We start from the raw sequence: 57,671 nt of genomic DNA, 5'->3' as shown, positions 1-57,671 counted from the left end.
CTCACCCAAGGAGCGGACGATGAGTGACATGATGAACAGGATGATGAGCGGCGACATGATGTGGGGCATGGGGCTCTTCGGACTGATGATACTGTTGCTGCTGGTGCTTGGCGTGGGCGCACTGGTCAAGTACTTGTTTTTCAACGGCCGACGAAAGTAGGGGTCTCTCCTCACGAGAAGATCCACTGCTCGGGGATCGCCTTCGCCCCGCGCCGTCCTCCTGGCGTCCAGAACGTGCAACGCTCGCAGCCAGCTTTGCGAACTGACTGTCTTATATCGAATTAATGCTGATTTTTGATTTCAATATAACCATACGGCTTATGATAGCGGATTGGTCGTATCTTGGCATGACCCGCCGTACACGTTGACGGGGGTATGCCGGAACCGGCGTTTCCTCTGGCATGCACGAGAAGTCAGCACTGGCGCGGGTTGACGCAACGGGCTTCTGATTCGGCAGTGCGGGAGTCCATCGTACACGAACGGCCATGGGGCGGCGGTGAACGGTGCATTCGGAAATGGCAGAGGCGGGCAATCCGATTAGCGGCGATCATGCAGTCTGATCCTGTCCGCATCCCGAGCCACCATGCACGTCCATCTGCAGTCCCACATGCACGTCAGCCTGCAGCGGCTGTTGCTGGCTTTCCCGCTGGCGGTCTCTGCGGCCCACGGCAGGCTGGTGCTCAGGCGCCGCGGCTATGAGCGTGTGCTGCTGCCGGGCCAGCAGCTCACCATCGAACCGTTTGAAACCTTTGCGCTGCACCTGGATGGCAGCAGCACTCAGCCGGCCGCGTGCACCCTCGAAATCCAGCGCATGATCCCCGCGGCGCAGCAGGAATGCCTGCACCACCGCATCTGCAAGCGGGTCTTCCTGCAACCCCATTACGCCTGGAATGCCGCGTTTATCGCGGAACGGCTGGGCATGTCCACGGCACAGCTGCGCCGCATGCTGTTTTCGCAGGGCACGGCGCTGACCGAGCTGTGCCGCACGCAACGGCTGATGCGGTTGCTGTTCGAGGTCATGGCCGGTGATGCCGGCATTGGCGATGCCCGGCGGCGCGTCGGCTGGCCAGCCAGCAGTGATCTGGACTGCGCTTTCTACGACCGCTTCGGCTTATCGATGGAAGCTGCCAGCCGGTTGGCGGTCGCGCGCGCAGCGCAGCGGCGGCGCTCCGTCGCCTGACTCGTTCCCAAAAATCTACCGGACGTTCGCAAGGATCCGGGATCAGGTCCCGGATGCGAGGGTGCCGGCCACTGCGAATTGCGCCCGCCAGAGTGTACTGAACGCCGCGCTTTGCGAGATAATCCGCCCTTACGCTGCGGAATGATGTCATGCGCTTTGATCTGGTCGACCTGAAACTGTTCACGCATATTGCGGAGGCCCAGAGCCTGACCGGCGGTGCGCAACGCTCGCATCTGTCGCTGGCCGCGGCCAGCACGCGCATCAAGAACCTCGAGGAACACGTCGGCGTCAAGCTGCTGAGCCGCAGCAGCCAGGGCGTGAAGGTGACCGGGGCGGGGGAGACCCTGCTCGCCCACGCGCGCCGCGTGCTGCGCCAGCTGGAGCAACTGAGCGGCGATCTGCAGGAATATGCGGCGGGCGTGAAAGGCCATGTGCGCGTGTTCGCCAACACCACCGCGATGAGCGAATTCCTGCCGGCGGTGCTGCGCAGTTATCTCGTCAGCCATCCGGACGTGACCATCGACATGCACGAGCGCCTGAGCCCGGATATCGTGCGCGCGGTGCAGGAGGGCATGGTGGATATCGGCATCATTGCCGGCAACGTGCGCACGGAAGGGCTGGAGGTGATGCCGTACCGGCGCGACCGCCTGGTGCTGGCCACCGCGCTGAGCCATCCGCTGGCCGAGCGCGGCAGCGTGGATTTTATCGATACGCTGGACTACGACTTCATCGGCCTGCCCGAGGCCAGCGCGATCCACAATTTCCTGTTGCGGGCCGCGACCGACCTGCAGCGCACGCTGCGCTGGCGCGTGCAGGTCAGCAACTTCGAGACCGCGTGCCGGATGATCGAGGCCAATGTCGGCGTCGGCGTGTTGCCGGAGACTACCGCCAGCCGCCATGCGAAGACGATGGCGCTGCGCATCGTCCAGCTCAACGATGAATGGGCCGAGCGCAAGCTGCAGATATGCGTGGCCGACCTCGGCGCCTTGCCGCTGTTTGCGCGCAAGCTGGTGGACCTGCTGGTCGAGGATGGCCTCGGGCGCCAGGACTGAGGGCGCCCGGCGGACTAGGCCTTGTCCGCCAGCATCTGCCGTAGCTGGTGCTTCAGCAGCTTGCCGCTGGCCGTGGTGGGGATCGAGGCAACGCGCAGGATCCGCTCCGGGCGCTTGTACGGCGACAGGCGGTCGACCAGGTAGTCGTGCAGCGCCTGCGCGTCGAATTTCTCGCCATCCCTGATCTCGACGAAGGCGATCACTTCCTCGTTGCCGTCCGCGGTGGGCTGCCCGATGACGGCTGATACGCGCACGGACGGATGCGTGTTGATGACCGATTCGACTTCGATCGGGTAGACATTGAAGCCCGAGCGGATGATCAGGTCCTTGGTGCGGCCGACGATGAACAGCGCGCCGCCGGGGTCCAGCCGGCCGATGTCGCCGGTATTGAGCCAGCCGTCGGGCCGCAGGGCCTCGGCGCTCAGGTCCGGTGCGCGGTAGTAGCCGCGCATCACGCCGGGCCCCCTGATCCATAGCTCGCCGGGTTGCCCCGGCGGCACCGGCTTGCCTTCCGGCCCGACTACCCGCAGTTCCGCGCCTTCGACGATCTCGCCGGCCGAGCAGTCGGTGCGCGGCCGGTCCATGCGGGTCACGAACAGCGACCCCGCATATTCGGTCATGCCATAGCCATGGTGCAGCGGCTGGCCGAACATCGCCTCGACGTCGTGCTTGAGCGTCGGATCAAGCGGCCCGCCGCCGGTGTAGAGATAGCGCAGCCGCGGCGAAGCCTGCAGGGGCGTGCCCATTGCCCGCACATGGGCGACGATGCGGTTGAACATTGTCGGCACGCCCTGCAGCAGCGTGATCGCACCCTGCCGGATCGCGGCGGTGACGTCAGCGGCATTGAAACGCGCGCTCAGGTACAGGCTGGCGCCGGCCTGCAGGGTCGAGACCAGCAGCGTCCCCAGCCCGAACACATGCGACATCGGCATGACCGCATAGGCGCAGTCGTCTGCCTGCATGCGGCGCGACTCGACCGTGACGCGCGCAAAGTGCAGCAGGCCCCGGTGGGTGACCATCACGCCCTTGGGCTGTCCGGTGGTGCCGGAGGTATAGATCAACGCGGCGACATCACGCGCGAGCGCTTCAGGCTCGCGCTCGCCGGCCTCGTCGACAGCGCCCGCCATCAGCGGGCCGAGGCCGGCCGGGGCAATCTCCCTGGCCCGGTAGCGCACGCCGTGCCGCAGGGCATCGGGCGACACCGCGTGGGTGAACAGCATCAGGCGCGGCTGGCAGTGGGCGCGGATCACCTCGATTTCCCGCTCCGACAGGCGGGCGTTGACGACGACCGGCCACGCGCCCAGTTCCGACAAGGCGAACACCAGCGTGATCACCGCCAGGCAGTTCTCGGCCGTGATCAGCACCCGATCGCCGGTGCCCACGCCCTGCGCTTGCAGGTAGCGCTGCGCATCCTCGATGCCCGCCCACAGCTGCGCATAGGTGGTGGTCCGGCCTTCCTCGAAGACGGCCACATGGCCGGGGGTCTCGGCGGCCCAGCGGCGAGGGATGTCGCTGATCCGTGGTGGGGTGTCTCGGTCCGGTGGCATCTCGCGGGAATCCTTGTGCTGGAAAAACCGTTCGGCGAGGCGGGGGCCAGCCGAACGGCGCCAGTGTATGTGCGCCCGTTGCACGGTGCAATCGGTAATCGGCAAAGGCGGATTTCTTGTCTGCCGAAAGCCGCCTGGCCGCTTACACCACGCGCCTGGCGCGCAGTGCTTCCAGTTGCTGCGGGCTCAGCTTCAGGTAGTCGCGCAGCACCTCGTCGGTGTGCTGGCCCAGCGCGGGCGGGGCGTAGCGCAGCGTCGGGGGCGTCTCTGACAGGCGCAGCGGGCTGGCCGTGGTGACCACGTGGTTCACTGGCTCGCCGGCGGGCGGCTGGGCTCCCGGATAGCGCTCTTGCTCGACGCGCAGGCCACGGTGTTGCACATGGGGGTCGGCGTGGGCCTGGGCGATATTGTTGATGGGGCCGCAAGGCACGGAATTGGCTTCCAGCAGTGCGACCCATTGCGCCGTGGACCGGGTGCGCGTGAGCTCCATCATCATCGCGATCAGCGTCTTGCGGTTGTTGACGCGGCCGGTATTGGTGGCATAGCGCTCGTCGCGCGCCCAGTCCACGCCCGCGGCGTCGCAGAAGCGTGCGAACTGCCCGTCGTTGCCGATGGCCAGCAGCATATTGCCGTCGGCGGTCGGGAAGTCCTGGTAGGGCACCACGCTAGGGTGGATATTGCCTTGGCGCCGCGGCACGTCGCCGGCGTTCAGGAAGCCCGCGCCCTGGTTGGCCAGCACCGCCATCGCCACATCCAGCAGGGCGATGTCGATATGCTGGCCGCGGCCGGTGAAGTGGCGCGCTTCCAGCGCGCTCAGGATCGCGGTGGTGGCGTACATGCCGGTGAACAGGTCGATCACGGCCACGCCTACCTTCATCGGGCCGCCGCCGGGCTCGCCGTCGGCGTGGCCGGTGATGCTCATCAGGCCGCTCATGGCCTGGATCAGCAGGTCGTAGCCGGGCCGCGCCGCGTAGGGTCCGGTGTGGCCAAACCCCGTGACCGAGCAATAGATCAGGCGCGGGTTGAGCGCGCTCAGGCTGTCATAGTCCAGCCCGTAGCGCTTGAGGCCGCCGGTCTTGAAATTCTCCACCACCACATCGCTCTGCCGGGCCAGCTCGCGGATCAGCTCCTGTCCCTCGGGCGTGGCCATGTCCACGGTGACCGAGCGCTTGTTGCGGTTGGCGGCGGTGAAATAGCAAGCCTGCCGGGTCGGCGCGCCGGCCTCGTCGGCGAGGAAAGGGGGCCCCCAGTGGCGCGTATCGTCGCCTTCGCCGGGTTTTTCGATCTTGATCACGTCGGCGCCCATGTCCGCCAGGTTCTGGGTTGACCACGGTCCGGCCAGCACGCGCGAGAGATCGAGCACGCGCAGGTGACTCAGGGCGCCGGTGCGGGCGGAGGGGGGAGGAAGGCCAGCGGCCGGCGTAGCGGTGGAATCTGTCATGTCAGGTCAGGCGGTCTCAAGGCAGGCTGCCCGTCCTGGGGACGGGCAGCGTTGCACGCGGGCATGGTTCAGGTGTATTGGCGCGGGGCGCGGTGCTTACGCGCCGCGGGCCTCACGGATCATGTTGCGCGCGATGATGACCTGCTGGATCTGCGTGGTGCCCTCATACAGGCGGAACAGGCGCACATCGCGGTAGAAGCGCTCGATGCCGAACTCGGAAATATAGCCGGAACCGCCGAGAATCTGTACCGCGCGGTCCGCCACGCGGCCCACCATCTCGGTGGCGAACATCTTGCAGCACGAGGCTTCGGTGGAGACGTTCCTGCCTTCGTCGCGGCGGCGCGCGGCGTCGATCACCATGCATTCGGCGGCATAAAGCTCGGCCTGGCTGTCGGCCAGCATGGCCTGGATCAGCTGGAACTCGCAGATCGGCTGGCCGAACTGCTGGCGCTCCAGTGCGTAGTTCAGCGCGTCGCGCAGCACGCGCCTGGCCACCCCGACGCTGACCGCCGCAATGTGCAGCCGGCCCTTGTCGAGCACCTTCATCGCCGTCTTGAAGCCCTGGCCTTCCTTCAGGCCGATCAGGTTCTCGGCCGGTACGCGCACGTTGTCGAAGATCACGTCGCAGGTATGCGCGCCTTTCTGCCCCATCTTCACGTCGCGCTTGCCGAAGCTGATGCCGGGCGTCCTGGCATCGACGATAAATGCCGAGACGCCGGCCGAGCCCTTGATTTCAGGGTTGGTACGCGCCATCAGCGTGAACATGCCGGCCTGCGGCGCGTTGGTGATAAAGCGCTTGGTGCCGTTGACCACGTAGTGGTCGCCATTCCTGACCGCGGTGGTGCGCAGCGAACCGGCGTCCGAGCCGGCATCCGGTTCGGTCAGGGCAAAGGAGGCCAGGATCTCGCCGGTGGCCAGGCGGGGCAGCCACGCGGCCTGCTGCTCCGGCGTGCCATCCATCAGGATGCCCTGCGAGCCGATGCCCACGGTGGTGCCCAGCAGCGAGCGGAAGGCCGGCGAGGTCTGGCACAGCTCCATGACCACGCGCACTTCCTCCTCCATGGTCAGCTCCAGGCCGCCAAAGCGCTCGGGGATGGTCATGCCGAACAGGCCCATCTCGCGCATGTCCTGCACGATATCCTGCGGGATTTCGTCGGTCTCGGCGACCAGCGCCTCGGCGGGCACCAGGCGCTCGCGCACAAAGCGGCGCACGCTGTCGAGCAGGGCTTCGAGGATGTCGTTATCGCGGATCATGTCGGTTCTTCCTGGGTGTCGGGTCGGTGTCGGTTCGAGGGGGCGGGACCATCAGTCCAGCGTCACGCCCTTGAGCACGCTGGCCCACTGCGTGCGCTCGCGCGCGGCGGTGTTCACGACATCCTGCGTGGTGCCGCTCCACTGTTCGTAGCCCAGTTCGGCATAGCGCTTCCTGAGCTCAACGTCTTCCACGGCCTGCCGCACTGCTGCGGCCAGCTTCTGGGTCTGCTCGGGGGTTACGCCCTTGGGGGCGTAGATGGCGTACCAGCCGCCGGCTTCGTAGTCCTTGAGGCCGGCAATCCCGGATTCGCGGAAGGTGGGCACGCCGGGCAGCGATGCGCTGCGCTTGGGCGAGCCCACGGCGATGGGCTTGACCTTGCCGCTCTGCACATAGCCGCTGGCGGTGCTGATGATATCGAACATCACGTCGATCTGGCCGCCGATGGTGTCGGTCATGGCCGGGGCATTGCCCTTGTAGGGAATATGGTTCAGCTGGACCTGCGCCTGCCGGGCGAACAGGGCCATGGCGACGTGGTTGGAGCTGCCGACGCCCGAGGAGCCGTAGCTGAGCTTGCCGGGATGCGCCCTGGCGTAGGCAACCAGGTCCTGGGTGCCCTTGAACGGCTCCTTGACGTTGGCCACCAGCATGTTGTAGTAGCGCGCCACCGGTGCCACCGGGGCGAGGTCCTTGGCCGGGTCGTACGGCAGGCTCTTCATGATGTTGGGCGCGACCGTCAGCGCCGCGCTGGCGGCGAACCACAGCGTGGCGCCGTCGGGCCTGGCGCGGACCACTTCATAGCCGGCCAGCGTGGCATTGGCGCCGGGCTTGTTGTCGACGATGACGTTGGCGTTGAGCGCCTTGCCCAACGCCACCGCAAACAGGCGCGCGGCCTGGTCGGCGGGGCCGCCGGCCGCGTAGCCGACCACGAGGCGCACCGGCTGGCCGTTGGGCTGTGCCGAGGCAGTGGGAGTAGCCAGGGTTGCGCCGCACAGAGCCAGGGCGGCCAGCATGGCGTGGCGGCATGAGGTGGAAATCAAGATACTTCTCCTACGTAAAGCAAAGAGCCGATGGCAAAAGCCGAAAAGCAAAAGGCAAAAGGCGGGCGCAGCCCCCGCCGTCGCGCACGGGGGCTGTACGGTGAATGGAGTGGGTTTTCTCAGTAGCGTTCGAAGACCGCGGCAATACCCTGGCCGCCGCCGATGCACATGGTTTCCAGGCCATAGCGGCCGCCACGGCGCTGCAGTTCATGCAGCAGCGTGGCCAGGATGCGCACGCCGGTGGCGCCGATCGGATGGCCCAGCGAGATGCCCGAGCCGTTCACGTTCAGCTTCTGCTCGATCGCATCCTGGTCATGCCATTCCCAGCCCTTGAGCACGGCCAGCACCTGGCAGGCGAAGGCTTCGTTCAGCTCGACCAGGTCCATCTGGTCCAGCGTCAGGTTCAGGCGCGCCAGCAGCTTCTTCACCGCGGGCACCGGGCCGATGCCCATGTGCGAGGGCTCGCAGCCGGCCGCCGCCCAGCCCACCAGCGAGGCCATGGGGGTCAGGCCCAGTTCGGCCAGCTTGTCTTCGGCCACGATCAGGCAGGCGGCCGACGCGTCGTTCTGCTGGCTGGCGTTGCCAGCGGTGACGGTACCGTTCGGCATCAGCGTGCGCAGCTTGCCAAGGCTTTCACGCGTGGTTTCCGGGCGGAAACCTTCGTCGCGCGCGAACCGCACCGGATCGCCCTTGCGCTGGGGCACCTGCACGGGCACGACCTCGGCATCGAAGCGGCCGGCCTCCCAGGCTGCCGCGGCGCGTGCGTGGCTGCGGGCGGCGAAGACATCGGCCGCCTCGCGGCTGATGCCGTAGTCGCGCGCCAGGTTCTCGGCGGTCTCGATCATCCCGGAGATCTTGCCGAAGCGCTCGACCGGCTGGGAGCGTTCACGGCCGCGGTCGAGGCGGTCGAAGAAGCGCACATTGCCCGAGCGCGCGCCCCAGCGCATGTCGGTGGTGTAGTACTCGATATTGCTCATGCTCTCGACGCCGCCCGCGATCACCACGTCGGCGGCGCCGCTTTGCACCATCATCGAGGCCGTGACGATGGCCTGCAGGCCGCCGCCGCAGCGGCGGTCCAGCTGCATGCCCGGCACCTCGACCGGCAGGCCGGCCTGCAGCGCGGCCCAGCGGCCGACGCAGGGCACTTCGCTGTTGGCGTAGGACTGGGCAAAGACCACGTCGTCGATACGCGCGGGATCGATGCCGCTGCGTTCCACCACTGCGCGCACGGCGGTGGCGGCCAGTTCCTCCACGGGCACCGGGCGCAAGCTGCCGCCGAAGGTGCCGACGGGCGTGCGGAGGGGAGTGACGATTGCAGCTCTGCGCATGGAAGTCTCCTTGGAACTCTGTGTTGGGATGAGCAAGTAAGTCAGTTGGCCAGCGTGTGCCCGGGAAGGGCGACGAAGGCCGCGCCGCACTGGCGCAGCAGGGCGTGGGCCTGGCGTTCCAGGTCCGCGCGGTGTTCGGGGGCGGCAATGTCCAGCATGCGGCGCACGCGCTGCGACAGCGTCTGGCCGCGCAGGTCGGCAACGCCGTGTTCGGTGACGATCAGGCCCGCGTCCGAGCGGGGCGTGCTGACCGGGCCGGACAACTGGGCCACGATGCGGCTCGCGCCCTTGGCGGTTGCCGGCAGCGCGACGATGGGCAGGCCACCGCGGCTGCGCGCGGCGCCGCGCAGGAAGTCCACGGCACCGCCGACGGCGCCGACATAGACGCCGGCGGCAACTTCGGCGTTCACCTGGCCGGTGAGGTCGACCTCGATGGCGGAGTTGATGGCGGTCAGCTTGTCGACGCTGGCCAGCACCTCGGGGTGATGGGTATAGGCGGTCTCGCGCAGCTGCAGCTGCGGATTGCGGTGGGCCCAGCGCCGCAGCCGTTCGCTGCCCATCAGGATGCCGGCGATGCCCACGCCCGTATCGATGCTCTTGCGTGCGTTGGTCAGCACCCCGGCTTCGGCCAGCGCCGCAATGCCGTCGCCGATCGCGCCGCTGTGCAGCCCCAGGTCGCGGTGGCCATTCAGCGCAACGACCACGGCCTCTGGCAGGTTGCCGATGCCCATCTGCAGGGTGGCGCCATCCTCCACCCAGCCGGCGATTTGACGGGCGATGGCCTGTTCGGCCGCGCCGGGCGCGCTGCGGTCAAGGCTGATCGGCGGGTGCAGCGCTTCGACCTGCAGGTCGATATCGTCCGCGCTCAGGTAGCGGCTGCCGTGGGTCCACGGCACCTCAGGGTTCACCTCGGCGATGATGACGCGGGCGCGGTCGAGCGCCGCGGGGAGGTATTCATGCACCAGCCCCAGGCTGTGGCGCCCCTGCTCGTCGGCGGGCGAGACCTGCACCAGCGCCACGTCCGCCCGCAGCGTGCCCTGGCGGATCAGCCCGGGCAGGTGCGAATAGTGGCTGGGCACGATGTCCAGCACGCCGGCCCTGGCCAGTTGCCGGTGCGGGCCGCTGGCGGCGTAGCCGAAGAAGTCGAGCACATCCGCCTGGGCCGGCTGCAGCGTGTCTGACTGCCCGATGCCGACAAAGACACTGAGCCGTCCGCCCTGGGCGATGGCGTGGCGGTGCTCCACCAGTGCGCGCGTCAGCGTCAGCGGCTCGGCGGTCGCTTGCCCCCACCAGATATGGTCTCCGGGGCGGATCAGGGCTTGCAGGCGGGAGGCGAGGGTGTGCATGTCCACGGGGCAGCGGTCAGTCGGCGCATGCGCCGGATAGCCCGGAGCATGTTCCCAAAGCGTGGTTTGCGCTATTTGACAATGCCAATGGCGGACTTTGGCGAAAGCGAAAGGCCTTAACCGTCGCCAGGACTTAACCCCGGTGGAAGGCGCGCTTTCGGAAAGGCTGATTGTCCAACCGGCCGAACGCCGCGACTATTGCGGTTATCACAAGGAGGCGGCCGTCCGCCAGAGACCGAACGCAAGCCAAGCGCCATGATCGAACAGACCCAATCGAACAACTTCCAAGAAATCCGCGACGCCATCCGCGCGCTTTGCGCGGAGTTTCCCGATGAGTACTTCCGCAAGGTGGACGAGCAGCGCGCCTACCCCGAGGCCTTTGTCAATGCGCTGACCGCGGCGGGCTGGCTGGCGGCGCTGATTCCGCAGGAGTACGGTGGTTCCGGCCTGGGTCTGACCGAAGCCTCGGTCATCATGGAAGAGATCAACCGCTGCGGCGGCAACTCCGGCGCCTGCCACGGCCAGATGTACAACATGGGCACGCTGCTGCGGCACGGCTCCAGGGCACAGAAGGACAAGTACCTGCCGAAGATTGCCTCGGGGGAATGGCGCCTGCAGTCCATGGGCGTGACCGAGCCCACCACCGGCACTGACACCACCAAGATCAAGACCTCGGCGGTCAAGAAGGACGGACGCTACGTCGTCAACGGCCAGAAGGTCTGGATCAGCCGCGTCCAGCACAGCGACTTCATGATCCTGCTGGCGCGCACCACGCCGCTGGCCGACGTGAAGAAGAAGAGCGAGGGGATGTCCATCTTCATGGTGGACCTGCACGAGGCGCAGAAGAAGGGCCTGACCGTGCGCCCCATCCCCAACATGGTCAACCACGAGACCAATGAACTGTTTTTCGAGGACCTGGAAATCCCCGAGGAAAACCTGATCGGTGAAGAGGGCAAGGGCTTCAAGTACATCCTCGATGGCCTGAACGCCGAGCGCACGCTGATCGCGGCCGAGTGCATCGGCGACGGCTATTGGTTCATCGACCGCGTGACCAAGTACGTCAGGGAACGCGAGGTCTTCGGCCGCCCCATCGGCCAGAACCAGGGCGTGCAGTTCCCGATCGCCGAGTCCTTTATCGAACTGGAAGCGGCAAACCTGATGCGCTGGAAAGCCTGTGAGCTGTTTGACAAGCACGAGCCCATGGGGGCCCAGGCCAACATGGCCAAGTACCTGGCGGCCAAGGCGAGCTGGGAAGCCGGCAACGCCTGCCTGCAGTTCCACGGTGGTTTCGGCTTTGCCTGCGAATACGACGTGGAGCGCAAGTTCCGGGAAACGCGGCTGTACCAGGTGGCACCGATCTCCACCAACCTGATCTACTCTTTCGTCGCCGAACACGTCCTGGGCCTGCCGCGCTCATTCTGAGCGATGGACGGCGCGCCAGCCCCCAATATTCAAGGGGCTGGCCAGATGGAACCCCGGCAGCAACGGCGCCGGGGTTCCTGCTTCGCCCAGGCCCCGAATTCCCCTCCCTGTCTCCTCTCTTCGCCCGCGCAGCCGGATCCAGCCCGATCCTCAAATCGGAAACTGCGTCGTCGACAGCACCTGCTTGAGCACCATGAACGAGCGAATCTGCCGCACGCCCGGCAGGTAGAGCAACTGCTCCGCGTGGAGGCGGTTGAAGCTCTCGCTGTCCTTGGTCCTGAGCATCATGATGTAGTCGAACTCGCCGGTGACTTCATGGCATTCCATACAGCCTGATACCTTCTGCGCCGCTTTCTCAAAGGCGGCAAACGACTCGGGCGTGGACCTGTCCAGCACGACCCCGATGATGACCAGCATTCCTGCGTCCAGCGGAGCCGGGTTCAGCAGCGCCACGACGCCGCGGATCAGGCCATCTGCCTTCAGGCGTTCCACGCGGCGCAGGCACGCGGGCGGGCTGAGGCTGACCTTGCCCGCCAGGGCCAGGTTGGAAATGGACGCATCGCGCTGCAAGGCGCGCAGGATGGCCTTGTCCGTGCGATCCAGCACCGGCGCGGGCTGCGCGGAGGTCTCGGATTTCGCACGAAATTTTATTCTGGATGTCGCCATTTCTACGAAATAAAGAAAATTTCATGGTGCTTCCTGGCTTTTTATCGTGCAAGAAGTCGCAGATATTTGCAAGCACCTTTCGTCCCAGCCTTCTTATGATGATTCCAGATGCGGCGTCGCGCGGCGTCCGTGCGAATGCCGGGCTTTGCGGCTGCAAGGCGCCCGCATGCCAACCGCAACCTGGAGCCAGTCATGAACCTGAAGCAATTTCCGCGTCATTCCCTGACCTTCGGCCCGACGCCGATCCATCCGCTATCGCGGCTGAGCGAAAGCCTGGGTGGCAAGGTCGAGCTCTATGCCAAGCGCGACGACTGCAACAGCGGGCTCGCCTTTGGCGGCAACAAGACGCGCAAGCTCGAATACGTCATTCCAGACGTGCTGGCGCAGGGCGCCGATACGCTGGTCTCGATCGGCGGGATCCAGTCGAACCACACGCGCCAGGTTGCCGCCATCGCGGCCCACCTGGGGCTGAAGTGCGTGCTGGTGCAGGAGAACTGGGTCAACTACTCCGACGCGGTTTATGACCGCGTGGGCAACATCCAGATGTCGCGCATCATGGGGGCCGACGTGCGCCTGGTCAGCGAAGGCTTCGACATCGGTATTCGCCCCAGCTGGGAAGAAGCCATGGAGAGCGTGCGCAAGGCGGGCGGCAAGCCCTACCCGATTCCGGCAGGCTGCTCGGAGCATCCGCTCGGCGGTCTCGGCTACGTAGGCTTCGCCGAGGAAGTGCGGGAGCAGGAAGCCGGACTCGGCTTCAGGTTCGACTACATCGTGGTCTGCTCGGTCACCGGCAGCACGCAGGCGGGCATGGTGGTCGGATTCGCTGCCGACGGCCGCGCGGACCGGGTCATCGGCATCGATGCATCGGCCAAGCCGGAACCGACGCGCGCGCAGATCCTGCGCATCGCCCGCCATACCGCGGAGCTGGTCGGCCTCGGCCGCGACATCACTGAAGCGGACGTGGTGCTGGACACCCGCTATGGCGGACCCGAATACGGCCTGCCTTCGGCCGGCACCCTGGAAGCCATCCGCCTCAGCGCCAGGCTGGAGGGCATGATGACGGACCCGGTCTATGAGGGCAAGTCCATGCAGGGCATGATCGACATGGTCCGTCGCGGCGAGTTTCCGCAAGGATCGAAAGTCCTCTTTGCGCACCTCGGCGGGGTGCCGGCACTGAACGCCTACAGCTTCCTGTTCAAGGACGGGTGATTCCATGCGCAGGTGCGCAGCCGGGATTCCCCGGATGCCCGGTTAATCGTTGCCCGCCTGCGCGCCCGCCCCAAAGCGCAGGCGCAGGCTCCGGTTGGCATCGTGCAGCGAACCGTCCGCCGCTTCCACCACGCGGTGCAGGTAGTCTTCGCTGGCGTCTAGCAGCGCCCCGTACAGGGTGTGGCACAAGCCGCGCGCGGTGCGGCCGGGCCAGTCTTGCGGCAGCATCGCTTCGGGCAGGTTGGGGTCGCGCAGCAGCACACGCCGGTATTCGTGCACCAGGAGCGTCCGCACGAAGAAAGCATCGGCCGGAGCAAGCCCGGCGGCCTCTTCGGCCAGCGGCGCAAAGCGGCGCAGCAGTGCCTGCCAGGCAGCGGCCACGTCGCCGAGCTTGAAGGTCTGGTGCATCAGCGCCTGCAGTGGCCGGATGGAAAACGCCTCGAGGCTGCTTGCCTCCATCACCGCCACATCGTCCTGCGCGCGTGCGGCCTGGAGGATTTCGCGCAGCGAGGCGAGGTCCGCTTGGGGGTGGGCCATCACCCCTGGCGCGATGGCGCCGAAGCCCTCCCACAGCAATTCCCGCTTCAGCTTCTGCCGGACCGTGGCGCGTACGTCACCGCGCACCATCACCAGGGTCCAGCGGCCGTCCCATTCGGATGCCTCGCCCGCATAGATGCGCTTGCCGGCGTGCAGTACACGCTGCAAACCGGCGTCTGACAGCCCGTAGTAGCTGCGCCGCCCCATCCTGGTCGCGGCCAGCCAGTCGTCGGCGGTAAGGCGGAAGGTGGCGGTGCGCACCAGCCGGTCATTGATGCCGAACGGCGCCGCCAGCCGGATCAGGCTGCCCAGCCAGATGGCCTGCGGCCGCGGCGCCACCACATCGCCGAACAAGGTCACCAGCATGGAATTGGCGCCCAGCTTCAGCCCGCGTGCCAGCCGCGCCACGCGGGGAGAAACCGGATCTGTGCCTGGCGTCGCCATCGGCCCGCTCCCTGAAGTGATACACAAATGCAGATTGATTGAATCAAATTGTATCACTACCATCCGTTGCAACTGACGATGTTGATGCAGGTCAAGACCCCGATTCAGAGCAACCAAGAGCGGAGCAAAGGATGTACGCACAGCTGGTGGAGACAGGAGCGACGAGGCTTCGCGCCATGGAAGAAATGGAGCCGCAGGAGCGCGAGTTCCAGGCGCGCGTCGATGCCGGGATCAAGATCGAGGCCAAGGACTGGATGCCGGAGGCCTATCGCAAGACCCTGGTCCGCCAGATCTCGCAGCATGCCCATTCCGAGATCGTGGGCCAGCTGCCGGAAGGCAACTGGGTCACCCGCGCGCCGACGCTGGAGCGCAAGGCAGTCTTGCTGGCCAAGATCCAGGATGAGGCCGGCCATGGCCTGTATCTCTACAGCGCGGCCGAGACCCTGGGCGTGTCGCGCGACCAGATGCTGGGCGACCTGCACACCGGCAAGGCCAAGTATTCCAGCATCTTCAACTACCCGACGCTGAGTTGGGCCGACATCGGCATGATCGGCTGGCTGGTCGACGGCTCGGCCATCATCAACCAGGTGCCGCTGTGCCGCTGCTCGTTCGGGCCCTATGCGCGCGCCATGGTGCGCGTGTGCAAGGAAGAGTCGTTCCACCAGCGCCAGGGCTACGACATCCTGCTGTCGCTGTGCAACGGCACCCCCGAGCAGAAGCAGATGGCGCAGGACGCGCTCAATCGCTGGTGGTGGCCGGCGCTGATGATGTTCGGCCCGTCCGACGGCGATTCGCCCAACAGCGCGCAATCCATGCAATGGCGCATCAAGCTGTTCTCCAATGACGAGCTGCGCCAGAAGATGGTCGACCAGACCGTGCCGCAGGCAGAGTACCTGGGCCTGGCCATTCCGGATCCCGAACTGAAGTGGAACGAGGAGCGCGGCCACTATGACTTCGGCGAGATCGACTGGTCCGAGTTCTACAACGTCATCCAGGGCAACGGCCCCTGCAACCGCGACCGCCTGCGCACCCGCGTCAAGGCCTGGGAAGAGGGCGCGTGGTTCCGCGATGCCCTGGTGACCCACGCCGACAAGCAGGCCCAGCGCGCCGCCGCGTGACCCCGCGGCGCCCGGCGCCGCCATCCATCCAACGCAATGACACAGGAGGTTGCCATGAAAGAGTGGCCGCTTTGGGAGATCTTTATCCGCAGCCAGCACGGCCTGGCCCACAAGCACGTGGGCAGCCTGCACGCGCCCGACGGCGAAATGGCGATCAACAACGCGCGTGACGTCTATACGCGCCGCAACGAGGGCGTCAGCGTCTGGGTGGTGAAGGCCGGCGACGTGGTCGCCAGCAGCCCCGGCGACAAGGGCCCGCTGTTCGAGCCGGCCAACAGCAAGGTCTACCGCCACCCGACGTTCTTCCCGATGCCGGAAGCCGTCAAGCACATCTGATACGGCCCGCATGATGGACAACCACAAGCTCGAATACCTGCTGCGCCTCGGCGACGCCACGCTGGTCCTTGGCCAGCGCCTGTCGGAATGGTGCGGCCGCGGCCCGGCGCTGGAAGAGGACATCGCGCTGACCAATGTCGCGCTCGACCTGATCGGCCAGACCCGGCTGTGGCTGGGCTACGCCGCGGAAGTGGAGGGCGCCGGCCGCAGCGCCGACCAGATGGCCTACCTGCGCGACGCGCACCAGTTCCGCAACCCGCTGCTGGTGGAGCAGCCCAACGGCAGCTATGCCGATACGCTGGCGCGGCAGTTCCTGTTCGACACCTGGCACTACTTCCTGCTCGACGGGCTGCAGCGCTCGACCGATGCCCGCATCGCCGAGATCGCCGCCAAGTCGCTCAAGGAAGTGACCTACCACGTGCGCCGCAGCGCCGACCTGGTGGTGCGCCTGGGCGACGGCAGCGAAGAGAGCCACCGCCGCATGCAGGATGCCTTCAACGACCTGTGGATGTTCAGCGATGAGCTGTTCGAGTCCGACGCGGGCGACGCCGCGCTGGTGCAGGCCGGCCTGGTGCCGGATCCCGCATCACTGGCCGAACCGTGGCAGCGCCACGTGGCCGCGGTGCTGGAAGAAGCCACGCTGCAGCTGCCTGCGGGCACGTGGTCGCAAAGCGGCGGCCGCCACGGCCGCCATACCGAACACCTCGGCTACCTGCTGGCCGAAATGCAGTTCCTGCAGCGCGCCTATCCGGGCGCCAGCTGGTGAACGCCATGACTGCGCAAGCGATCGCACGCCCGGCGCTCGGGCAGGTCTGGACCTGGCTCGATACGGTGCCCGATCCCGAGATCCCGGTGATCTCGGTGGTGGATCTCGGCATTGTGCGCGACGTGGCATGGGAGGACGACGCCTGCGTCGTCACCATCACCCCGACGTACTCCGGCTGCCCGGCCATGACCGTGATCCGGGAGGAGATCGAGCGCACGCTGGCTGCGCAGGGCATTGCCAGCGTGCGCGTGCGCACGCAGCTGGCGCCGGCCTGGACCACCGACTGGATGACGCCGCGCGGCAAGGCCAGCCTGGGCGGCTACGGCATTGCGCCGCCGGCCCAGCAGGTGATCGACATCAGCGGCATCAGCCGCAAGGCGGCGCCGGCGCTGGTGGTGGCGTGCCCGCACTGCGGCTCGCGGCACACGCGGCTGGTGAGCCAGTTCGGCTCGACCGCCTGCAAGGCCCTGTACCGCTGCGGCGACTGCAAGGAACCGTTCGATTACTTCAAGGCGCACTGAGCCTGACCGGGGTAGTGAGATGAGCAAATTCCATGAACTGACCGTGGCCTCGGTCACCCGCGAAACCCGCGATGCCGTGGCCGTGACCTTTGCCGTGCCGGATGAACTGGCCGACACCTACCGCTACATCCAGGGCCAGCACCTGACGCTGCGCACCGGCATCGGCGGCGAGGACGTGCGCCGCTCGTACTCGATCTGCTCGGCGGTGCAGGACGCGCAGCTGCGCGTCGCGATCAAGCGCGTCGACGGCGGCCTGTTCTCCAACTGGGCCAACGAACAACTGCAGCCCGGCATGAAGCTGGAAGTGATGCCGCCATCCGGCCACTTCCACGTGCCGCTGTCTGCCACGCAGGCGAGGCACTACGTGGCCTTCGCCGCCGGCAGCGGCATCACGCCGATGCTGTCGATCATCAAGACTACGCTGGAGGCCGAGCCCCAGAGCCGCTTCACGCTGTTCTACGGCAACCGCGCCTCGTCTTCGGTGCTGTTCAAGGAAGAGCTGGAAGACCTGAAGGACACCTACCTGCAGCGCTTCAACCTGGTGTTCGTGCTCAGCCGCGAGCAGCTGGATATCGACCTGTTCAACGGCCGCATCGACGGCGAGAAGGTCAATGCCTTGCTCAAGCACTGGGTCAAGCCGCAGGACATCGACATCGCCTTTATCTGCGGCCCGCACTCGATGATGGAAGAGGTGTCGCAGGCGCTGCTCGACAACGGCGTGGACAAGGCCCGCATCAAGCGCGAGCTGTTTGCCACCAGCATTCCCGCGGCCCGCCCGGCGGCGCATGCGCACAAGCAGGTGGGGCAGCAGCAGTGCGAGGTCACGGTGATCCAGGACGGCCGCACGCGCTCCTTCACGCTGGAGAAGAACAAGGAGACGGTGCTGGATGCCGCGCTGGCGCAAGGCATCGAGCTGCCTTACTCATGCAAGGGCGGGGTCTGCTCGACCTGCCGCTGCAAGCGCATCGAAGGCGAGGTCGACATGGACGTCAACTTTGCGCTGGAGGACTACGAAGTCGCGCGCGGCTTCATCCTCAGCTGCCAGAGCTACGCCGTCAGCGACAGGCTGGTGATCGACTTCGACCAGGAAACCTGAAGCGCTTCCCGCGGCAATCCCTTGCCGCCATCCCGAACCATACGCAAACCATTCTGCCCCCGGAGCAAGCCGTGTCCCATCCGTTTTTTGAACGCCACCAGGCGCTGCTGGAACAAGCCACCCAAGCCATTGCCGAGCGCGGCTACTGGAGCCCGTTCAGCGAAATGCCGAGCCCCAGGGTCTACGGCGAAACCGCCAACGCCGACGGCAAGGCTGCCTTCGAGGCCCGCCTGAACCGCCCGTTCGCGCTGTCGCAGCCGGGCACCGTCGGCCAGGCCGGCAAGGAAGTCTCGCCCTACGGCGCGGAACTGGGCATCACCTATCCGAAGCCCGACCTCGACCAGCTCTTTGCCGGCATGGCCGAAGGCATGCCGGCCTGGCGCAAGGCCGGGCCGGAAGCCTGGGTCGGCGTGTCGCTGGAAATCCTGCAGCGCCTGAACCGCCGCAGCTTCGAGATTGCCTACGCGGTAATGCACACCACCGGCCAGGCCTTCATGATGGCCTTCCAGGCCGGCGGCCCGCACGCGCAGGACCGCGGGCTGGAAGCGGTGGCCTACGCCTGGGACGAGATGCGCCGCATTCCGAAGCAGGCCATCTGGGAGAAGCCGCAGGGCAAGAACGAGCCGCTGCGCATGGAGAAGCGCTACAGCGTGGTGCCGCGCGGCGTGGGCCTGGTGATCGGCTGCTGCACCTTCCCGACCTGGAACGGCTATCCCGGCCTGTTCGCCAGCCTGGCGACCGGCAACGCGGTGGTGGTCAAGCCGCACCCGGGCGCGATCCTGCCGCTGGCGATCACCGTCGAGGTGGCGCGCGAGGTGCTGCAGGAAGCCGGCTTCGACCCCAACCTGGTCACGCTGGTGGCCAACGACCCGACCGAGCGCATGGCGTCCACGCTGGCGCTGCGCCCGGAAGTGCGCCTGATCGACTTCACCGGCAGCAGCGCCAATGGCAACTGGCTGGAGCGCAACGCGCACCAGGCCCAGGTCTATACCGAGAAGGCCGGCGTCAACCAGATCGTGATCCACTCCACCAGCGACTTCAAGGGCATGGTGCGCAATATCGCGTTCTCGCTGGCGCTGTACTCGGGCCAGATGTGCACGGCACCGCAGAACATCTATGTGCCGAAGGGCGGCATCGACACGCCGGAAGGGCACCTCAGCTTCGACCAGGTGGCCGCGGCGATCGGGGAGGGCGTGGTCAGGCTCACCAGCGATGCGGCCAAGGCGGTGGAGCTGCTCGGCGCGATCCAGAACGACGGGGTGGTTCAGCGCATCGAATCGTCGCGCGCACTGGGCGAGATCGTCGCCGACAGCCGCGTGCTGGAGCACCCGGAGTTCCCCGGCGCGCGCATCCGCACGCCGCTGGTGCTCAAGGTGGACGCCAGCGACGAGGACAAGATCATGCAGGAATTGTTCGGCCCGATCTCGTTCATCGTCGCCACCGACAACACCGCGCACAGCATCGCGCTGGTGCACCGCGGCGCGAAGGAACATGGCGCACTGACGTTGTCGGCCTACACCACCGATGCCGGCATGGCCGAGGGCATCCGCGAAGCCGCCGAGGACGCGGGCGTGGCCCTGTCGCTGAACCTGACCGGGGGCGTGTTCGTCAACCAGTCGGCCGCGTTCAGCGACTTCCACGCCACCGGCGCCAACCCGGCAGCCAATGCCTCGCTGTCGGATGCGGCTTTCGTCGCCAACCGCTTCCGCGTGGTACAGAGCCGTTCCCATATCTGATGCAGTCGCAGTACCCGGCGCCGGCCCCCAATAGAAATGCGGCGCAATCATAACGATGATGGAGTAGACAATGGTTCAACGCATCCCCAACCCCAACGAGCTGGAGCCGATCGAGCGCGCCAGCCGCGACGAACTGCAGGCGCTGCAGCTGGAACGGCTGAAATGGAGCGTGCGCCATGCCTACGACAACGTGCCGCATTACCGCAAGGCCTTCCATGCGGCCGGGGTGCATCCGGACGACCTGCAGTCGCTGTCGGACCTGTCGAAGTTCCCGTTCCTGACCAAGCAGGACCTGCGCGACAACTATCCCTTCGGCATGTTCGCGGTGCCGCGCGAGAAGGTGGCGCGCGTGCATGCGTCGAGCGGCACCACGGGCAAGCCGACCGTGGTCGGCTATACCGCGAAGGATATCGATACCTGGGCCAGCGTGGTGGCGCGCTCGATCCGCGCCGCCGGCGGCCGCGCCGGCGACCTGGTCCATGTCAGCTATGGCTACGGCCTGTTCACGGGCGGCCTGGGTGCCCACTATGGCGCCGAGAAGGCCGGCTGCACGGTGATCCCCATGTCCGGCGGACAGACCGAGAAACAGGTGCAGCTGATCCGCGAGTTCGAGCCCAACATCATCATGGTGACGCCGTCATACATGCTGAACCTGATCGAGGAGATGGAGCGCCAGGGCATGGATCCGTCGGAAAGCTCGCTCAAGGTGGGCATCTTCGGCGCCGAGCCGTGGACGGATGCGATGCGCGCCGAAATCGAGGCACGTGCCGGTATCGACGCGGTGGACATCTACGGCCTGTCTGAAGTCATGGGGCCGGGTGTCGCTTGCGAATGCATCGAGAGCAAGGACGGTCCGGTGATCTGGGAAGACCACTTCTACGCCGAGATCATCGATCCGGTCACCGGCGAGGTGCTGCCGGATGGAGAAGAGGGCGAACTGGTGTTCACGTCGCTCACCAAGGAAGCGCTGCCGGTGATCCGATACCGCACGCGCGACCTGACGCGCCTGCTGCCGCCCACCTCGCGTTCGATGCGCCGCATCGGCAAGATCACCGGCCGTTCGGACGACATGCTGATCATCCGCGGCGTCAATGTGTTCCCGTCGCAGATCGAGGAGCTGATCCTGAAGACGCCGGCGCTGGCGCCGCAGTACCAGCTGGTGGTGACCCGCGACGGCCACCTGGACAAGCTGGAAGTGCGCGTCGAAGCGCGGCCCGGAGGTTCGGCACCCCTCTGCGCGGACGACCGCGCGATGCTGGAGCGCGAGCTGAAGGACCAGATCAAGACCTACGTGGGCGTGACCACGCGCGTGCAGGTGGTGGATGCGGACGGCATCGAGCGCACCACGGTCGGCAAGGCACGGCGGGTGCTCGATATGCGGCCGAAGTTCACGCACGAGCAGCCGGTCGGGGCGATCTGAACGTATCGCATGAACTGACAAGCCATTGCATGTGTGCTCCCTCTCCCCATGCGGGGAGAGGGAGCACACCGCCGCAAGAGTTCAAGTCTCAACGAACCACTCAACGATGGCGCCCACCCAGAGGCGCCGTGCCCCCTGCGCCAAAGGAGACCACCATGGACGCGCGACAACTGGAAACCATCCAGAACCACCCCGATTTCATCCGGCTGACCAACGGGCGGACCCGCCTGGGCTGGTCGCTGACGCTGGTCATGCTGGCGATCTACTTCGGCTTTATCCTGCTGCTGGCGTTCTCGCCGGCCACGCTCGGCACACCGCTCGGCGCGGGTGTGATGACGGTGGGCATTCCCGTCGGCGTGGCGGTGATCGTCTCGGCCGTGCTGCTGACCGGGATCTACGTGTACCGGGCCAACCGCGACCTGGATCCGCTCAACGAACGCGTGCGCAAGGAGTGCCGGGCATGAAACCCGCCAACCGTTACCTGTGCGCGGCCCTGCTCGGGCTTGCCAGCATGGCCGCCGCGGCGGCCCCCGCCATCCAGGGCGATGCCGCGCCGCGGCCGCTGAACTGGAGCGCCATCGTGATGTTCCTGCTGTTCGTGCTGTTCACGCTCGGCATTACCCGATGGGCCGCGCGCCGCACGCGCTCGGCATCCGACTTCTATGCCGCCGGAGGCGGGCTGAGCGGCTTCCAGAACGGCCTGGCCATCGCCGGCGACATGGTCTCGGCTGCCTCCTTCCTCGGCATCTCCGCGATGATGTTCGACAAGGGCTATGACGGACTGATCTACGCGCTGGGCGTGGTGGCGGGCTGGCCGATCATCCTGTTCATCGTCGCCGAACGGCTGCGCAACCTTGGCCGCTATACCTTTGCCGACGTGGTGTCATACCGGCTGGCGCAGAAGCCGGTGCGGATCACCGCCGCCTGCGGCACGCTGACGGTGGTGATCATGTACCTGGTGGCGCAGATGGTCGGCGCCGGCAAGCTGATCGAGCTGCTGTTCGGCACCAGCTATGAGTCCGCCGTGGTGATCGTCGGCCTGTTGATGGTGCTGTATGTGATGTTCGGCGGCATGCTGGCCACCACCTGGGTGCAGATCATCAAGGCCGCGCTGCTGCTGGGCGGCGTGACCTTCATGGCGGTGATGGTGCTGGCGTACTTCGGCTTCAGCCCGGAAGCCATGTTCGCCGGCGCGGCGAAGGTGCATGACAAGGGGCTGGCGATCCTGTCTCCGGGCGGGCTGGTGTCCAATCCCATCGATGCGATCTCGCTGGGGGTGGGCATGATGTTCGGCACCGCGGGCCTGCCGCACATCCTGATGCGCTTCTTCACGGTGGCAGACGCCCGCGAGGCGCGCAAGTCCGTGCTCTACGCCACCGGCTTCATCGGCTACTTCTACGTGCTGATCCTGGTGGTGGGCTTCGGTGCGATCGTGATGGTGGGCGCGGATCCGGCCTACCGCGACGCGGCCGGCAAGATCATCGGCGGCAGCAATATGGTGGCGGTGCACCTGTCGCACGCGATCGGCGGCGATCTCTTCCTGGGCTTTATCTCGGCGGTGGCGTTCGCGACCATCCTCGCGGTGGTGGCGGGCCTGGCCCTGTCGGGCGCTTCCGCGGTCTCGCATGACCTGTACGCCAACGTGTTCCGCCGCGGGCAGGCCAACGAGAAGGACGAGATCCGGGTGTCCAAGGCGGCCACCCTGGTGATCGGCGTGCTGGCCATGGTGCTGGGCGTGATGTTCGAGAAGCAGAACATCGCCTTCCTGTCCGGCCTGGTGCTGGCGATCGCGGCCTCGGTCAACTTCCCGGTGCTGTTCCTGTCGATGTTCTGGAAAGGCCTGACCACGCGCGGCGCCGTGGCCGGCAGCCTGGCCGGGCTGGTGTCAGCGGTGGCGCTGCTGGTGCTGGGCCCGACGGTCTGGGTGGGCATCCTGCATCATGACAAGGCGATCTTCCCGTATGCCAACCCGGCGCTGTTCTCGATGACGCTGGCCTTCGCCAGCGCCTGGCTGGCGTCGGTGCTGGACCGCTCCACCCAGGCCAGCACCGAGCGCCAGCGCTATGGTGCGCAGTTCGTGCGTGCGATGACCGGGATCGGGGCTGCCGGGGCGAGCCAGCATTGATCCGGGGGGGCAGGGCCGCGTAGCAGCAACGCTATTCGGTCAGTGGTTTCTGCGGCAGCCGCGCCGGCGGGCGCGGCTCTTCCCCGGTAATGGCGGTGAACTCGCCGCGGGTAAGGTTCTGCTTGTCGCCATTCGACAGGTGCAGGACTGCATAGACGTCGCCTTCCTCCTCCGGCAACACCCGCACGCTGATAATGTGGTCGGGGTTGAGAAAGAAGCCCGGCCTCAGCTCGATAAGATGCCCGGGCATGCTCTGCTGAGGCGGCGGAGTCTTCGCCGCTCGCGCAGCGGAGCCGTGCCCTCGGCGTGGGAGGTCCGTGTTTTCATCAGGTGGGGGCTTCTTCTCCATTTGCCAACTCCTGCTATGGCCCGGGCACGGGCATTACTTCAACGGACCGTCATGCAGTCGCCGTCGCAAGCCGGCAGCTTCGGCAAGCAGCGTTCCGGCGGACCGGCCTCGTACGAGCACACCAGATAGGCACGGTGTACCACACCGGCGTCTTCCGGGAACAGGAAGTCGCCGATCACGACCGGTCGCTCGTCGCTCAGGTACGGGAACGGGTACTCGATCACACCATGGAAGAGGCACGGCCAATCCTCGCTGGCCACGCAGGTCAGGAAGAAGCGGTCGCAGCACGCTTCGCCGTCGTCCTCGCATGCGCAGTCGCGATCTGGCACGAACTCGATCTCATGGTTGCGCGCGCCGCTGCAGCCTTGGGCCTCGAACCACAGTTCGACGCGGCGCATGCGCACCGGCCGCTGGCCCGGCAGGTACGGGAACATGCCGCGGCTCATGCGCAGCGTGAGCGCACGCGTGCAGCCGGGCATTCCTGCCGCCGGCACGGCTGCCTTGAACCGCTGCCACGCATCGGCGAAGTCCTGCTTCCAGTCAAAGAAGCGCAGCCCCGCGCCGGGCAGCAGGCAGGACGCGGCGGCCCAGCTTGCCTTGCGCAGCAGCGCTCCGCCTTCGCGAGCGGTGTAGCTCAACTGGACGATCAGGTCGCTTACCGTGTCAATGTCGAACGCGTTGGTCTCGATGGGCAGCTCGATGCGCCAGCGGCTGACCGCCCCGGCGTATTCGAACGGCAGGTAGCGCTCGTCGCGGAAATTGAGCTCGAACAGCCCCGAGTCGTTCTGCCCGGTGGAAGTTGCGATCGCTTCGGTTGCGCCATAGCGCTTCACGATGCGCGGATCATCCCTGGTCGCCTCGTAGCGCCGGCGCTCGCAGCAGCCGCAGGTGCATTCGCCAGGGCAGCAGTCTTCGACGTCGAGCAGCGTGGGCTCGATGCGGGTCGCGCTGCTCAGCAGCGTCAGCTTGCAGTGCACGCCCGTGTAAGGGCCCACGACAGAGGGGATGGTCAGGCTGACGCTCTTGACGCGGCGCAGGTAGTGTCCGGGGTATTCGCGGTCGAGGCGCCATTCGGGAATCTCGATCTCGCACATGCCTGTCGCCTTCAGCTGCAGGAACGCGAGCGGAAAATCAATCCGCAGCGACAGCCGCGTCACCAGCTCCTGCTCGCGCCGGTTCTGGTCGTAGTACGCCTTTTCCATTGCGCGCAGCGACGTCGACAGCCGCTCGCCGGCCAGCAGGCCTTCGTGCAGACCGTCCCAGATATCCGGTGGCAGTTGCGTCTGCGTGGTCAGCTCGCGTTCCAGCTGGAACGCGCGTTGTGCCTGGCGTGCCCAGCACCAGGCGATCTCGAACATCTGGTGGTGCAGCGCCGCTGTCTCCTGCTGCAGGAACAGGTAGAGCGCGTGATTGGTGAACTTGTCGCGCAGGAAGTCCTGCAGCTCCGCCGCCTGCTGCTTCTGCTGCACCAGGTTGTTCAACTGGCGCAGCGCCACGCCGCGGCGCCGCTCGGCGCCAAGGATCTGCCGCTCGATCTGCTGGATCTCGATATCGAGCACCGTGACCTGGAGGATCCAGTCCGCCTCGCGACGGTCCCATCCACCCTCGGTCAGTGCCAGGCCGGCCTGCGTGCCGTTGATATCGGCAACCGTGTAGAGAATCCTGGCGGCCGCGGCGAACGCGTGGGCCAGCTTGGTGCCGATCGGCATCTGGAACACCGACACCGGGGTGGACGCGATCCCGGCAACGCCGGTCGTATTGTCCGGAATCAGGTTCATGACCTGGCCGACACCTTCCACGATGTTGCCGGCGGCGCGCGTGGTCATGGAAACGCCGGTCAGGTTCTGGTAGGCCTGCTCCTTCGGGATCAACCCATTCGCGATCAGGTCGCTGTAATATTGCCGCCGCGCCTGCGCCCCCTGCTTGGTCTTCTGCAGTGCCTGCACCTGCCAGTCCGCTTCGCGGAATTCCATGCGGCGGATCTCCTCGGTCAGGTTGAGGAGCTGGCGTTCGTGCGCGGCACGCATGGCCGCGAGGAACTCGGCATCCCCTTTCTCGAATGCGGCCTGCAGCTCGGCGCCAAACGTGCGGACCTCGTTCGCCGTCTCCACCGCGCGCTGGATGAGGAAGGGGAAGCGGTACGGGCTGGGCGGACAGCAGCAGCCGTCGTCGTCAAGGCAGTTCGCGGCCGCGGTCTTCCATCCGCGCCGCACCGGATTGTCGCCCCAATATGAGGTATCCAGATTGGGGACGCCGCCCGCCAGCCGCGCCTTCGTCAGGCAGCGGTGCAGGGCGTCCAGCTGGTCGGCGACGCGGTCGTAGATCTCCATCAGGCGCGGGTTGAGCGGGGCGAACCGCGGGATAAACGCGGTTACCGTCTGCGCTTTGGCGCCATCATCCTGGCCGAAGATCGTGCGCGGCCGCTCGCCGAGGAATCTCGAGAGCGTGTCGAGGCGCAGCCGCGCCATGGCGTAGCCCTCGGGGGAATGCCGGCACATTGCCGCCTGCGCATGCTGAAGCAGCGTCTCGAGATACGCCAGGACGACGCTTCGCTGCCGGGACGCAAGCTCCGTCCTCACCAGTGTGTCGCAGCACGGATCCTGGCCGGTGCGCATGCGACCGCGCGTCGACGCCGCCGCGCGCGGGGTCGATGCTGCGGCAATGCCGCGGCCAGCGGGCTGTGGGGGATTGGCCGGGGTATTCGGATTTGGCTCGTTCGAGCCACCGGGAACGTTGGTCCCGGGGATCGTCCCGGTCGACGGCGGCTGCGGCGTGCGGCAGGTCGCCCAGCGCAGGTCCTTGTCGCCAGGCGCGAAGTAGAGCTCGTACCATTTCAGGGCTGCCTCGAAGCGGCAGTGGGCGCGCAGCGTTCCGGCGACCGTCATCGCGGTCGAGTAGAGCGAAGGCTCAAGCGGGGCGCCGGAGGTGAAATAGACGAAGAACGGATATGCCTGCAGCAATGGAGCGAGCGGTGCCGGCGCCAGGGGCGTCGCGATCACCTCGGGCGTTACGACGGCGGTATCCGGCGTAATGTCGTAGCGGAAGCCCCACGGCGACGGGTCCGTATGGCCCGGCGGGAGCGCTGCCGCGTTCGTGATCCGGAACCGAAGGGAGTCAACCTCGCGGCCCAGGAATTCGAGCTGTGGCTCGCCGCCGGCAGGATTGACATGCGCGCCGTCGTCGGTGATGCGCGGGGTCTGGAATTCTCCGTTATGCACGCGGCACCATGCGAGCTTCACCATCGGCCGCGGCGGCCAGGCCAGCAGCTGCGGCAGGCGGTCACGGCGATGCCAGTCCGAGGTCATGTCGGGCGGCACGACACCCCAGTCCGGGTCCTGGAACAAGGATGGATCGGCGGGATTCAGAACACCCGGATCGTAGTACTCGGAGTTCACCAGCCAGAAGTAGTACTCGTCCATGACCGGCGCATGCACGCGTCCGCACTCGGCACAGCACACCGAGCCCGACGTCTCCGGCAGCATGAACGCCGACGTGGCGGGCGGCTCCCCGGCAGCGGCAATGCGCAGGAACCGCGTGCCGAGGCGGACCGCCGCCTGCAGCCAGAGCGGAAGCTGCGGAGACTCAGCGCCGGGCGGTGTTCCTGTGGACGCGTTGGCAGGCACCGTAGCGGCGAGCATGCCGCGAGCGGCCCCCGGGACATTGTTCGTCGTGCCCGGGGTCGGGCCGGCAGACAGCTGGAGCTGCGACGGCGCCAGCCAGCTGGGTCTCGCGTGGCGCTCGGGCCGCCCCATCAGCCCGAGGTTCTCGGGCTGCGGCACCTGCTTCAGATGCGACGGGTCGCGATGCTGCAGCGCGGTCAGTGACGGATGGGCCGGCCAGTAGGGTCCGGGCCAGTACTCCATGCCGCCGGGTTGCGGCGCGGTCAAGGTGGCGCGCCGCAATTCGGATTCGAGGAAGCGGAACGCTTCGGCCTGGAGCGCGCGTTCGTGCTCGGTCCACTCGACGTAGTTCTCCTGGTACAGCGTGCGGCGGCGGCAGGCCTGCCAGATGTGGAAGGTCACAAAAAGCCTGTCCCATGCCGACGCAAACGCCGGGGTCACCACGAAGGTCGGCTCCTGCGCCAGGCGTGCGCGTTCCACGAACGACTGCACCGCCGTAACCGCCTCTTCAATGCGGCTGATCTTCTGGCAAATGCCAGCATCGACGTCGACCAGCAACAACGCGCTGAGATCCTTCGCCGACGTCGCGAACCCGCCTGGCACAAACGGAAGCGGGACCCGGTTCATTCCGGTGAGATACGCGACCAGCGCGGTGCGTCCCCGCTCGCGCAGCAGGTTGTTGAGGTGCTCGATGTCGGCGTAACGCAGCGGGTTGCCGCGCTCGATCATGCCGTCGCGGTAGAACCTTGTCAGGTTCGCGTTGCCGCTGGCCATTGCCGCCGGCGCGCTCGCTGCCCAGGCATCGGGCTGTGCCTGGGCGAGGTCGCGCGGAACGAACGCCTTCAGCAGCCGCCTCACCCACGACGCGGCATGCCAGACGCGGATTGCCCAGCGATCGTCCGACAGCCTCGCCCAATCGACGGATACGCCGTCGTGGAATTCGAGGACAAGCGCGGCATGATCCATGTCGACGCCAAGGTCCATCAGCAGCGGCACGGGATCGGCGGGCTGCTGGTTCGACGCCTCGACGAAGCAGAGCCACGCGAGGCGCTCAGCCCGTTGCTGGACCGCCCGCCGCATCACCGTGTAGTCATGGACGCGCTCGAACCAGTCGAAGAGCGCCTGCCGGCGCTTGACCGACGGCGTCGCGCGCTGGTCGAGCGGCGCCGGTGGCTTGCGCTCCGGATCGCCATTGTAGGTGTCGCCAACCGGCAGGAAATTGAAGTCCAGATACGCGCGGTGCGATGTATACGGGGTGCCGGGAACGTAGGTGAAGCCGGCAAACAGGCCTGGCGACGACAGCATGTACTCGGCCTCGGAAACGTTTGCCCGCGCCACCAGGCGTGCCGACAGTCGCAGCCGGTGGCAGAACAGCAGCGCCTTGAATGCGCGCTGGTAGGTGCGGCGGATGTCGCGCAGGCTGCTGGTGTACTGCAGGGCCAGATACGCCTTTGCCGACGGCACCGCCGCCTGCGCGCTGGTCAGCTCACCCGGTGAGACATCGCGATACAGGCGCTCGGCCGGCAGCTCCGCAATGCAGTCATCGGTGTCCGGGCCCTGGTACTTCACCGTGAAGCCGGTGCGGGCGCGCGCCAGCTCCTGCTTCTCGTCGAACTCGGGTGGCGATTCCTCGAAGTCGATATCGATGAAGTAGGCGCCGCGCTTCAGATGCAGCGGGCCGGACGCACGGTCCGCCGCCGGCTCGTCCGCCCAACCGTAGTTCAGCAGTCGGAACGTCTTCTGGCCGCGCCGCAGATTGACGCGCCATTTGTTGTGGCTGCACGCCTCGAAATCGGGCGCATCGCAGTCCGGTGCCGGTGCGCCGGCGAAGAATGTGTACGTGCCCGATGTCTCGACGATGAGCACGCCGGTCCAGCGTGCGGTGTAGCCTTCGGCGCCCGCCAGCGGCTGCCCGTCTGACTCGCGGATCGCCAGGCCGTTGCGCAATACGGCGAACTTCAGTGCCGCCGGCGGCAGCGTGAAATCCAGGTCCGGCACGACCCCGGGAAGCGGCGCATTCCAGGCGTTGCCCGCCTGCGAGAACGCCGTCATCGGTCCGCGCAGTTCGGGCCATGAACTCCCGCTCGCGCCTTTCACCTCGCCGAGCAGTCCGGTGCCGGTAAGGCCGGTCAGGGCGGCAAAGGCACCGCCCGCTGGCAACGGCCATGAGAAGCTGGCGGGCGGCTTGCCGTTATCCTGCTCCCACGCCGACGCTGCCTTGTTCTCGTCGCCGAGCAGGCGGCGGAGGATCAGCCACGCCAGATCGGCTTCCGCGTCGGTGCCGTCGGAGGCGTAGCCCACATGTGCGGCAAGGTGCTCCGCGACGATGTGCGCGCGGCGTGAGAACTCCACGAACGCGCAGCGGAAGTATTCCCAGCGCCGGGTCTCATCCGCTTCCTGGACCAGCGCTTGTTCAGCGGCGGCGAGGCTGGGGAACAGGAACGAGAACCGCGCGAGCTCGGCACGCGGGGCGAAGTACAATTGTTGCACCGCCTTGCGCTCGGCGTCCGTCAACTGTTCGATCGCATTGAGCTTGAACAGCACGTCCTGGTCGAGAAGCGGCAGGGACGTCGCCAATTCCTTGGCGACGGCATCGTACTGGAACGGTCCGGGATGCGGGTGGTTCCACATGCTCGCGACGGTGGCCCCGAGGGCTGAGCGATACTGGCGCGCCTGCGGACTGACCGGAAATCCCGCGTCAGCAAGCATTCCTGGGAAGAAATGCTCCCCAAGCTCGCGCAGCGGATCGGTGCCCGGCGCAGGCTCGTACCCGAAGTCGGTCCGCATCGCGGTGACGAGAGCGGTCCAGGTCAGCGCGGCGATTTCCTCTTCCGTTGCGTGGACGTCCAGCAGCTTGCGCCGCAGGCACCACAGGTCGTGCGGATGCCCTTCCTCCGGGAAGTCGAACGGCTGATCGAGCGCTTCATTCTTGTCCTGCTGGCAGAAGGGATCGTCGCCGTCGAGATGCTGGTCGACCGAGAACAGGTACAGCAGCTCGCCGGTGGTGAACCACGAGCCATAGACCTTGGCCAGGATTTCCGTGAAGCGCAGGGTGCCCGACGGTTGTGCATTCCACGGCCTCGCGACCGGATCGAAGCCGCTCAGCAGCGACAGCGTGTCGAGGTTGTCGCGCAGGATCTTGATGAACTCGGGCGGACGATGGCGGCGGTGGCTGCCCGGACGCCGGCCGGGCGCGTGCTCGCGCTCGGCGCGGTCCTCGATACGCCCGAGCAGATGGTCCACGGCCCAGTCGAACGACGCGGCGGGCGCGGCGGCCCACAGGCCAAGCAGGCGTGTGCGAGCCGATCCGGTTGCGTCCGGTGCCGCGTCCGGGTCGGTGCCCAGCGCGAGCCGCCAGTCGTCTCGCAGGATCTGGAAGGCGGCCAGCTGGCGGATGAACACCGGGTTGACGTTCGCACCCTGGAACAGGCCGAGCACCAGACTGATGTCGCGCAGATCCGCAAAGCTGTAGCCCGCGCCGGGCAGGCACCTGAGCGATCGCCACAGGCGGATGAAGACGATCAGCCGCCGCAGCGCATCTTCAGGCGCCTGCGGATTGACGAACTGGATGACGAGATCTTCCGGGCAGCACGGTTCGCAATCCGGGAATCCGGCATTCGGCGTCGTCCCCGTGGCGCCCGTGGTCCGCCCGGCAGCGGTCCCTGACGCGGCCGGTTGCCGTTCAAACTCGACAAACCTGGCTTTCCAAAGCTCGAGGAACTCGCAGTAATCCAGCCCTGTGCGCCTGAGGAACTCCGGCACATGCACGACGATCGACTTCCAGTCGACCCCGTTGATCGTGGCCGACGGGAAGCCGTACATCTTGAGCAGGTCGGCCGGGCCGATTGGATCGACGTACAGCGTCTGGTACTCGTCCGGGGACAGGCGCAGGTACTCGATTGCCAGCTCGATCCGCACCGGATACCGCCACAGATGCTTCTGGAAGTCCGCCGCCTCCTGCTTCGCGTCGATCGCGAACTCGGTGATCTCTTCGCGGAACGCGCGCATGGTCGCGAACCGCGACGTTCCCATGCCGCACAGGTAAGTGCGCGAAATGTCGAGCGGCTGCGAGTAGGGCAGCAGCGGCGAGGAAAAATCGCCGGCGAGCTTCACATAGGCGCCGGGCTTCTTCACTGGCGTTGCCGGCGTCGAATGCTCCGGCAGCGCGGCGAACAGGGTATTCGGCGCGTGCCCGGTGCCGTCGTCCGCGTCGGCAGGTCTTAGCGCGTGCCCGCCCAGCGTCGTGGCGCTGGTGTCATAGACGACGCCAGGAGCGCCGTTGTCGGCGAGGTCCTCGAGGTTCTCATTGACGATATCGATCAGCGGCAGCGTGGTGTGGACGTTTGCGGCGGTGGCGTGAAGGCTGCCGAGCGCACCACGGCGCGGCGCGACCAGGTCGGCGAGCGTGGCGCCGGTTGCCGCCGGATGCTCGCATGTGGCGCCGATGCCGGTCGCGAGCAGATCCTGCAGATACGTCACCGGCCCGAGCGGCGACAGGTGCCATGGCGGGATGCAGTTGATGAGCGATCCGTCCGGATTGACTGGCGTGAACGGACCGGGAAGCGCCGGCGGTGCAGCGCCCGTCGCGCCGCCGGCCGCGGCCTGGATTGCCGCGGCAAATGGATAGGCCACCGTTCCCGTCAGCGCGTACTCGAACTCGGCGGCTGACAGCGCCTGGATTTGCGCCCGCGAGGTGAATCCGCGCGCGTAGAGCGCTTCGAGCAAGGAGAACTGCAGCGCCGCCGGCCCGACACCGGTGGTCGCGCGCAGCAGCTCGTCGATGGTCTTGAGCGCGTCAAGCAGCCACGCCTGCGCGGCCGCATCGCTGGGGAACACGGCCTGCAGCGCGTTCACGATGGCGGGCGCGCCCCAGTTCGCCACCGGAAATGCAAAGCCGGGGGCGGCCGCGAGGAACGCAGCGAAGGGATCGCCGGCGGCGAGCGGAATCGACTGCGCGTTTGCGATCGCGCCCACAGACGGCGCCGGCGCGATCGACAGCACTTCAAAATACTTCCGCAACTGGCGGATGAACGCCTCGACCCGCTCCGCGGGCGTGCCAGGGTTGGTGAAGTCCGGAAGCAGGCCAACGTTGGCGGGGAGGAAGAAGGCGTGCCACTGCTGGACCGTGCGTGCCTTGAGCTGGGCCACGTTGGCGACCGGGATGCCCTTGATCGCGGCGATCAGCGCGGCCGATGCCGGCGTGACCGCAGTCTGCTGCGTGATGACGGCGAGCACCAGGTCGAGGTGCCCGGGTACCAGCGCGGCCGGGAACGGGCTCGGTTGCCAGAACGGGTCGATCGACGGCACCATCTGGGCCAGCCATGCCGTGACCAGCGCGTTCACGTTGGCGTTGAGCGGACAGAGCGGGGCGCGCTGCACGCGGCCCCGGCCGATTGCGGCGAGCCGGCGCGCCGCGTTTTCGGGCGTCGTGGCCGGGGCGGCGATGATATTGGCGTCCAGCGCGGCCTTGATGGACGCAACGATGCGCGATTCGTCATCGTCGGTGGCCATCCGGTAGCGCTCCTGGGCGGTGACGTTCGTCGCCAGGACCGCCGAGAGCGCATAGAAGTATTCGGCAGGAACCTGGAAATCCAGGACCAGCCCGCCATCGTTCACGATCACGACGTCTGCCCGACGGAACGTTGCGCCCGGGGCCGGCGGAGGGCCGGGTTCCACCGGGAAGCGCAGGCCAACGCGTCCGGGGTTCGCGCTCTGCTGTCCGGACCACACCGCGGCTGACGCGGCGAAGACGTACTGCGCCAGGCGATCCGCGTTGGCGTTCTGTAGTGCGTAATACCCGAGCAGGCTGGCTTCATACTGCTTCCGGTCCATGTCCGCCTTGTCGCGCTCGTCGGCGCTCCACGACGTGTCGGTCGGCGGGCGCGTATACATGTCCTCGAGCCGGCGGTTGTTCGGCCGCTCAGGCGGAGGCGCGATCTGGCGGTTCCAGATGATCTCGCGCGAGACCTGGCGCGACTGCGCCGCGGTCAGCGGGCTCCGGTTAGCGAGCGTGGCGCCGCCGCCCGGGTCCTGCGCCAGCACCTTGTTGATCGCATTGCGCAGCGGCACGAACTTGGGCGGCGTGCCGTCGGGCGGCAGCTCAACGAAGGCGGCATTCGGATCGAGCGCGACCGCGGGGTCCGGCAGCGTCAGCACGACCGCGGGGGGATCGACGCCGATGTAGGTCAGCGGATTGTTCGAGAGCGGTGCGTTCGGCTCGACCTTCACGTTGAAGTCGAGCCGCTCGTAGGCAACGAGTTGCGTGCCCTGCTTGATCTCGAGGCGCAGATCGGTCGTGTTGAACTCCGCCGCGGGCGGGTTCAGCTCGATGATCGCCGTCGCCACCGCTTCAAGGCGTACGTCCGGGAATGGCGGGGCGGGCAATGGGTTCACCTGCACCGGATATACGGAGAAGTGCTGCACGATCCGCTGGTTGGCGGGATTGAATGCCGGGCCAACCGCATTGATGCCCGTATTCGGGATCCAGGCGCCCTGTGCCTGCGCGACCAGCGTGCCATCGGTGGAGTTGCCGAACGACAGGTCGAACGCACGAATCGTCAGGTTGTTGAGATAGCTCGTGAAACTGGCGCCGCTGGTCGGCTTCATTGGCACGAGGCGGACGAGGATGACTTGTGGCATGACGCATTCCCCCTATAACACTTCACCGATCCGCGTGTTCCGCAGAACGTCACGGCGAAGCCGTATTCGTTTGGGGCCCGGAGCCCCACAGCATTTGCCAAGCGCGGTCGACCAGAGGCACAGCAAGGCGCTCAGCAAGGGCCCTGAGTTGATGTAGTGGGCTTGGAGGGGGAGGCCAGACCGCTATCGCCGGACCCAGACTAAAGTCCGGCAGTTCGTTTGATGGTCCAGCAAACGGATCAACGAGGCCTGCCTTGGGGATGTTGCCCGGTTCAGAACCAATGAAAGTCTTGCCCGGTCCTATGCCGATGCCTGTCCCCTCGGGCAGCCAGGTGAGCAGCGCGCCCGGCAGCAGGATGGAGAAAAAGTCCATCGGGCCGATAAAGAACTCGCGAGGAACTGGTTTCATACATTTCCGTTCACAAATCTGTATAGATTAGGATGCGAGCAATAGTCGGAATTTCATTACGGCTTCTCGCTCGTTTTGCGAGTCACGACATTCAAATATTTTCCTTTCAAGCTTTCCGTTTTTATGGTGTTGTTCTGTTGCGTGAATCGATGCCAGCCAATGTCGCTACGGCGCAATGGCGTCGATGTTCGCTTGTCGTCGCCATATGATGAAACACCTTCGCTGCCGAAGACTTCAAGGCCAGTAATTTTTGCTAGCCGATAAGCGAAGGTATCCTCAATCGGTCCGGTCCATGTGGACGAACCGACATGCGTACCTTCTTTGCCGCCAGCGGTTCTGCACATTCCCAAGACAATGGTCGCGTCCTTTTCGAACGCGATCTTCTTGTCATTGATCATTTTCTCCAAGTCTGAAAGTTTGGCCGCACGCTTGGCGTCGAACGTGGCACCGCCCGGCGGCTTGTCGGTGTATAGGCCGGCGCCAGGTCCTTCACCGCCCAGTCCAAAGGGTGTGCCATGCGATAGGACCACGAGTTCCTTGATCGACCCGGCGTTCTTGAGTGCATCGAGTAACGCTTTGCCGGAATCGACTTGCACGACATCATAGCCTTCGGCTTTCAACGCGGCCTCAGACGCCTTATACTCGTTTTGAGACTGACGATAAGCACTCCACAACTTTTTATTTGCTTCGTATTTTTTAAAATCAGAAGAATATTTCTTTTTTGCTTCTTCATACTTTTTCATGCTTTCCACGAATGCTTTCTCAGCTTTGTTCTTATCTTTTTCGTATTTCGCCTTCTCTTTATCTGAAGCATTTTTTCCGGGGGCTTTGATCGTCGGCTTCTGGGGCTTTATGGGCTCCTTAGGTCGGGGGAGTTCCTTTCCCGCCGGCTTGGATTCATTGTGCATGACAATGGCGAGCTTTTTGCCGCTCTGGCCGTCAGGATCGACGAAGCCCGTCGGATTGCCGAAGCAGTATTGGTAGAGGTTGGGACCCTCCTCCTCGCCTGCCGGATCGCAGGCCGTCCATCGCCCGAGCCACGGCGCGTAATACCTCGCCCCGTGGTAGTACAACCCGCTCTCCTCATCCTGCTCCTTGCCGGTATACCGATACCGTTTCGCTGTCTCGGTCTGGCTGCGTACGGCCTGATAGGTCGAACTACCGTAGGGTGCGTATTCCTCGTAGGAAATGATCTGCGCCTGTTCATCCAGTTCCAGGCTGGCTGAGCCGAGGTGGTTGCCGAACTGGTAGCGGATCAGTTGCCGGGGTGCGTGGTCGCCGCCCGCCGAGTCAAAGGTCCGCGTCTCCACCACCGCAATGCGCTGCTTGTCGTCCATCACGTGCAGCGTCTCGCGCTCCAGGGTGGCGGTGTTGGCGTCAATGGGGCCGACGTGCTTGCGGAAGATCTCGAAGCCGCCGAGGTAGATGCGCTCTTCGGCAAGGCCCGGCGCTTTCTCCCACACCTTGCGCACGCGCTGGCCTGAGGCGTCGTAGACGTACCAAGCCGCGCCGCCACCGCCCAGGTCGGTCTGGCGCAACTGATCCTTGTAGTCCCAGTGCATGTTGGGCCCGAGCAGGCCGCCGCCCAGGTGCGGCATGCGCAGCATGTTGCCGTGAACGTCGTGCAGGTAGGTTTCCGGCTGCGGCGTGTTACCCGCCGGGTTCAACGTGGTACGGGTCAGGCGGTTCCTGGTCTTGAGCAGCGCACCGCCGTTGCCGTCTTCGATCAGACTGGCTTCGAGATAGTCGTAGGCGCGTGTCCAGCCCGGATGCGCCGGGTCGTTGCCGCGATGCTGCATTTGCAGGAAGTTGCCGACGGCGTCGTACACATAGCGCTCGATGTACGTGCCCATGGCGTTGCCGTTGCCGGGGTGGTCGAGTCCTGTGTGGAAGGCGTTGGATCCATCGGGTGCCGTTGGCGGCTTTCGCTCGCCGCTTGCCAATTGACCGAGGTGTTCGCGGCCGGTGGCCTGGATCAGGCGGTAGAGGGCGTCGTAGACGTAGTCGTTGCTCGGTTCGACGCGCTTGTTCCGGAAGTAGATGGTCTGCTGCGCGTCGTCCTGGATGTGGGTGATGTTGCCGGCCGGGTCGTAGGTGTAGTGCAGGTTCTGCACCTGCTTGCCCGGCCAGCCGGCACCGGGCTGCTGCGGATCGTCGCCAGGGAAGTCCGCCGCCTTGCGCTTGGTCAGCAGTTGGGTGAGGCGGAAGGTGAGCGGGTCGTAGCGGTAGAAGGTGCTGGCGCCGTTCTTGTAGTCGATGAGCAGGCGCTGGCCCTTTGCGTCGTAGTCGATGTCGGCGACGCCGACCAGCGATGGGGCCTCGTTGGCCGGGTCGAGTAGTGCAGCAGGTTCGGCAGCGCGTTCCAGCCACACGTCCACCCGCTCCAGCAGGTTGGCCTCGTTGAACACCGGCTGGATGACGTTGAACTTGCCGCGCCCCAAGCTGCTGCGCGGCGCGATGGACTGGGTGGGACGGTTGAGTGCGTCGTAACAGGTGCCGGCCTCGAAGGTTTCGACGTCGAGCTTCGGGTCGCGCAGCCAGTCGGGGATGGCGGTGTAGTCGCTGACCAGTTGCCGCGTGCTGTACAGCAAATTGCCCTTGAAGTCGTACGCATCGGTCGGATTGCTGTTGGCATCCACTCGCGCATTGGTCGCGACGTGGGCCGAATCGAAGTGGCGATAAATGCGGGTGCGCAAGTTGAGCACTTCGGCGTTGCCCAGTGTCTCCCCGTACTCGATCTTGTCGACCAGGATCTCGCGATTCAGGGTGCGCGGATCGGACTCGTTGGTCGTGCCGCGCACGGTCTGCTCGACGGGGCGGCGCAGCAAGTCGTAGCCAGTGGTGAAGTTGTGGCCGCGGCTGTCCCAGGCTCGGATGGGTTTGCCGCCCACCTCGTTGAGCATCCAGAGCGCGCCGGCTTCCATGCTGAGCTGGTGGATGCGGTTGCCAAGCATGTCGTAGGCGTAGCGCATGACGATGCGACCGAGCGGGTCGCCCGCCTGCCGGATGGCGTCGCGCATGGCGCGCTGGTTGCCTTCGATATCCAGCTCGACGCGGGTGGCGAAGCTGTCCTCGCCGCCGTCGAGGTCGTGACCGAGGCACACGACGCGGTTGCGCGCCACGGTGAGAAAGGGGCGGCCGAGCACATCGAAATGCGCGGTGGTGGGCGTGTCGGCATGTGCTGCAGCCCGTTGGGCAGCGTTACGCTCGTCCGCTCCCAGGGCGCCGCCAATGCGTTGTACATACCAGGTTTGCCAAGGCTGCGCGGGATTGGCTGGCGGGGCCTTGAAGAACTCGGCGACGTAGCCGCGGATATCAGCGTCGGTGCGAGGGTCACCGGTCTGGGCGTTGCGCGCGGCACAGGTGTCGTTGACGTCGTAGGTGGTCTGCTGCCAGGGGTCGAATACCACCTTCTCGTAGGTGTGGTTCGGGTGCAGCGTCGCGATGACACGCTCGGCCGGGTCGTAGAACAGCACCGGGCTGACGCCGACCATGATGCCGAATTCGTAGTCATGCGTGGCGCTGAAGAAGGGCTCGTACTGGCGGACCGGCTTGCCTTTGTTGTTGAAGATGGCCCAGCCGCTGCCAACCCAGCGTGGATTGACGATGGGCGCGGCTAGGTTGCTGACATCCAGCGGTCCCGGCTCGGCCTGGATCTTCTTCTGGATCTCACGGCCGAAGCCGTCGGAGTAGGAGAAGCTGAGCTGGATCTTCAGGCCCTGGGGCGGCAGCGGGCTGCTCGCGTGGGTTTCGCGCGCGAGCGTCGCGGCGCAGGCGGGCTGCCACTTCGTCGGGTCGTTGGGGTGGGCCAGCCGCGTGCGGCGGAAGCGGTCGAGGTCGTAGACGATGCGCGTGGTAGCGTCTTTCAGCAGCGCGGCTGCGACGGCGTGCGGATCGGCAGCACCAAAGCCGTCGAGCTGAGCTTGCGTGAGGTCGGTGACAAAACCAGCCAGTGTGTCACCTTCCATCTGTGCGGGCAGCGGCTTGCCCATCACGGCAGTGCCGACCACCATGCCGAGCGTGTCAAAAGCGACTTCGGTCTGGTTGCGGTTGGGATCGCTGACCAGGCGCGGCTGCAGGACGCGGCAATCGTTGCTGTCCACCGTGACGCGGTTGCCGAGCGCGTCGCGGGTTTCGACCATCAGCAGGTCATGGGCGTCGAAGTCGACGAAGGCGTTCTGGCCGAAGGGGTCGCGGTAGCGACGCGGCCGAAAGAAGTGCTGCCGCGCCAGCGCCAGTTCGGTGGCGGCGTTGTCGGCAGGATCCGTGCTGAAGAAGGCCTGCCCCGAGGGCGTCCACCAGTGATCGTCCGCGTCGCTCGCGGGGAAGCGGCTGTCCGTCTTGAGGGTCTGGCTTCGAAGGTAACCGCCCCGGTTGCCGGCCTGTCCGCCAAGGACGGCCGCCGGATCGGGCAGCAGGGGTTCGGCCGCCTGCCCTTGGCGCGGACGCTGAAAGGCCTGTTCGATCAGGCCTGGGGTGAAGGCGAGCTTGTAGCTTTCGCCGGGCAGGCCAAACGACTGCGATTCTCCGAGCGGCAAGAGGCCGTTCAGATTGTCGCGCCGGTAGAGGGTGCGCAGCCATTCGATCGGGCGGCGGCGCTGGCTGCCGGCGGCTGTGGCCTCGTAAGCGACATCTGGTGCGGTGACCTTGTGGCGTAGCCGGCCGGCAGCGGCAGGATCGGGCTCGACGAAGTCCGTGGCTTGGTAGCGACCGTCCGCACCAGTGGCGGCGTAGCCCGTCAGCTCGAACGTGATCGCCTCGCAAGGCAGTGGGTTACGGCGCGTGTCGGATGACTCAATGGCATTGGTGACACGGTTTTCGGTGTAGGTGAGCAGCGATGTTGTCTGCCGTTCGCGATCCCACTGCGTCGACAGCGGTGAAGCGCGGCGTCCGTAGCCGATAGCCGCTTGCTTGAGCACGTTGCCGTAGTCATCGACCTCCAGCGTCAGCGCGTGCTGGATGCGCGGGTCGGCTGGGTTGCGCTCGTAGTGGTAGCTGAGGGACTCGCAGGGGTAGGTGAAGAAGACGGCGTGGCGATTGGCGCCACGGGGCTGCAAAGCGCGGATGCTGAAGTTCTGCTCGGTGACGGTGTAGGGCGTACGGGCGCGCTGGACCTGATCCGGCGTGGCGCCGGGGTGGTCGGCGTCATCGGCATAGACCTCCTGGCGCAGCATCGAGCCCTTGAGGGTGCGGCAGGCTTCGCGCTCTTCTTCCACGGTCAGGCCAGGCGGGACGATGGTGTCATCGAGCAGAAGCGGCCGCGCGGTTTCGACGGTCAGTCCGGGCTCACGGAAATACTCATTCTCGAAGTGGCGCGAGACGCGTTCCCGACCGAGGTAGACGCCGGTATGAAACCAGCTCTTGGTGTGCACGGGCGGCACGTGCGATGCAGCGGCGATGTTGTCTGCCAGGACAGTGCCACCGGCGAGGGCGGCGAACTGCTCCGTGTCCCATTGCTCGACCATCCCGAAGCCGCGGAACTCTCGTTCCTCGCCGTCGAAATAGCCGTGGTGGTAGGCGTAGCGGGTGACGAAGCGGTTGCGGCTGATATGGTCGCAGGTTTCCACGCGCTCGACCACGTGGACCGGAAACGGCAGCCGGGTGATCCACGGCTTTCCGTCGCGCTTGTCCTGCAGGTAGAACCTGGTGGAGGGGGCGTAGTCGACGCGCGTCTCTGCCCCGAGGTTGTTGACGGCCCTGACCAGCAGATGCGGCTTGCGCCCGCCCATCAGGTTGACATAGCGCATCGAACGCCGCGCGTCGCCCGGCAGCGCCGATGACCAGACCAGGCAGGCGGTGCCGTTGCCGAGCAGGTCGGTGGCCAGGATGCTTGCCAGGTCATCGATGCGCGGGAACACCTTCAGCACGTGTGGCTGGCTCCAGCCGTTGCCGGACTGGTTGAAGTACAGCCGCACGCCATCGCGGTGCAGGTAGATGATGTCGGTGGTGCCGCTGCCGTCAATGTCGGCCAGGCGGAGATAGCGATGGTCGAACTGGCCCGGAAGGTCGAACCAGGGCGCGTTGTCCATCGTGATCTTGGCGCCGAAGCGGCCATAGCCCAGGTTCGGCCAGTAGCAGACTTCCCCGTTGCGGATGCGGACGATGTCGGTCAGGCCATCGCCCGAGAGATCGGCCAGGTAGAGCGACTGGGTGCCATCGGCAAAGATGACGCGCGGGCCTTGCTCTTCATCGAGCGCCTGCGCGACGTGCCGTGCCGGGCCGAAGCCATCTTCCCCGAGCAAGGCATGCCAGACAAAGGCATTGTCTTCGGTGATCAACACGTCGGCACGGCCGTCGCCGTCCAGGTCCACGAACCTGAGGTTCGGATCGCGCAGATTGCGGTTCAGGCGCGAGGCGAAAGGACGGAAGGGTTGCCAGCCTTCGGCCTCGTCATGCTCGTACAGGCCGGAGGCGGCGCCTTCCATGACAACCACGTCGGGCTGGCCGTCGCCGGCGAGGTCCATGAACTCCGCGCCGCCGGACAAGCTGGCACCGGGCTTCATGGCGACGGCTTCGAGCGGCGCGAACTTCGCCCTCACTTCCTGCTGGCCGCCCGGCAGCCTTTCCGGTATCGGGCTGAGATTGCGCTTGTAGTACCAGGCCCCGGCCTGCTCGGTGAGGATGCCGGCAAGCCCCTCGCCGTGCAGGTCGGTCCAGCGGTAGCTGCTGCCGTCCAGGCCGATGGGCGCGCTCTCCAGGCTCTCCGGGTCCACTTCCTCCACCACATCCTGCACCTCGGGCGCGGTGTACTCGAACTCCAACGGCGGAAAGCTGCGCCGGTCGTAGCCGCCGTTGTGCCGACGATAGCCGGTCTGGGTGACCGCGCGCAGGAACGCGTAGATGGGGTTGCGAACGTCAGTGGGGGCGCCGTCCGAATAACTGAAGTCGGTGGAGCGCACCAGGCAATCGCGCTCTACACCCGCTTCGCCCGGGAAGTGGTGGAACATCAGGACACGCCGGCAGATCCGGTAGGTGCGCAACTCGAAGCCGGCGCGGTATGCGGAAAATGGATCCTGGCGCGCGGGCCACGTGCCCGTTTCGACGGGCGTCGGCGCGCTGGCGTCGTGCTCGCCGTAGTCGAAGACGACCTCGAAGAGCCAGGCGTTGCTTGCGTCGCGCGCGCACGAATCAGAGGGCTCGGGCCAGGGGGCATCGTCCGCCAGTATCGGGAAGTAGGGCGAACGATGGCCATAACGAATGCGCTTGAGGTAGCGCTGCGCGGAACGGGACGCATCCGTGCGGTTGCGCTCATGTGCCCTGGCAAGTCCGTTGCCGGCCGTGTCCTCAAGAATCCGCGCCGAGTCCTCGGGCTTGTAGCCATAGACAATGACGTTGCCCTTGTCATCGTGGCTCTGGCAGATCAACCAGCTGAAGACGCGGCTTGGGTCCGCTGGATCGGCAATGCGGCTTTCGGCTGTCCTGCCGTACCAGGTAGTGACGTTGCTCTTTGAAATGGAGCGCCAGAACACGTCGCTCGCATCGGCGAGGTTGGTCCAGCGCTCAATGCGGGCGAACAAGCCCTCGATGCGCGGCCGGAAACGGTCTACCCGGTACGTCATTCCATTGACGGTGCGCGCGGGCAACTGCTCCCGCTCCCATTTCCCTTGCGCATTCGTGAGCACCGGGACCAGGTCCTCGGTGCCAGAGATCATGTAGACGTCGGGTGCGTCCACATGGTCGAGGTAGGTCGGAAGCCCCCGATCGGTCTTGCGAGTGATCGCAGGAAGCGACAGGTTCCAGCCGAAGCCGAACGGACCGTTGCCCGCGCCTGAATCGTAGCTCAGAGAAAGCTGGGGGCCAAAGCCCGAACGGCCCGGGCTTGTTGCGATCGGCACCGAAATCGAAGCGGTGCCGGTGACCGGGTTGGCCCCGAACTTCTCGCCGAGACCGCGGATCGCGCCGCCGCCCCTGGGCAGCGAGATCGACGGCGCAGCCTGACCCTGAGTCCCCTGGTTGCCTGAACCCTCGCTCGCTGCCGTGCCTGGAATCATGACAGGCGCTCCCGGTGTAATGCTTTTGTTCTTGGCTCCTGCGCGGAGACGCACGTGAAGGCGGCCCTTGCAATGGATGCAGCGTAGAAGACGGCGGCCAAAGTGCAACTGCGAGCCGTTTAACTCTGATCTGCACATTCCCGGGTTCGATGGCACCCGGATACCCGAATGAGCTTGCTGCCTTCGCAAGCATCGCGAGGGAGCAAAGCTTCAGGGGCGCAGCAGCAAAATTGGGGGTGGTTCAGCCTGCACTCAGCCAGATGGTCCGAAGCGATCGGGGCGGTCTAGAATCAAGGAGCGTACTACCGTCCTGGAGCTTGCCATGGCCAGATCCCTCCGTCTGCTGGCTGCCTGCGCGGCACCCCTCGCTTTGAGCGCTCTTGCTGCGCCGCCGGCCGGAACCCTGATCCTTAGCTTCAATCATCCCGAGACATACACGGATGCCGCCTATCGCAGCGCGTACGGCAGCGACAAGGAGAGGGCGCAGGTGATGAACGATATCCGCGCCCACTTCCACGAACTGGCCGCCCGCCACCTGCCGCCTGGCTATACGCTGAACATCGAAGTGCTCGATGTCGACCTGGCCGGACATTTCGAACCGTGGCGTTTTCCCGGCTATGACTTGCGCGTGGTGCGCGATGTCACCTGGCCGCACATGAAGCTGCTCTATGAACTACGCGGCAGCGATGGTGCCGTGATCGGCAGGGGCGAGCAGCGTATCGCCGACCAGACCTTCAATATGGGTGTCAACGTCTACAGTCCCACCGACAGGCTGCGCTACGAGAAAGCGATGATGGACCGTTGGTTCGACGAAGCCGTGACACGCAAGATCCCGGCGCGCCAGAGCGATCACGCCTGATTGGCTGCCTTCCGTTGCGCCAGCGCCGACAAGACGGCCAGGCTCATTGCGCCGACCCCGGCCTTGATCGCGGGCTCAGGCGCCGGCGCAAAGAATGGCGAATGGTTCGATGGCAGCGCCGCGCCGCCGTTCTTGCCCGGATCGGGTGGACGCTCCGGTAGCGCGGGCAGGGCGGCTGACGCGTTCGTGGCGGCCCGTTCATGACAGTGTCAAAAGCGGTCGCCCCGAGAAGACCTGCTCGGCAATCTGCACAGTTTTTTGGAATAGGGGTATCCAAGTGCTGCCAACCCGCGTATATTTCGCCCCGCGGGGTGGAGCAGTTGGCAGCTCGTCGGGCTCATAACCCGAAGGTCGCAGGTTCAAGTCCTGCCCCCGCAACCATATTCGCCCAGGCCCCGCCGGAGCTATCCGCGCGGGGCTTTTGCTTTCATGCCGGAAGATGGTGAGGGAGGCGTCCGCACACCCGGCAAGCTCCCGACCAGACGCAGGCCCCGGACCGCTCAGCGCAGGTGCCCGCCAAACAGTCCGAGCAGGCCGATGACAATGAGGTAAATGGCGACGATATAGTTAAGCAGCCGCGGAATGACAAGAATAAGGATGCCGGCGATCAACGAGATTAGCGGGCCGGCGCTGGTAATGAAGTCCATGATGGGCCTGTGTGATTGGGGTTGATCTGGCGGGCGCTCCTGGGGGCGGCTGTTGGTGGTTACATGGCAGCCAGCTTCGTGACCTTAGTGGCTTCGAGGCTGATGCCTGCCATCAGTCCGCCATGATTTGCTCCGGTGCTCTAGGTATGAAAACGGTGGCGCAGAGAGGCAAAGCTCAGCCGAACACACGCGATCGCAGGTCGTCCTCGAAATCGACAGTCCATTGCGCACCCAGGTTTCCGTTGTATTGGCGGATTTCCCTCCCGAAGCCTACCGAGACGGTGCGCCTGCGTGGCGGCCCAGCGCCTGCAGCGTCTTCAACAGCTGTTACGGTAAATCCGTCGGGTGCGACCCCGTTACGCAGACAGGTCTCGCGGAAAGCTTCCTGCTCCAGCGGAGGGAACTGATTCAGCATCGTCTCCAGCATGGGTGTCTCCTGATGCCGACATGTAACGAGGAAAGGCCGAAGCGGCCAAGGGCGGCCCGTCGGCTGGCCGCCTTTGCCATTTCGCCCGCGGTGCGATGGCTCGGGTGCTGACCCTCTTCAGGGCGGAGGACTGCCGCTCGGGCGGAACGCGTTGTCGATGGCCTGCCATGGAATCCTGAACACCGATTCGAGGGATTCGCTGTAGTACTCGTTGCTGCTCCTTCGTATCGACAGGAACATCCATACCTATGCCCAGAGGATAGTTTATTTACGCACCGGAAGGGCGCGTTTCGGCATCGGTCACTGGTGGCGGGGCGTAGACATAGGGTCAGGGGTCGCGAGTGCTCCAACTTAAATGCATACACACCAGGTCAGTCTTGCAACGGACGCCTGTTCTGGGTCTCGTACAACGCCACGATAACCGTGTACATCATTCCGACTAGACATGGGGTGCCCAAAAGGGTCTGCGCTTGTCCCATTAGCGCAGTAGTCGGCACTGGGTGACGACGGCCGATTATAAACACAATGAAATGCACGATTGGACAGTGTGGCTAGAGTGTATCGCTCGTTAGAACAAAATGGCTTTCCGATCTTTGGCCGTGCATTGGTAGATGCGATTTGTGTGTGGAGTCTCATTCAGTCGAAAATTATTCTCACGACGGAACTTCGAGAACGACCAGCCGCCTGCACTAGTTGATATATCGGGAGTGATTCGCCGATCTGAAAAGCTAGCTTTCATCCAGCGAGCCAGGTTGGGCCTCCACGGGAGGATGCGGCACATCGTCTTGCACCTATAGGGACCGATAGGGGACGCTGATGCACCTTGAGTCGGCAAAGATTCCTGTTTCTTCGGTGGCTGAGAGGCCAGGCCACCTTTCTATCCGCAACCCATCTCAGTCATCCAGACTACCTTGCAATTAAGACCGGTAAGCGATCTGGAACGGCCATCCAGAATGCTCTTGTTTGCAGCGGTGCCTCAAATTAACGGACGGGATCAAGCGTTGTCCTCACGAAGAAAGAGCGAGGAACGCCTCGCGACGAGGGACCGGAGAATGGTCTCTCGCCGCCAGAGGCGTTATCACGGTTTGCGCAGGCAATTTAATCATGCGCCCGAGCAGACGAAGTCCATGATGGTGTGAGGACTAGCGCGCACCCGTACTCTGCACTTCTTCCAGTAACGCGCGCGCAGCCAGTTTGCCAAGATTGTTGCCAGCGAATGGACTATCGCCTGTGAGGAGCTTCCGGTCACGGAAAGTACTCCCATCAATTTTAGTATTGACGATCTCTACTCCCATCGCTGCGAGTTTCTCTCCAAAGAACCAACGCAATGGGCCGGGCATATAGCCAATATCTGGCGTCTGCTTGTCCATGGAATCCGGGAATGCGCAGATGCGGTAGCCGCGGAACAGGTCTCCCCCGTTAGGTTCGTCGACGCCGGCGGAAAGCAGGGCCGCAGGCCCATGACAAAGCGTGATGATGAACCTGTCGTTTTGCATGGCCCACTGAAGGGTTGCCTTCATATCTGCGCTGAAGGGCAGCCCCATCAGGGCGCCATGTCCCCCAGGGATAAAAACGGCAATGTAGTTTGCGTCCTTGTCCAACGAATTGACTACGTCAGCAAGCTTAAGGGGCTGTTGAAATTTTTGCTCGTACTTCGCGTAGAGGGACTTTATCTCGGCGTCCTCAGAAGGGAACGCCCACCATTCGAACTTGGTCGGATTGCCCGATAAAGTGGCAATGTCGAACTCGAAGCCCGCGCGGTCCAGGTGATACATCGGCAGCAGGGTCTCGACGGGATGGTTGCCAGTAGAAAAGAAGGTACCGTTTCCGGTCAGGAGATAGCGCTCGTCCGCAGCGACGAGTAGTACTTTCCAGCGACCTCCCCGATAAGCGTCCGGATAGTCGGCGTCGGAGAGGTTCGACTTTGGCGATGTGAATTGTGAGAGCGAGTATGGGGAGGGAAAGAACGCCTTGTGCTCGGCTGGGTCAGGCGTCGGCTGCTTGCTGTCGGTCTGGGACGTCATGATAGGCTTCCTTCTAAAAATCAGTTCTAGAGCTTAGTTTTCACCGGCTTTTTTTACATCAAATGGGGAATTCCCCCGATCACCAGCAAGGACCATGCATTCCGGCGCCTTGCTATGTGCACTTCACCTTCCCGCTCGTATCAATGTTTTTTTCGCACTTGCGGGCAACCACGGTTCGGACGCAGGTCGATCGCTTAATCGGCGGGCGGCAGCTTCGCGGACAGTTCAGGAAAATGGAGTTCGCCTTCGTAGGTCTCAGCGCCAGCTTTGAGTATCGCCTTGACCCGCGCCTGTATCGCTTCGTTGGCTACGCAAAGGTCGGCCTCATGCGCTTCCATCAACAACCCTTCGGAGAACGATACGTCCGACCCCATGTCCACGGCCTTTTTCAGATGGGCAATCGTGGTGGTGGGGAAGGTTGCAATGCGGCGGGCGAGCTTGTCCACGAATTGCCCCAGTTCTCCTGCCGGCAGCGCTCGATTGATATAACCGTAGTGGTCGGCCAGTTCTGCCGAGAAGTCTCCGCCGACGAGCAGCACCTCAAGGGCACGTGCGCGCCCCATGCGCCGCGGCAGGCGCTGTGTGTTGCCCCCGCCGGGGACGAGTCCGCAGACGACTTCCGGCTGGCCGAACACAGCCTTGCCGATCGCGGCGAAACACATGTCCGCGGCCAGCGCGATCTCGCAGCCACCACCACGAGCGATGCCTTCGACCTTTGCGATCACGGCTTTTGGCATGTTGCGCAGGCGCTCTCCGAGCATCTGGGTCAGACGGAATGTGCGTGTATTCGAAGTCGTCTTCGGCGCCGAGCCGACACGGTGCAGGCCCGAGTGTGCGATAAAGAATTTCGGCACAGCGCTCTGCAGGATGATGACGCGTACGCTCGCATCCTGTTCCAGTTGTCGGGTCACCCGATCGAACTCATCCGACAGTACCTCATCGAGCAGGTTGAGCGGCGCATAGTTCAATGTTACGGTGGCGACGCCGTGGTCTTTGGTGACCTGGATATGTTTGTAATCGGCGTAGTTTGCACTGGCCCCTTGGGGCGAAGCGGAGCTTTCGGACGCGGCCCCAGTTTCGGCCGAGACGAGCAACATTCCCGGCGCGAGTGTTGCAGCGCCGACGGACTGGACAAATGAACGCCTGGAGATAGTCGACATGGCAGGTCCTTGGATTCATCTACCGCTTGCCGAGCCAGGCTTGGCCCGTAGTTCGCGGCGGGTCGAGTGATGCGGTTGCCCTCCACCGGGGCGTCGCGGTTTCCCCCAGGCGCCGCGGAGGAAGGTGGCTATGTCAGCAATTTCGGAATTGACGCGGCGGCGATCGAAGGTCAGCATCCCGAATGGCGTGAGTACGCCTTCGGTTGACTCCGCTCCACCACCATTACAGTTCAAGTCGAGGAACATGATTTTGCTTGGTGCGCCGACGACGAATCGCATGACATTCTTTCGAAGTGCTTTAGGATGCACACTCCAATCCAATGGCCTTGCGATTCCCATTAGCGAGTAATTGTTCGTGGAAACGCGAGACACGCTGTTCGCATCGTTAACGCAATCATTCCCGTATCGCTGCGGTGTTTGCAAGGAGCCTCCCTAAGTGGGGGGGTACCCAGGTCAGGTCTTGGCAATGCTGAAGTCGGCGCTCGGATTAGTCCAGGAGGCTTCGGTTCAGCACAAAGCAACGCCCGGAAACAGTGAAGAGTTGGCAGCGCCGGTCATGCCCCCCACCTCCCCCCCCTATGACGGTATCCTATGCCCTTGTGGCTTGATTTCCGTTTCCGCGATCATCCGTTACAGTCGTATCCAGCCCTGCTCGGGTGATCCTAGTGAAGAAAAGTTAGACGCGAGGGGCAAGAAGCGCGAGGGGTAGCTAGTTGGCATTCCGGCGACTGCGGATAGCAATGCTTGTAGTAGCGCCGGGTACACCAAGGTACCGACCATGGCGGAGGTGGGCGGTGAAAGGCGTCGGCGTACTCGGCGTCCGGTGTTGCGGTGGGCGAACCTGCTGCTGGCAAAGCTGGAGCAGTAAGGGCACACCCCCGCCTAGTCTGCGACTCAGGAGCGTAGTATGGGGAAGACTGTATTGGTGACTGGCGCCGGCAGCGGCTTTGGCAAAGGGGTGGCGCTGGGACTCGCGCGCAGCGGGCATAACGTTATTGCAGGAGCGCAAATCTGGCCGCAGGTGACGGAATTGCGCAATGCGGCGGAGCTCGAGGGCGTCCGGCTGACGGTAATCAAACTCGACATGTTGGACGCGATCGACCGGCAGCGCGCGTTCCAGCACGAGATCGACGTGCTGTTTAACAATGCTGGCATCATGGAGGCGGGGCCGGTGGCGGAGATTCCTATCGCGCTGGTGCGGCGGGTATTCGAGACCAATGTATTCGCGGCACTCGAGATGGCGCAGGGGTTCGCCCGACAGATGATCCGGCGCGGCAGCGGCAAGATCGTCTGGACGTCTTCTGTTGCCGGTCTGGTCAAGGTCCCCTGGGTGGCGGCGTATGCGGCATCCAAGCATGCGGTCGAGGCGCTGTGCGCGTCCATGCGTGAGGAGCTGAAGCCTTACGGGATACAAGTCGCGACCGTGAATCCTGGAGCCTACCGGACGGGTTTCAACGACACCGGCATGGAAAGCATGGACCAATGGTGGGAAGACGGAAAGCAAGCGATGCGGCCACGCATGAAGCGTCCGCTGAATAACCAACATGACCCGCAGGAAATGATTGATGCCATGATCGATGTCATCACCGCCGCGTCGCATCGCTACCGAACCATCAAGCCTGATTCCGCCGCTGAGATGGTGCGCCGGGAGCAGCGTGATGAATGGGATGTGATCGTCTAGTGTGCTGCATGCTGTCAGGAAGAGTCACGAATGACGCAATCATCTCCGGTCGCTGCTGCGCAACTGCCCCAATGGCGGCCAGCCTTGATCCTGACAAAGCTGGCGCCACCGCGAACGCGCCACTATATCCATCGTGAACGCTCCATTGGGCTATTGCGGCCTGGCATGGAGCGCAAGCTGACGGTCCTGGTAGCCCCCGCCGGCTTCGGCAAGACGTCGCTGTTGAGTGAATGGAAGAAGGTCTTGGCGCAGGAAGGCTGCGCCGTTGGCTGGCTCAGCATCGACCGCGATGATGATGACCTCTTCCAGTTCGGCGCTTATCTGCTCGCCGCGGCAAGGGAAGCTTGCACGCAGGCCGGCGAGCCGATCCCTTGCGGCCTGAAGCCCGACCCGCTAGCGCCGGCGGACACGATGTTTGCGGAACTTCTCAATGCGGTCTTGGCCCTGCCGCGCCAAATGGTGTTGGTGCTGGATGATTTTGACCGGCTGGCATCGCCAGCCATTCACGAGGCGGTGTTCAGGCTGCTCCGATATGCGCCGGAGAACCTGCATCTGCTCGTCGCGGGGCGGGGCGAGCCGGGCTTTCCGCTGAGTTACTTCGAGGCCCGGGGCCAATTGCTGAAGCTGGATGCGGAGGCCCTGCGCTTTGACAGCGCCGAGGCGCAGGCGTTTTTTTCTGCCGTTTCCGGCCATGCCCTGAGCGCTGCCCAGATCGAGGTGCTGCTGCGAGCGACAGAAGGCTGGGCGGCTGGCTTGCAATTAGCGACGTTTGCATTAAGCGCAACCGACAAGCCTGACGTCTTTGCTGAGCGCTTGCCATTCGCCCGGCGCAGCGTTGAAGCGTATCTGAACGAGAACGTATTTGTTCACGTCCCCGAGCCGCTACAGACTTTTCTCCTACAGACCTCGGTGCTGGACCGGATGTCGGTGCCCTTGTGCGATGCAGTGACAGGCTCCAGCGAGTCGCATGCCACTTTCGAGTGGCTGATGGCTCGGAATTTGTTCGTCAGACCCTTGGACGCCGAGGGCCAGTGGTATCGCTATCACGCGCTGTTTGCCGAATATCTGAGAAAACGCCTGGTGAGGGAGCGTCCCCACGAAGTTGCCGAATTGCATCGCCGGGCCAGTGAATGGTTTGCGGCGCAATCGCTGTGGCAGGAAGCGGTCCGGCATGCCTTGGCCGCGGGGGATGTCGATCGCGCCGCCGGCTGGGTCGAGCAATGCGCGATGACCCTGGTCGAGGCCAGCGACGTGCGGACGGTGCTGAGCTGGGTTGCCAAGCTGCCCCCCGAGGCGGTGCATGGCCGGCTGCGCCTGCGCCTGGCGCAGGCTTGGGCGCTCGCGTTGACGATGCAGACAGTGGCGGCCAGAGCGGTGTTGCAGGCGGTCGAGGAGGACATTGGCCACGGGCGGCTGCCCTTGACCGAGGTAGTGCGCGTCGAGTTGCAGGCGGTCACGGCGCTAATCGCGGGTCTGTCCGATGAAAGCGAATTTTCATTGGAAATGGGCCGCAAGGTGCTTGCGCTCGGCCCCGACACCGGCTCATGGGAGGAGGGCATCGGGCTGACCACACAGATCTTCGGGCTCAGCTATGCAGCGGGATTTGACGAGGTCGAACGCCTGCGGCGCACGCTCACCCTCAATACCGGCGCTGATACGCCGATCTACGCCAAGGTGTACCGGCAAAGCATGGTTGGGCTCAGCTTGTTCGTGGAAGGCAGGCTGGGCGAGGCCGTTCAGACCCTGGAGGATGTGCTGCGCGAATCCAACGCGCGCGCCGGCCGGCAGTCTGCCGCATCGGTGCTCCCGGTCGGATATCTGGCCGCAATCCACTATGAATGGAATGACCTCGACCGGGTCGCGGAACTGCTGGACGAGCGGCTCGAGATGGCGCTGCAATCTTGCTCGCTGGGACCCCTGATCGGCTTCTGCGTGACGCTGGCCCGTCTGCGGCTGCTGGCGGGGAAGCAGGATGAAGCCTATCGGATCGTGGAAGACGCGGAAGCCGTAGCCAGAAGCCGCCAATGGCTGCGCATGCAGGTCGCGTGCAAGGCCGAGGCGATCCGGATCAGTATTGGTGCCGGAGATATCGGCCGTGCCGCGCGCATCGGGCACGACCTGGATGGGCTGGTCGGGCAGAAACCGGCGACCTTGCGTGGCAGCTACCTGGAAACCTGGCAACGCTTCCAGGTGGCGCATTGCCGGCTGCTAGTGGGGCGCGGCCGACCCGCGCTAGCTGTTCCCATCCTGCAGGGGGTGCAGGCTGAGGTCCGTGCGGCGGGCATGCAGTACCTGTCCGCCCAGATTTCAGTGATGCTGGCGGTCGCCCTGCACAGTGCGGGGCAGCGTGCGGAGGCTGTGCAGGCCATGCGCGCCGCGCTCACCTATGGCCAGGCGAACGGTCTGCAGCGGGTGTTTCTCGATGCCGGCCCTGCGGCCCGGGAAATCCTTGACGCGCTGTGTCTGCAGCAAGACCGCCTGGCCGAGGTTGAACCTTGGTATGTGAGGAGGCTATGCGCCGGGTTCGATGCGCCGGCAAGCGAGCCAGACGCCGCGGATGACCAGGCGGAGCCGGTGGCCGCCAGCAGGCTAAGCGCCCGTGAAGTGGAAATTCTCGACTACGTGGCACGAGGACTTTCCAACAAGGAGATTGCCCGGGCCATTCGTGTCGCCCCGGAAACCGTGAAATGGCATCTGAAGAATATTTTTGAGAAGCTGAAAGTGAACTCCCGCATCCAGGCGGTCCGCAGTGGCCTGGGCCGGGACCTGCCACGGGTCGCGGAGCGTCCCGTGGCGCGAAGCTAGGTTCCCGCGGGCGCTATCCGATCGCGAACCCATCAACACGCCCCATGTTGTTCCTGACCACCGGGGCGCTGTCCGACTATGTCGCCGGCGTCCAGTCATTCTCACCGCGATGGCGCTGCGATCCTACCGTTCCTTATCGCTAATGGTGTCGCCACGCTGATGCTCGCACGCATCATCCGGGGCGTTTCCACCGGCGTGGCCTCAAGCGTGCTCGGCGCCGGGCTGCTCGACCTGGACACCGTTCGCTGCGTGATGATCAACGGGCTGGCGCCGGGGCTGTGTCTCGCAATGGGCGCGCTGGTCAGCGGCGTGCTGGTCCAGTATCTGCCTTTCCCTCTACGCTCGGCGCATTTCTGTTGCTGCTCGCGATGCGCTGCTGCAAGGTATCCTGGCACTGCGCTTGCCGCAGACCATTGCACGCCGCGTCGGCGCTCTAGGTTCTCTGCGTCCGACTATCCGTGTCCCTTCGCAGGCGAGGTCCGCGCTGATCCTCTCGTCGCCGATCAAAGTCGCGGTCTACTCGATGAATGGTTTCTGTCTTTCCCTAGGGTCCGACCCTCGCCCGCGATGTCACGGCTGGGCAGGCACCGTTGACGGGTAACCCACTGGTTTGGCGGTGCGCTGATCCTGTTGTCGATGGTAGCGACCGTCGCCACTGTGTTCCGCCGTCCACCTTCATCGCAGCGTTAACGGGCACCTCGGTTTGGAATGCGTGCAAATGGGGCAGGCATACCGAAACGGCCGGGGCGCACGGCATCGCTCGCACCCCTGTACTTGCCGCCCTGTGCCGTTACTGGCCCATCGTGAGCACGATCTTGCCGATATGGGTGCCGGAGTCCATCAGTTCATGGGCTGCCCGCGCCTGTTCCAGTGCGAATGTCTGGTAGATGAGCGGCTTGACCGCGCCAGATGCCATCAGCGGCCAGACCTGCGCCTCGAGCTCGCGGATGATCTCGGCCTTTTCTTCAGGCGTGCGCGAGCGCAGGGTCGAGCCCATGTGGGTGAGGCGCTTGGTCAACATCGGGAACAAGTCGACTTCCTTGGCGACGCCCTTGATGACACCGATCTGCACGATGCGCCCGTTAATGCCCGCGGCAGCGTAGTTGCGCGGGACATAATCGCCGGCGATGATATCGACAATGACATCGGCACCTTTGCCTTCGGTGACGCGCATGACGGCCTCGACAAAATCCTCTTCCAGGTAATTGACCGCGTAATCGGCGCCAAGTGCGAGGCTGGCGTCGCGTTGCGCGTCCGAGGCCACGGTGGTGATGATCTTGGCCGCGCCAAAGGCCTTGCTGAGCATGGTGGCTGTGGTGCCGATCCCAGACGCGCCGCCATGGATCAGGATGGTGTCCCCCTTGGTGAACTTGCCCCGCTGGAACAGATTGAGCCAGACGGTCATAAAGGTTTCTGGCATCGCGGCAGCTTCCACCAACCGCAGACCATCGGGCAGGTGCAAGGTATTGTGCTCGCTGGCGACACTGTACTCGGCGTATCCACCCCCCGGAATCAGGGCGCAGACGAGGTCGCCGACTCTGAATCCGGTGACGCCCTGGCCGAGGGCCGCGACTTCGCCCGCGACCTCGAGTCCGGGGATGTCGGAGGCGCCGGGAGGCGGATCGTACAGCCCCTTGCGCTGGAATACGTCGGGACCATTGACGCCTGCCGCATGGTGGCGGATCAGCAGCTCGCCCGGGCCGGGCGCGGGCACTGGCCGCCGTGTGGGCACCAGCACTTCCGGGCCGCCGGGATGCTTGATTTCGATGGCCGTCATCGTATCGGGGATGTTATGCGAAGGCGAAGGCATGAAATTTCCTGATTAACTCGTGGAGCGCGGCGCAGATCTCCGTTGTGGGAATTGCTGTCGCGGTTGAGGCAGTATAGGTTTCTGCGATTCAATGATGTGATGCAGGGTTTCATGGCTGACATGCAGAATCGCATCGGACTATTTGTGCGGTTGAGAGGGGATATGAACTGGGACGATGCCCGGGTTTTTCTCGCGCTGTATCGGGATGGCACGCTGCGCGCCGCGGCGAGATCGCTTGGCGTGGACCAGGCCACAGTAGGGCGGCGCCTTACGGCATTGGAAAGCGTGGTTGGGGCAACCCTGTTCCTACGCACGTCAAGCGGCTATGTGCTGACCATGGCGGGCGAGAGCGTGCTCGATGCGGCGGAGCGCATGGAGCAGTCTGCCAATGACTTCCAGCGGTTGACGCAGGGACTCGACGACCGGCTCGCGGGCGAAGTGAGGATCACCACAACCGATTCGCTGGCGATGGATTTTCTGATGCCAGCGCTTGAGGCGCTACACGTAAAGTACCCTGAGGTCGTATGGCAGATTGATGCATCGACCCGGATGCTGAACCTGGCAAAACGGGAAACGGATATCGCGATCCGCACGGCCAGGCCGGACAACCCCGACCTGATCGCACGCCGTCTGGCCCAATGGCCGATGGGGCTGTTCGCCTCACCAGGCTACCTTCGCGTGCATGGAGAGCCCCAGGCCGGTACGGCCTTTTCCGGCCATGACCTGGTGGTGTACCAGCCTTATGTGCTTGGGTCGAGGGAGCCAATGTTGGTGGGCGAACCCATTTCCGGCGGGCGTATCGTGGCGGCCGTCAATTCCAGCCTGATGTTGCGCAGTGCCATCAAGGCGGGGTTGGGTGTGGGCGAGATTCCTGTCTACATGGGCAAGGCCGACGACCTGGTCAGGCTCTGGCCTGAGCGTTGCCGCGACGTGCCCTATGAGGTGTGGCTGGTGACCCATAAGGACTTGCGCCACACCGCGCGGATACGCGCTGCGATCGAGGAGATCGCGCATGCCTTCGAACGCCTTCGGTAGGAGGAAGGAGACAGCCAGGCCATTCCCGGCTGCCGGCGTTGGCGCAGCCCCCCGTTCGGGGAGGGGCATTGACAGGGCTCGGCGAAGCGAGATGATGATGACTGCACGGGCGTGGCGGACCTATCGGGCGCCATGCCGGCCTGCCCCATGATCCATTTCCAGGGAGATCTGTGATGAGCCAAATCGAGATCGTCAAGGCGTTCTTCGCGCGCTACCGTGAGCATGACATAAACGGCATGCTCGCCATGTTTTCGCAAGATGCGCGTATCGATTATGTCCCCATGAGGCTCGAGGGGCCGGCCGGCGATGCCGGCAGGACAATCTGGCGCGCCCTGATGGATGGTTTCCCGGATTTGAGCAACCAGGTCACTGCGGTCTATGGTGACGATGACCAGCGCACCGCAATTGCCGAGGTCACCATCACGGGCACGCAGGCTCGGGACGTGCTAGGGATCGCAAGCCGAGGCCAGTCCTTCTCGCTGCCGCACGTCTTTATCGTTCGTATGGACACGGATGGCAGGATCGAATTCATGCGCGCTTACTGGGACAACGCGGCGTTCTATGCCGCGCTGACGCCTGCAGCGACCTAGCACGGAGCTACCGCAGCGGGTTGCACGTCTGTGTGGCGCGCTACCCGCGCCGGGTCATGCGCCAGGGGTCAGTGGCTGGATGGTGCCGCCGCCCCATGGCCGGTCTGTGCGCGGACCAGTTGCGCGTCGAAGGCCTGGCGCTCTGCCTCGGCCCTGGCGCTCCGGTCGAAGCGCGAGCACAGGTATGTGACCAGGAACGCGAGCGGGACTGTGAACAGCGCCGGGTGGTCGTACGGAAAGATGGCTGAGGGGTGCCCCAGCACGTTCTTCCAGACGGCAGGGGAAAGTACCACCAGCGCGACCGACGACGCCAGGCCCGACGCCACGCCCCAGACCGCGCCGCGGCTGGTCAGGCCGCGCCAGTACATCGACAGCACCAACACCGGGAAATTCGCCGAGGCCGCTACATTGAAAGCCAGCGCGACCAGGAACGCCAGGTTCTGCCCTTTGAAGGCAATCCCCAGCAGCACCGCAACGATGCCGATGGCCAGCGTGGCTTTTTTGGTGACGGCGATCTCGGCTGCCTCGGTGGTAGTGCCGCGCCGTAGGACACCGGCGTAGATGTCGTGCGAGATCGCCGAAGCACCGGCCAGCGTCAGGCCCGACACCACGGCGAGAATCGTGGCAAAGGCGACGGCCGCCAGGAACCCGAGGAACAGGTTGCCGCCGGTCGCGCTGGCCAGGTGCATCGCGACCATGTTGCCACCGCCGAGCAGCTTTCCGCCGACATGGCCGCCTTCAAAATAGCGTGGATCGGTACCGACGATCACGATGGCCGCAAGTCCGATGGCAAACATGGCGAGGAACATGTAACCGATGCAGGTGCTGGCTACCAGCACGCTCTTGCGTGCTTCGCACGCATTCGGCACCGTAAAGAAGCGCATCAGGATATGCGGGAGTCCCGACAGCCCGAGCACGGTGGCCACACACAGCGAGAGCGCCGAGACCGGATCGGCGAACAGCGTGCCCGGCGCGAGCAGGGCGGGGCCGCTGCGGTGCACCGCGATTGCCCTGGCAGCCAGCGCTTCAAGGCTGAAGCCGAAATGCCCCAGCGCCAGGAACATCAGCAACGAGCCGCCGAACAGCAGCAGCACTGCCTTGACGATCTGCACCCATGTCGTCGCGATCATGCCGCCAACAGTCACATAGATCATCATCAGCACGCCGACCCCGATGACGGCATAGACATAGTCGATGCCGAACAACAACTGCACCAACTCGCCGGCGCCGACCATTTGCACGATCAGGTAGAGCAGCACCACCACCAAGCTACTGGCCGCTGCAATGCAGCGCGTGCTGACGGGATCGAGCCGGTCTGAAATAATGTCGACGAAGGTGAATTTGCCGAGATTACGCAGTCGTTCGGCCATCAGGAACAGCATGACCGGCCAGCCGATGAAGAACCCGACGATATACAGCAGGCCGTCAAAGCCGCGCGCATAGACCAGGCTGACCACGCCGAGCAGCGTGGCCGCCGACATGTAGTCGCCCGCCACGGCCAGGCCGTTCTGCATGCCGGTGATGCCGCCGCCTGCGGTAAAGAAGTCATTGGCGGTCCGGGTGCGCGAGGAGGCCCGGTACGTGATGCCCAGCGTCAGCGCGACGAAGAGCAGGAACATGGAAATGGCCTGGAGATTCATTGTCCGGCCTCCGACAGGATCTGCTGCACCATCGCTTCCAGCTCGCCGTTGGCCCGGCGCACGTAGAACCACGTCGCCCCCCACCCCAGCAGCATGATTCCAATGGCAAGGACGATGCCAAGGTTGAACAATGTTTCCGGATGAAGCCGCTCGGCCAGGCGCTGGGGCTGCATTGCAACCGCGAGCATCAGCGCGAGAAAGGGGGCGAGGACCAGGGCCAGCAAGGCCCGCGAGAGGCGAGCGCGTCGGCGGACCAGTTCGCCGAACCTGGGATGGCGCCTGATGCGCTCTGTTGTGGTGAAAGCTTGCATTGCTTTGTCTCCTGAAGCGGGTTTTCTAGTGAGAACGCACTTGCCACGCCGGCATTGGCTACCGGCTCATGGGTGGGTGCCGGAATTGGGGG

General features: G+C 65.1%; 39 protein-coding genes and 1 tRNA gene. 21 read left to right on the top strand and 19 right to left on the bottom strand.

The window, feature by feature from the left end:
• Positions 1 to 19 precede the first annotated feature (19 nt).
• The 3 genes from AC3WQZ_RS17600 (at position 20) to AC3WQZ_RS17590 (ending at position 2,232) form a co-directional block, all read left to right on the top strand.
• Entirely contained in the window at positions 20 to 160 is a 141-nt protein-coding gene (locus AC3WQZ_RS17600; protein ID WP_492300946.1) for a hypothetical protein, read from the top strand.
• Between the two features lie 423 nt (positions 161 to 583).
• The gene (locus AC3WQZ_RS17595) at positions 584 to 1,180 is read left to right on the top strand and encodes a helix-turn-helix transcriptional regulator (protein ID WP_011617193.1); all 597 of its coding nucleotides are present in this window, start codon (positions 584 to 586) and stop codon (positions 1,178 to 1,180) included.
• Positions 1,181 to 1,329: 149 nt separating this feature from the next.
• Positions 1,330 to 2,232 carry a LysR family transcriptional regulator gene (locus AC3WQZ_RS17590; RefSeq protein ID WP_011617192.1) on the top strand — a complete coding sequence of 301 codons (903 nt, stop codon included), beginning with the start codon at positions 1,330 to 1,332 and terminating at the stop codon, positions 2,230 to 2,232.
• A gap of 14 nt (positions 2,233 to 2,246) precedes the next feature.
• Here the strand turns inward: AC3WQZ_RS17590 and AC3WQZ_RS17585 are convergent, their stop codons facing one another.
• The 6 genes from AC3WQZ_RS17585 to AC3WQZ_RS17560 all read right to left on the bottom strand — a co-directional run bounded on the left by AC3WQZ_RS17585 (position 2,247) and on the right by AC3WQZ_RS17560 (position 10,186).
• Positions 2,247 to 3,779, bottom strand: coding sequence for a class I adenylate-forming enzyme family protein (locus AC3WQZ_RS17585; protein WP_454749264.1), 1,533 nt, complete (start codon positions 3,777 to 3,779; stop codon positions 2,247 to 2,249).
• 142 nt (positions 3,780 to 3,921) lie between these two features.
• Positions 3,922 to 5,220 (bottom strand): CaiB/BaiF CoA transferase family protein, encoded by a 1,299-nt coding sequence (locus tag AC3WQZ_RS17580; protein ID WP_011617190.1) that lies wholly within the window; start codon positions 5,218 to 5,220, stop codon positions 3,922 to 3,924.
• Between the two features lie 96 nt (positions 5,221 to 5,316).
• Positions 5,317 to 6,474 (bottom strand): acyl-CoA dehydrogenase family protein, encoded by a 1,158-nt coding sequence (locus AC3WQZ_RS17575; RefSeq protein WP_439671818.1) that lies wholly within the window; start codon positions 6,472 to 6,474, stop codon positions 5,317 to 5,319.
• Positions 6,475 to 6,525: 51 nt separating this feature from the next.
• Positions 6,526 to 7,512 carry a Bug family tripartite tricarboxylate transporter substrate binding protein gene (locus AC3WQZ_RS17570; RefSeq protein ID WP_492300944.1) on the bottom strand — a complete coding sequence of 329 codons (987 nt, stop codon included), beginning with the start codon at positions 7,510 to 7,512 and terminating at the stop codon, positions 6,526 to 6,528.
• A gap of 119 nt (positions 7,513 to 7,631) precedes the next feature.
• Entirely contained in the window at positions 7,632 to 8,840 is a 1,209-nt protein-coding gene (locus tag AC3WQZ_RS17565) for an acetyl-CoA C-acetyltransferase (RefSeq protein ID WP_010809314.1), read from the bottom strand.
• 41 nt (positions 8,841 to 8,881) lie between these two features.
• Complete coding sequence (locus AC3WQZ_RS17560; RefSeq protein WP_492300943.1) at positions 8,882 to 10,186, bottom strand: acetyl-CoA hydrolase/transferase family protein; 1,305 nt, start codon at positions 10,184 to 10,186, stop codon at positions 8,882 to 8,884.
• A 255-nt stretch (positions 10,187 to 10,441) separates the two neighbouring features.
• On the opposite strand from AC3WQZ_RS17560, the gene AC3WQZ_RS17555 reads away from it, so the two are divergent.
• Positions 10,442 to 11,608 carry an acyl-CoA dehydrogenase family protein gene (locus AC3WQZ_RS17555; protein ID WP_010809316.1) on the top strand — a complete coding sequence of 389 codons (1,167 nt, stop codon included), beginning with the start codon at positions 10,442 to 10,444 and terminating at the stop codon, positions 11,606 to 11,608.
• A gap of 150 nt (positions 11,609 to 11,758) precedes the next feature.
• Here the strand turns inward: AC3WQZ_RS17555 and AC3WQZ_RS17550 are convergent, their stop codons facing one another.
• A complete protein-coding gene (locus AC3WQZ_RS17550) occupies positions 11,759 to 12,274 on the bottom strand; it encodes an Lrp/AsnC family transcriptional regulator (RefSeq protein WP_492297231.1) in 516 nt (171 codons plus the stop codon).
• A gap of 192 nt (positions 12,275 to 12,466) precedes the next feature.
• Here AC3WQZ_RS17550 and AC3WQZ_RS17545 point away from each other — a divergent pair, with 192 nt between their 5' ends.
• Positions 12,467 to 13,483 carry a 1-aminocyclopropane-1-carboxylate deaminase gene (locus tag AC3WQZ_RS17545; RefSeq protein WP_010809318.1) on the top strand — a complete coding sequence of 339 codons (1,017 nt, stop codon included), beginning with the start codon at positions 12,467 to 12,469 and terminating at the stop codon, positions 13,481 to 13,483.
• A 42-nt stretch (positions 13,484 to 13,525) separates the two neighbouring features.
• Here the strand turns inward: AC3WQZ_RS17545 and paaX are convergent, their stop codons facing one another.
• Entirely contained in the window at positions 13,526 to 14,464 is a 939-nt protein-coding gene (gene paaX, locus AC3WQZ_RS17540) for a phenylacetic acid degradation operon negative regulatory protein PaaX (protein WP_011617184.1), read from the bottom strand.
• Between the two features lie 131 nt (positions 14,465 to 14,595).
• On the opposite strand from paaX, the gene paaA reads away from it, so the two are divergent.
• The 9 genes from paaA (at position 14,596) to AC3WQZ_RS17495 (ending at position 23,582) form a co-directional block, all read left to right on the top strand.
• Positions 14,596 to 15,582: a 1,2-phenylacetyl-CoA epoxidase subunit PaaA gene (gene paaA / locus AC3WQZ_RS17535; RefSeq protein WP_492300942.1), complete on the top strand. Its 987-nt coding sequence runs from the start codon at positions 14,596 to 14,598 to the stop codon at positions 15,580 to 15,582.
• A 54-nt stretch (positions 15,583 to 15,636) separates the two neighbouring features.
• A complete protein-coding gene (gene paaB / locus AC3WQZ_RS17530; protein WP_010809321.1) occupies positions 15,637 to 15,918 on the top strand; it encodes a 1,2-phenylacetyl-CoA epoxidase subunit PaaB in 282 nt (93 codons plus the stop codon).
• Positions 15,919 to 15,928: 10 nt separating this feature from the next.
• Complete coding sequence (paaC, locus tag AC3WQZ_RS17525; RefSeq protein ID WP_010809322.1) at positions 15,929 to 16,684, top strand: 1,2-phenylacetyl-CoA epoxidase subunit PaaC; 756 nt, start codon at positions 15,929 to 15,931, stop codon at positions 16,682 to 16,684.
• 5 nt (positions 16,685 to 16,689) lie between these two features.
• A complete protein-coding gene (gene paaD, locus AC3WQZ_RS17520) occupies positions 16,690 to 17,205 on the top strand; it encodes a 1,2-phenylacetyl-CoA epoxidase subunit PaaD (protein WP_439669084.1) in 516 nt (171 codons plus the stop codon).
• A gap of 19 nt (positions 17,206 to 17,224) precedes the next feature.
• Positions 17,225 to 18,301 (top strand): 1,2-phenylacetyl-CoA epoxidase subunit PaaE, encoded by a 1,077-nt coding sequence (paaE, locus tag AC3WQZ_RS17515; protein ID WP_010809324.1) that lies wholly within the window; start codon positions 17,225 to 17,227, stop codon positions 18,299 to 18,301.
• Between the two features lie 71 nt (positions 18,302 to 18,372).
• Positions 18,373 to 20,037: a phenylacetic acid degradation protein PaaN gene (gene paaN / locus AC3WQZ_RS17510; RefSeq protein WP_492300941.1), complete on the top strand. Its 1,665-nt coding sequence runs from the start codon at positions 18,373 to 18,375 to the stop codon at positions 20,035 to 20,037.
• A 70-nt stretch (positions 20,038 to 20,107) separates the two neighbouring features.
• Positions 20,108 to 21,457: a phenylacetate--CoA ligase PaaK gene (gene paaK / locus AC3WQZ_RS17505; RefSeq protein ID WP_010809326.1), complete on the top strand. Its 1,350-nt coding sequence runs from the start codon at positions 20,108 to 20,110 to the stop codon at positions 21,455 to 21,457.
• Positions 21,458 to 21,612: 155 nt separating this feature from the next.
• Positions 21,613 to 21,921 (top strand): DUF485 domain-containing protein, encoded by a 309-nt coding sequence (locus AC3WQZ_RS17500; RefSeq protein ID WP_010809327.1) that lies wholly within the window; start codon positions 21,613 to 21,615, stop codon positions 21,919 to 21,921.
• A complete protein-coding gene (locus tag AC3WQZ_RS17495; RefSeq protein ID WP_010809328.1) occupies positions 21,918 to 23,582 on the top strand; it encodes a cation acetate symporter in 1,665 nt (554 codons plus the stop codon). Before AC3WQZ_RS17500 ends, AC3WQZ_RS17495 begins: the two co-directional genes overlap by 4 nt.
• Positions 23,583 to 23,613: 31 nt before the next feature.
• Here the strand turns inward: AC3WQZ_RS17495 and AC3WQZ_RS17490 are convergent, their stop codons facing one another.
• From AC3WQZ_RS17490 to AC3WQZ_RS17475, 4 genes are read right to left on the bottom strand one after another with little or no spacing between them, the layout of a single operon-like run.
• Positions 23,614 to 23,931, bottom strand: coding sequence for a hypothetical protein (locus AC3WQZ_RS17490; RefSeq protein WP_011617180.1), 318 nt, complete (start codon positions 23,929 to 23,931; stop codon positions 23,614 to 23,616).
• A gap of 38 nt (positions 23,932 to 23,969) precedes the next feature.
• On the bottom strand, positions 23,970 to 34,190 hold the full coding sequence (locus tag AC3WQZ_RS17485; protein ID WP_492300939.1) for a Tc toxin subunit A-related protein: 10,221 nt from the start codon (positions 34,188 to 34,190) through the stop codon (positions 23,970 to 23,972).
• A 49-nt stretch (positions 34,191 to 34,239) separates the two neighbouring features.
• Positions 34,240 to 34,599: a hypothetical protein gene (locus tag AC3WQZ_RS17480; protein WP_143010648.1), complete on the bottom strand. Its 360-nt coding sequence runs from the start codon at positions 34,597 to 34,599 to the stop codon at positions 34,240 to 34,242.
• A gap of 56 nt (positions 34,600 to 34,655) precedes the next feature.
• The gene (locus AC3WQZ_RS17475) at positions 34,656 to 42,590 is read right to left on the bottom strand and encodes a SpvB/TcaC N-terminal domain-containing protein (protein WP_492300938.1); all 7,935 of its coding nucleotides are present in this window, start codon (positions 42,588 to 42,590) and stop codon (positions 34,656 to 34,658) included.
• Between the two features lie 149 nt (positions 42,591 to 42,739).
• On the opposite strand from AC3WQZ_RS17475, the gene AC3WQZ_RS17470 reads away from it, so the two are divergent.
• The 3 genes from AC3WQZ_RS17470 (at position 42,740) to AC3WQZ_RS17460 (ending at position 43,830) form a co-directional block, all read left to right on the top strand.
• On the top strand, positions 42,740 to 42,964 hold the full coding sequence (locus AC3WQZ_RS17470; RefSeq protein WP_492300937.1) for a helix-turn-helix domain-containing protein: 225 nt from the start codon (positions 42,740 to 42,742) through the stop codon (positions 42,962 to 42,964).
• Positions 42,913 to 43,449 carry a DUF3016 domain-containing protein gene (locus AC3WQZ_RS17465; RefSeq protein ID WP_492300936.1) on the top strand — a complete coding sequence of 179 codons (537 nt, stop codon included), beginning with the start codon at positions 42,913 to 42,915 and terminating at the stop codon, positions 43,447 to 43,449. Before AC3WQZ_RS17470 ends, AC3WQZ_RS17465 begins: the two co-directional genes overlap by 52 nt.
• Before the next feature lie 305 nt (positions 43,450 to 43,754).
• Positions 43,755 to 43,830 (top strand) — tRNA-Met (locus AC3WQZ_RS17460).
• A 119-nt stretch (positions 43,831 to 43,949) separates the two neighbouring features.
• Here AC3WQZ_RS17460 and AC3WQZ_RS17455 read toward each other — a convergent pair.
• The 4 genes from AC3WQZ_RS17455 to AC3WQZ_RS17440 all read right to left on the bottom strand — a co-directional run bounded on the left by AC3WQZ_RS17455 (position 43,950) and on the right by AC3WQZ_RS17440 (position 47,707).
• Positions 43,950 to 44,096, bottom strand: coding sequence for a DUF3096 domain-containing protein (locus AC3WQZ_RS17455; RefSeq protein WP_010809333.1), 147 nt, complete (start codon positions 44,094 to 44,096; stop codon positions 43,950 to 43,952).
• A gap of 175 nt (positions 44,097 to 44,271) precedes the next feature.
• Positions 44,272 to 44,523 (bottom strand): hypothetical protein, encoded by a 252-nt coding sequence (locus tag AC3WQZ_RS17450; RefSeq protein WP_011617176.1) that lies wholly within the window; start codon positions 44,521 to 44,523, stop codon positions 44,272 to 44,274.
• Positions 44,524 to 45,665: 1,142 nt separating this feature from the next.
• Positions 45,666 to 46,547: a glyoxalase III HchA gene (gene hchA, locus AC3WQZ_RS17445; RefSeq protein WP_010809335.1), complete on the bottom strand. Its 882-nt coding sequence runs from the start codon at positions 46,545 to 46,547 to the stop codon at positions 45,666 to 45,668.
• 194 nt (positions 46,548 to 46,741) lie between these two features.
• The gene (locus tag AC3WQZ_RS17440) at positions 46,742 to 47,707 is read right to left on the bottom strand and encodes an enoyl-CoA hydratase/isomerase family protein (protein WP_011617175.1); all 966 of its coding nucleotides are present in this window, start codon (positions 47,705 to 47,707) and stop codon (positions 46,742 to 46,744) included.
• Positions 47,708 to 48,614: 907 nt separating this feature from the next.
• On the opposite strand from AC3WQZ_RS17440, the gene AC3WQZ_RS17435 reads away from it, so the two are divergent.
• Both AC3WQZ_RS17435 and AC3WQZ_RS17430 read left to right on the top strand, forming a co-directional pair.
• Positions 48,615 to 49,388, top strand: a complete 774-nt coding sequence (locus AC3WQZ_RS17435; protein ID WP_011617172.1) for an SDR family oxidoreductase — start codon at positions 48,615 to 48,617, stop codon at positions 49,386 to 49,388.
• 30 nt (positions 49,389 to 49,418) lie between these two features.
• Positions 49,419 to 52,193 (top strand): winged helix-turn-helix domain-containing protein, encoded by a 2,775-nt coding sequence (locus tag AC3WQZ_RS17430; RefSeq protein WP_492300934.1) that lies wholly within the window; start codon positions 49,419 to 49,421, stop codon positions 52,191 to 52,193.
• 790 nt (positions 52,194 to 52,983) lie between these two features.
• Here the strand turns inward: AC3WQZ_RS17430 and AC3WQZ_RS17425 are convergent.
• Positions 52,984 to 54,003 (bottom strand): NAD(P)H-quinone oxidoreductase, encoded by a 1,020-nt coding sequence (locus AC3WQZ_RS17425; RefSeq protein ID WP_011617169.1) that lies wholly within the window; start codon positions 54,001 to 54,003, stop codon positions 52,984 to 52,986.
• Positions 54,004 to 54,165: 162 nt separating this feature from the next.
• Here AC3WQZ_RS17425 and AC3WQZ_RS17420 point away from each other — a divergent pair, with 162 nt between their 5' ends.
• The gene (locus AC3WQZ_RS17420; RefSeq protein WP_011617168.1) at positions 54,166 to 55,038 is read left to right on the top strand and encodes a LysR family transcriptional regulator; all 873 of its coding nucleotides are present in this window, start codon (positions 54,166 to 54,168) and stop codon (positions 55,036 to 55,038) included.
• Between the two features lie 173 nt (positions 55,039 to 55,211).
• On the top strand, positions 55,212 to 55,628 hold the full coding sequence (locus AC3WQZ_RS17415; RefSeq protein ID WP_011617167.1) for a nuclear transport factor 2 family protein: 417 nt from the start codon (positions 55,212 to 55,214) through the stop codon (positions 55,626 to 55,628).
• A gap of 68 nt (positions 55,629 to 55,696) precedes the next feature.
• On the opposite strand, the gene actP is transcribed toward AC3WQZ_RS17415, so the two are convergent.
• Both actP and AC3WQZ_RS17405 read right to left on the bottom strand, forming a co-directional pair.
• Complete coding sequence (gene actP / locus AC3WQZ_RS17410; protein WP_010809343.1) at positions 55,697 to 57,268, bottom strand: cation/acetate symporter ActP; 1,572 nt, start codon at positions 57,266 to 57,268, stop codon at positions 55,697 to 55,699.
• The gene (locus tag AC3WQZ_RS17405; protein WP_010809344.1) at positions 57,265 to 57,579 is read right to left on the bottom strand and encodes a DUF485 domain-containing protein; all 315 of its coding nucleotides are present in this window, start codon (positions 57,577 to 57,579) and stop codon (positions 57,265 to 57,267) included. Before AC3WQZ_RS17405 ends, actP begins: the two co-directional genes overlap by 4 nt.
• Positions 57,580 to 57,671 lie beyond the last annotated feature (92 nt).

Source organism: Cupriavidus sp. FW305-26, from assembly GCF_058787975.1.
Note: the sequence above shows the minus strand (reverse complement) of the source record. Positions and strands in the feature narration are given on the sequence as shown.

What these genes read in the sequence shown, in the direction of transcription:
- paaC (WP_010809322.1), top strand. Translation starts at nt 15,929, where the DNA reads ATGATGGACAACCACAAGCTCGAATACCTGCTGCGCCTCGGCGACGCC.
- AC3WQZ_RS17550 (WP_492297231.1), bottom strand. Translation starts at nt 12,274, where the DNA reads ATGGCGACATCCAGAATAAAATTTCGTGCGAAATCCGAGACCTCCGCG.
- AC3WQZ_RS17420 (WP_011617168.1), top strand. Translation starts at nt 54,166, where the DNA reads ATGAACTGGGACGATGCCCGGGTTTTTCTCGCGCTGTATCGGGATGGC.
- AC3WQZ_RS17440 (WP_011617175.1), bottom strand. Translation starts at nt 47,707, where the DNA reads ATGTCGACTATCTCCAGGCGTTCATTTGTCCAGTCCGTCGGCGCTGCA.
- AC3WQZ_RS17465 (WP_492300936.1), top strand. Translation starts at nt 42,913, where the DNA reads ATGGCCAGATCCCTCCGTCTGCTGGCTGCCTGCGCGGCACCCCTCGCT.
- AC3WQZ_RS17600 (WP_492300946.1), top strand. Translation starts at nt 20, where the DNA reads ATGAGTGACATGATGAACAGGATGATGAGCGGCGACATGATGTGGGGC.
- AC3WQZ_RS17495 (WP_010809328.1), top strand. Translation starts at nt 21,918, where the DNA reads ATGAAACCCGCCAACCGTTACCTGTGCGCGGCCCTGCTCGGGCTTGCC.
- AC3WQZ_RS17555 (WP_010809316.1), top strand. Translation starts at nt 10,442, where the DNA reads ATGATCGAACAGACCCAATCGAACAACTTCCAAGAAATCCGCGACGCC.
- AC3WQZ_RS17415 (WP_011617167.1), top strand. Translation starts at nt 55,212, where the DNA reads ATGAGCCAAATCGAGATCGTCAAGGCGTTCTTCGCGCGCTACCGTGAG.
- AC3WQZ_RS17435 (WP_011617172.1), top strand. Translation starts at nt 48,615, where the DNA reads ATGGGGAAGACTGTATTGGTGACTGGCGCCGGCAGCGGCTTTGGCAAA.
- AC3WQZ_RS17585 (WP_454749264.1), bottom strand. Translation starts at nt 3,779, where the DNA reads ATGCCACCGGACCGAGACACCCCACCACGGATCAGCGACATCCCTCGC.
- paaE (WP_010809324.1), top strand. Translation starts at nt 17,225, where the DNA reads ATGAGCAAATTCCATGAACTGACCGTGGCCTCGGTCACCCGCGAAACC.
- AC3WQZ_RS17430 (WP_492300934.1), top strand. Translation starts at nt 49,419, where the DNA reads ATGACGCAATCATCTCCGGTCGCTGCTGCGCAACTGCCCCAATGGCGG.
- AC3WQZ_RS17405 (WP_010809344.1), bottom strand. Translation starts at nt 57,579, where the DNA reads ATGCAAGCTTTCACCACAACAGAGCGCATCAGGCGCCATCCCAGGTTC.
- AC3WQZ_RS17490 (WP_011617180.1), bottom strand. Translation starts at nt 23,931, where the DNA reads ATGGAGAAGAAGCCCCCACCTGATGAAAACACGGACCTCCCACGCCGA.
- paaK (WP_010809326.1), top strand. Translation starts at nt 20,108, where the DNA reads ATGGTTCAACGCATCCCCAACCCCAACGAGCTGGAGCCGATCGAGCGC.
- actP (WP_010809343.1), bottom strand. Translation starts at nt 57,268, where the DNA reads ATGAATCTCCAGGCCATTTCCATGTTCCTGCTCTTCGTCGCGCTGACG.
- hchA (WP_010809335.1), bottom strand. Translation starts at nt 46,547, where the DNA reads ATGACGTCCCAGACCGACAGCAAGCAGCCGACGCCTGACCCAGCCGAG.
- AC3WQZ_RS17580 (WP_011617190.1), bottom strand. Translation starts at nt 5,220, where the DNA reads ATGACAGATTCCACCGCTACGCCGGCCGCTGGCCTTCCTCCCCCCTCC.
- paaD (WP_439669084.1), top strand. Translation starts at nt 16,690, where the DNA reads ATGACTGCGCAAGCGATCGCACGCCCGGCGCTCGGGCAGGTCTGGACC.
- AC3WQZ_RS17450 (WP_011617176.1), bottom strand. Translation starts at nt 44,523, where the DNA reads ATGCTGGAGACGATGCTGAATCAGTTCCCTCCGCTGGAGCAGGAAGCT.
- AC3WQZ_RS17425 (WP_011617169.1), bottom strand. Translation starts at nt 54,003, where the DNA reads ATGCCTTCGCCTTCGCATAACATCCCCGATACGATGACGGCCATCGAA.
- AC3WQZ_RS17565 (WP_010809314.1), bottom strand. Translation starts at nt 8,840, where the DNA reads ATGCGCAGAGCTGCAATCGTCACTCCCCTCCGCACGCCCGTCGGCACC.
- AC3WQZ_RS17595 (WP_011617193.1), top strand. Translation starts at nt 584, where the DNA reads ATGCACGTCCATCTGCAGTCCCACATGCACGTCAGCCTGCAGCGGCTG.
- AC3WQZ_RS17455 (WP_010809333.1), bottom strand. Translation starts at nt 44,096, where the DNA reads ATGGACTTCATTACCAGCGCCGGCCCGCTAATCTCGTTGATCGCCGGC.
- AC3WQZ_RS17545 (WP_010809318.1), top strand. Translation starts at nt 12,467, where the DNA reads ATGAACCTGAAGCAATTTCCGCGTCATTCCCTGACCTTCGGCCCGACG.
- paaB (WP_010809321.1), top strand. Translation starts at nt 15,637, where the DNA reads ATGAAAGAGTGGCCGCTTTGGGAGATCTTTATCCGCAGCCAGCACGGC.
- AC3WQZ_RS17485 (WP_492300939.1), bottom strand. Translation starts at nt 34,190, where the DNA reads ATGCCACAAGTCATCCTCGTCCGCCTCGTGCCAATGAAGCCGACCAGC.
- AC3WQZ_RS17575 (WP_439671818.1), bottom strand. Translation starts at nt 6,474, where the DNA reads ATGATCCGCGATAACGACATCCTCGAAGCCCTGCTCGACAGCGTGCGC.
- paaX (WP_011617184.1), bottom strand. Translation starts at nt 14,464, where the DNA reads ATGGCGACGCCAGGCACAGATCCGGTTTCTCCCCGCGTGGCGCGGCTG.
- paaA (WP_492300942.1), top strand. Translation starts at nt 14,596, where the DNA reads ATGTACGCACAGCTGGTGGAGACAGGAGCGACGAGGCTTCGCGCCATG.
- AC3WQZ_RS17500 (WP_010809327.1), top strand. Translation starts at nt 21,613, where the DNA reads ATGGACGCGCGACAACTGGAAACCATCCAGAACCACCCCGATTTCATC.
- AC3WQZ_RS17480 (WP_143010648.1), bottom strand. Translation starts at nt 34,599, where the DNA reads ATGAAACCAGTTCCTCGCGAGTTCTTTATCGGCCCGATGGACTTTTTC.
- AC3WQZ_RS17560 (WP_492300943.1), bottom strand. Translation starts at nt 10,186, where the DNA reads ATGCACACCCTCGCCTCCCGCCTGCAAGCCCTGATCCGCCCCGGAGAC.
- AC3WQZ_RS17470 (WP_492300937.1), top strand. Translation starts at nt 42,740, where the DNA reads ATGGCACCCGGATACCCGAATGAGCTTGCTGCCTTCGCAAGCATCGCG.
- AC3WQZ_RS17590 (WP_011617192.1), top strand. Translation starts at nt 1,330, where the DNA reads ATGCGCTTTGATCTGGTCGACCTGAAACTGTTCACGCATATTGCGGAG.
- AC3WQZ_RS17475 (WP_492300938.1), bottom strand. Translation starts at nt 42,590, where the DNA reads ATGATTCCAGGCACGGCAGCGAGCGAGGGTTCAGGCAACCAGGGGACT.